The sequence below is a fragment of the Paenibacillus assamensis DSM 18201 genome, assembly GCF_000422445.1.
GTDB classification, from domain to species: domain Bacteria; phylum Bacillota; class Bacilli; order Paenibacillales; family Paenibacillaceae; genus Paenibacillus_B; species Paenibacillus_B assamensis.
Genome location: NZ_AULU01000003.1, coordinates 346,029 through 402,835 on the forward strand (window position 1 = coordinate 346,029; position 56,807 = coordinate 402,835).

The 56,807-nt window shown below is 44.6% G+C and carries 65 protein-coding genes (2 of these 65 cut by a window edge); 11 read left to right on the forward strand and 54 right to left on the reverse strand.

Annotated elements, in window-relative coordinates; genetic code table 11:
* From phnE (H580_RS0101355) to H580_RS0101370, 4 genes are all read right to left on the reverse strand, one after another.
* Positions 1-54, reverse strand: the beginning of a protein-coding gene (gene phnE, locus H580_RS0101355) for a phosphonate ABC transporter, permease protein PhnE (RefSeq protein ID WP_028593199.1). 744 nt of this gene lie to the left of the window's left edge; 54 of the gene's 798 nt are visible here — the first part of the coding sequence; its start codon is at positions 52-54; its stop codon lies off the left edge, out of view.
* Positions 51-815, reverse strand: a complete 765-nt coding sequence (gene phnE, locus H580_RS0101360) for a phosphonate ABC transporter, permease protein PhnE (protein ID WP_028593200.1) — start codon at positions 813-815, stop codon at positions 51-53. Before phnE (H580_RS0101360) ends, phnE (H580_RS0101355) begins: the two co-directional genes overlap by 4 nt.
* Before the next feature lie 65 nt (positions 816-880).
* Positions 881-1,657, reverse strand: a complete 777-nt coding sequence (gene phnC / locus H580_RS0101365) for a phosphonate ABC transporter ATP-binding protein (RefSeq protein WP_028593201.1) — start codon at positions 1,655-1,657, stop codon at positions 881-883.
* A 163-nt stretch (positions 1,658-1,820) separates the two neighbouring features.
* Positions 1,821-3,398, reverse strand: a complete 1,578-nt coding sequence (locus tag H580_RS0101370) for a DNA-binding protein (RefSeq protein ID WP_342663172.1) — start codon at positions 3,396-3,398, stop codon at positions 1,821-1,823.
* A 213-nt stretch (positions 3,399-3,611) separates the two neighbouring features.
* On the opposite strand from H580_RS0101370, the gene H580_RS0101375 reads away from it, so the two are divergent.
* Positions 3,612-4,247, forward strand: coding sequence for a DUF1361 domain-containing protein (locus tag H580_RS0101375; RefSeq protein ID WP_028593203.1), 636 nt, complete (start codon positions 3,612-3,614; stop codon positions 4,245-4,247).
* On the forward strand, positions 4,244-4,594 hold the full coding sequence (locus H580_RS0101380; protein ID WP_051217138.1) for a hypothetical protein: 351 nt from the start codon (positions 4,244-4,246) through the stop codon (positions 4,592-4,594). The genes H580_RS0101375 and H580_RS0101380 overlap by 4 nt, the downstream gene beginning before the upstream one ends.
* Before the next feature lie 161 nt (positions 4,595-4,755).
* Here H580_RS0101380 and H580_RS0101385 read toward each other — a convergent pair whose 3' ends face one another.
* From H580_RS0101385 to H580_RS0101565, 36 genes are all read right to left on the reverse strand, one after another.
* Positions 4,756-5,517 (reverse strand): N-acetylmuramoyl-L-alanine amidase, encoded by a 762-nt coding sequence (locus H580_RS0101385; RefSeq protein ID WP_028593205.1) that lies wholly within the window; start codon positions 5,515-5,517, stop codon positions 4,756-4,758.
* The gene (locus H580_RS0101390) at positions 5,510-5,758 is read right to left on the reverse strand and encodes a hypothetical protein (protein WP_036604279.1); all 249 of its coding nucleotides are present in this window, start codon (positions 5,756-5,758) and stop codon (positions 5,510-5,512) included. Before H580_RS0101390 ends, H580_RS0101385 begins: the two co-directional genes overlap by 8 nt.
* A 3-nt stretch (positions 5,759-5,761) precedes the next feature.
* Positions 5,762-6,016, reverse strand: coding sequence for a hemolysin XhlA family protein (locus H580_RS0101395; protein WP_028593207.1), 255 nt, complete (start codon positions 6,014-6,016; stop codon positions 5,762-5,764).
* A gap of 66 nt (positions 6,017-6,082) precedes the next feature.
* On the reverse strand, positions 6,083-6,493 hold the full coding sequence (locus tag H580_RS0101400; RefSeq protein ID WP_028593208.1) for a hypothetical protein: 411 nt from the start codon (positions 6,491-6,493) through the stop codon (positions 6,083-6,085).
* A gap of 15 nt (positions 6,494-6,508) precedes the next feature.
* A complete protein-coding gene (locus H580_RS0101405; RefSeq protein WP_028593209.1) occupies positions 6,509-7,072 on the reverse strand; it encodes a hypothetical protein in 564 nt (187 codons plus the stop codon).
* Positions 7,073-7,080: 8 nt separating this feature from the next.
* Complete coding sequence (locus H580_RS0101410; RefSeq protein ID WP_028593210.1) at positions 7,081-7,821, reverse strand: pyocin knob domain-containing protein; 741 nt, start codon at positions 7,819-7,821, stop codon at positions 7,081-7,083.
* A 3-nt stretch (positions 7,822-7,824) separates the two neighbouring features.
* Positions 7,825-8,442, reverse strand: coding sequence for a putative phage tail protein (locus H580_RS0101415; RefSeq protein WP_028593211.1), 618 nt, complete (start codon positions 8,440-8,442; stop codon positions 7,825-7,827).
* Between the two features lie 3 nt (positions 8,443-8,445).
* On the reverse strand, positions 8,446-9,402 hold the full coding sequence (locus tag H580_RS26330) for a hyaluronate lyase N-terminal domain-containing protein (protein ID WP_028593212.1): 957 nt from the start codon (positions 9,400-9,402) through the stop codon (positions 8,446-8,448).
* A gap of 14 nt (positions 9,403-9,416) precedes the next feature.
* Complete coding sequence (locus tag H580_RS0101425) at positions 9,417-10,439, reverse strand: DUF2793 domain-containing protein (protein WP_028593213.1); 1,023 nt, start codon at positions 10,437-10,439, stop codon at positions 9,417-9,419.
* 5 nt (positions 10,440-10,444) lie between these two features.
* Positions 10,445-10,858, reverse strand: coding sequence for a hypothetical protein (locus tag H580_RS0101430; protein WP_028593214.1), 414 nt, complete (start codon positions 10,856-10,858; stop codon positions 10,445-10,447).
* A gap of 10 nt (positions 10,859-10,868) precedes the next feature.
* Positions 10,869-12,371 (reverse strand): hypothetical protein, encoded by a 1,503-nt coding sequence (locus H580_RS26565; protein ID WP_245583453.1) that lies wholly within the window; start codon positions 12,369-12,371, stop codon positions 10,869-10,871.
* 1 nt (position 12,372) lies between these two features.
* Positions 12,373-13,440, reverse strand: a complete 1,068-nt coding sequence (locus tag H580_RS0101445; RefSeq protein WP_051217139.1) for a baseplate J/gp47 family protein — start codon at positions 13,438-13,440, stop codon at positions 12,373-12,375.
* A gap of 2 nt (positions 13,441-13,442) precedes the next feature.
* Complete coding sequence (locus H580_RS0101450; protein ID WP_245583454.1) at positions 13,443-13,868, reverse strand: DUF2634 domain-containing protein; 426 nt, start codon at positions 13,866-13,868, stop codon at positions 13,443-13,445.
* Positions 13,869-13,870: 2 nt separating this feature from the next.
* Positions 13,871-14,113: a DUF2577 family protein gene (locus tag H580_RS0101455; protein WP_028593217.1), complete on the reverse strand. Its 243-nt coding sequence runs from the start codon at positions 14,111-14,113 to the stop codon at positions 13,871-13,873.
* Entirely contained in the window at positions 14,113-15,063 is a 951-nt protein-coding gene (locus H580_RS0101460) for an XkdQ/YqbQ family protein (protein ID WP_028593218.1), read from the reverse strand. Before H580_RS0101460 ends, H580_RS0101455 begins: the two co-directional genes overlap by 1 nt.
* On the reverse strand, positions 15,060-15,779 hold the full coding sequence (locus H580_RS0101465; RefSeq protein WP_028593219.1) for a LysM peptidoglycan-binding domain-containing protein: 720 nt from the start codon (positions 15,777-15,779) through the stop codon (positions 15,060-15,062). The genes H580_RS0101460 and H580_RS0101465 overlap by 4 nt, the downstream gene beginning before the upstream one ends.
* A gap of 30 nt (positions 15,780-15,809) precedes the next feature.
* On the reverse strand, positions 15,810-18,110 hold the full coding sequence (locus tag H580_RS22935) for a tape measure protein (RefSeq protein ID WP_051217140.1): 2,301 nt from the start codon (positions 18,108-18,110) through the stop codon (positions 15,810-15,812).
* 187 nt (positions 18,111-18,297) lie between these two features.
* The gene (locus H580_RS0101480; RefSeq protein ID WP_028593220.1) at positions 18,298-18,705 is read right to left on the reverse strand and encodes a phage tail assembly chaperone; all 408 of its coding nucleotides are present in this window, start codon (positions 18,703-18,705) and stop codon (positions 18,298-18,300) included.
* A 14-nt stretch (positions 18,706-18,719) separates the two neighbouring features.
* A complete protein-coding gene (locus H580_RS0101485) occupies positions 18,720-19,178 on the reverse strand; it encodes a phage tail tube protein (RefSeq protein ID WP_028593221.1) in 459 nt (152 codons plus the stop codon).
* A gap of 17 nt (positions 19,179-19,195) precedes the next feature.
* Complete coding sequence (locus tag H580_RS0101490) at positions 19,196-20,515, reverse strand: phage tail sheath family protein (protein WP_036604281.1); 1,320 nt, start codon at positions 20,513-20,515, stop codon at positions 19,196-19,198.
* Position 20,516: 1 nt separating this feature from the next.
* Positions 20,517-20,720, reverse strand: coding sequence for a hypothetical protein (locus H580_RS0101495; RefSeq protein ID WP_028593223.1), 204 nt, complete (start codon positions 20,718-20,720; stop codon positions 20,517-20,519).
* The gene (locus H580_RS0101500; RefSeq protein ID WP_028593224.1) at positions 20,717-21,139 is read right to left on the reverse strand and encodes a phage tail terminator family protein; all 423 of its coding nucleotides are present in this window, start codon (positions 21,137-21,139) and stop codon (positions 20,717-20,719) included. Before H580_RS0101500 ends, H580_RS0101495 begins: the two co-directional genes overlap by 4 nt.
* An 8-nt stretch (positions 21,140-21,147) precedes the next feature.
* Positions 21,148-21,603 (reverse strand): HK97 gp10 family phage protein, encoded by a 456-nt coding sequence (locus tag H580_RS0101505; protein WP_028593225.1) that lies wholly within the window; start codon positions 21,601-21,603, stop codon positions 21,148-21,150.
* Positions 21,604-21,649: 46 nt separating this feature from the next.
* Positions 21,650-22,066: a hypothetical protein gene (locus tag H580_RS0101510; protein ID WP_028593226.1), complete on the reverse strand. Its 417-nt coding sequence runs from the start codon at positions 22,064-22,066 to the stop codon at positions 21,650-21,652.
* 2 nt (positions 22,067-22,068) lie between these two features.
* Positions 22,069-22,431, reverse strand: coding sequence for a phage head-tail connector protein (locus tag H580_RS0101515; protein ID WP_028593227.1), 363 nt, complete (start codon positions 22,429-22,431; stop codon positions 22,069-22,071).
* A gap of 18 nt (positions 22,432-22,449) precedes the next feature.
* A complete protein-coding gene (locus H580_RS0101520) occupies positions 22,450-23,373 on the reverse strand; it encodes a hypothetical protein (protein WP_028593228.1) in 924 nt (307 codons plus the stop codon).
* A 75-nt stretch (positions 23,374-23,448) separates the two neighbouring features.
* Positions 23,449-24,183 carry a phage scaffolding protein gene (locus H580_RS22940; protein WP_051217141.1) on the reverse strand — a complete coding sequence of 245 codons (735 nt, stop codon included), beginning with the start codon at positions 24,181-24,183 and terminating at the stop codon, positions 23,449-23,451.
* 308 nt (positions 24,184-24,491) lie between these two features.
* Entirely contained in the window at positions 24,492-24,830 is a 339-nt protein-coding gene (locus H580_RS0101530) for a hypothetical protein (protein WP_028593229.1), read from the reverse strand.
* 20 nt (positions 24,831-24,850) lie between these two features.
* Positions 24,851-26,377 carry a minor capsid protein gene (locus tag H580_RS0101535; protein WP_157282631.1) on the reverse strand — a complete coding sequence of 509 codons (1,527 nt, stop codon included), beginning with the start codon at positions 26,375-26,377 and terminating at the stop codon, positions 24,851-24,853.
* 192 nt (positions 26,378-26,569) lie between these two features.
* Positions 26,570-26,644 (reverse strand): hypothetical protein, encoded by a 75-nt coding sequence (locus H580_RS26570; RefSeq protein ID WP_245583473.1) that lies wholly within the window; start codon positions 26,642-26,644, stop codon positions 26,570-26,572.
* Between the two features lie 380 nt (positions 26,645-27,024).
* On the reverse strand, positions 27,025-27,525 hold the full coding sequence (locus tag H580_RS25290) for a hypothetical protein (RefSeq protein WP_051217142.1): 501 nt from the start codon (positions 27,523-27,525) through the stop codon (positions 27,025-27,027).
* Positions 27,512-29,227 carry a minor capsid protein gene (locus H580_RS0101545; RefSeq protein ID WP_028593231.1) on the reverse strand — a complete coding sequence of 572 codons (1,716 nt, stop codon included), beginning with the start codon at positions 29,225-29,227 and terminating at the stop codon, positions 27,512-27,514. Before H580_RS0101545 ends, H580_RS25290 begins: the two co-directional genes overlap by 14 nt.
* Positions 29,217-30,653, reverse strand: coding sequence for a phage portal protein (locus H580_RS0101550; RefSeq protein WP_157282633.1), 1,437 nt, complete (start codon positions 30,651-30,653; stop codon positions 29,217-29,219). The genes H580_RS0101545 and H580_RS0101550 overlap by 11 nt, the downstream gene beginning before the upstream one ends.
* A 13-nt stretch (positions 30,654-30,666) precedes the next feature.
* The gene (locus tag H580_RS0101555) at positions 30,667-31,917 is read right to left on the reverse strand and encodes a PBSX family phage terminase large subunit (RefSeq protein ID WP_245583456.1); all 1,251 of its coding nucleotides are present in this window, start codon (positions 31,915-31,917) and stop codon (positions 30,667-30,669) included.
* On the reverse strand, positions 31,914-32,516 hold the full coding sequence (locus tag H580_RS22950; RefSeq protein WP_245583457.1) for a terminase small subunit: 603 nt from the start codon (positions 32,514-32,516) through the stop codon (positions 31,914-31,916). Before H580_RS22950 ends, H580_RS0101555 begins: the two co-directional genes overlap by 4 nt.
* A 142-nt stretch (positions 32,517-32,658) precedes the next feature.
* Positions 32,659-33,102 carry an ArpU family phage packaging/lysis transcriptional regulator gene (locus tag H580_RS0101565; protein WP_028593234.1) on the reverse strand — a complete coding sequence of 148 codons (444 nt, stop codon included), beginning with the start codon at positions 33,100-33,102 and terminating at the stop codon, positions 32,659-32,661.
* Between the two features lie 195 nt (positions 33,103-33,297).
* Here H580_RS0101565 and H580_RS26575 point away from each other — a divergent pair, with 195 nt between their 5' ends.
* Positions 33,298-33,693: a helix-turn-helix domain-containing protein gene (locus H580_RS26575; protein ID WP_036604286.1), complete on the forward strand. Its 396-nt coding sequence runs from the start codon at positions 33,298-33,300 to the stop codon at positions 33,691-33,693.
* A gap of 10 nt (positions 33,694-33,703) precedes the next feature.
* Positions 33,704-34,165: an ImmA/IrrE family metallo-endopeptidase gene (locus H580_RS0101575; RefSeq protein WP_028593235.1), complete on the forward strand. Its 462-nt coding sequence runs from the start codon at positions 33,704-33,706 to the stop codon at positions 34,163-34,165.
* Between the two features lie 190 nt (positions 34,166-34,355).
* Here H580_RS0101575 and H580_RS0101580 read toward each other — a convergent pair whose 3' ends face one another.
* Both H580_RS0101580 and H580_RS0101585 read right to left on the reverse strand, forming a co-directional pair.
* Positions 34,356-35,189 (reverse strand): uroporphyrinogen-III synthase, encoded by an 834-nt coding sequence (locus H580_RS0101580; RefSeq protein WP_028593236.1) that lies wholly within the window; start codon positions 35,187-35,189, stop codon positions 34,356-34,358.
* Between the two features lie 12 nt (positions 35,190-35,201).
* Positions 35,202-35,750 carry a SprT family protein gene (locus H580_RS0101585; RefSeq protein ID WP_084508813.1) on the reverse strand — a complete coding sequence of 183 codons (549 nt, stop codon included), beginning with the start codon at positions 35,748-35,750 and terminating at the stop codon, positions 35,202-35,204.
* Between the two features lie 98 nt (positions 35,751-35,848).
* Here H580_RS0101585 and H580_RS0101590 point away from each other — a divergent pair, with 98 nt between their 5' ends.
* Both H580_RS0101590 and cmpA read left to right on the forward strand, forming a co-directional pair.
* Positions 35,849-36,199 carry a hypothetical protein gene (locus H580_RS0101590; protein WP_028593238.1) on the forward strand — a complete coding sequence of 117 codons (351 nt, stop codon included), beginning with the start codon at positions 35,849-35,851 and terminating at the stop codon, positions 36,197-36,199.
* A 180-nt stretch (positions 36,200-36,379) separates the two neighbouring features.
* Entirely contained in the window at positions 36,380-36,520 is a 141-nt protein-coding gene (gene cmpA, locus H580_RS26090) for a cortex morphogenetic protein CmpA (protein WP_157282635.1), read from the forward strand.
* A gap of 152 nt (positions 36,521-36,672) precedes the next feature.
* Here the strand turns inward: cmpA and H580_RS0101600 are convergent, their stop codons facing one another.
* The 8 genes from H580_RS0101600 to H580_RS0101635 all read right to left on the reverse strand — a co-directional run bounded on the left by H580_RS0101600 (position 36,673) and on the right by H580_RS0101635 (position 46,646).
* Positions 36,673-38,904, reverse strand: a complete 2,232-nt coding sequence (locus H580_RS0101600) for a Tex family protein (protein ID WP_028593239.1) — start codon at positions 38,902-38,904, stop codon at positions 36,673-36,675.
* Between the two features lie 208 nt (positions 38,905-39,112).
* Complete coding sequence (locus tag H580_RS0101605) at positions 39,113-39,463, reverse strand: type II toxin-antitoxin system PemK/MazF family toxin (protein ID WP_028593240.1); 351 nt, start codon at positions 39,461-39,463, stop codon at positions 39,113-39,115.
* 3 nt (positions 39,464-39,466) lie between these two features.
* Positions 39,467-39,748, reverse strand: coding sequence for a CopG family ribbon-helix-helix protein (locus tag H580_RS0101610; protein WP_028593241.1), 282 nt, complete (start codon positions 39,746-39,748; stop codon positions 39,467-39,469).
* A gap of 263 nt (positions 39,749-40,011) precedes the next feature.
* Positions 40,012-41,205 carry an alanine racemase gene (gene alr, locus H580_RS0101615; protein WP_028593242.1) on the reverse strand — a complete coding sequence of 398 codons (1,194 nt, stop codon included), beginning with the start codon at positions 41,203-41,205 and terminating at the stop codon, positions 40,012-40,014.
* Between the two features lie 144 nt (positions 41,206-41,349).
* A complete protein-coding gene (locus H580_RS0101620; RefSeq protein WP_028593243.1) occupies positions 41,350-42,762 on the reverse strand; it encodes an outer membrane lipoprotein-sorting protein in 1,413 nt (470 codons plus the stop codon).
* Positions 42,763-43,397: 635 nt separating this feature from the next.
* On the reverse strand, positions 43,398-44,486 hold the full coding sequence (locus H580_RS0101625) for an ABC transporter permease (RefSeq protein WP_084508815.1): 1,089 nt from the start codon (positions 44,484-44,486) through the stop codon (positions 43,398-43,400).
* Positions 44,455-45,426: an ABC transporter ATP-binding protein gene (locus H580_RS0101630; RefSeq protein ID WP_028593245.1), complete on the reverse strand. Its 972-nt coding sequence runs from the start codon at positions 45,424-45,426 to the stop codon at positions 44,455-44,457. Before H580_RS0101630 ends, H580_RS0101625 begins: the two co-directional genes overlap by 32 nt.
* A gap of 65 nt (positions 45,427-45,491) precedes the next feature.
* Positions 45,492-46,646: a COG1470 family protein gene (locus H580_RS0101635; RefSeq protein WP_157282637.1), complete on the reverse strand. Its 1,155-nt coding sequence runs from the start codon at positions 46,644-46,646 to the stop codon at positions 45,492-45,494.
* 234 nt (positions 46,647-46,880) lie between these two features.
* On the opposite strand from H580_RS0101635, the gene H580_RS22960 reads away from it, so the two are divergent.
* Together H580_RS22960 and H580_RS0101645 are read left to right on the forward strand one after the other, a co-directional pair.
* Positions 46,881-47,414 (forward strand): RNA polymerase sigma factor, encoded by a 534-nt coding sequence (locus tag H580_RS22960; RefSeq protein ID WP_051217143.1) that lies wholly within the window; start codon positions 46,881-46,883, stop codon positions 47,412-47,414.
* A complete protein-coding gene (locus H580_RS0101645) occupies positions 47,407-48,090 on the forward strand; it encodes an anti-sigma factor family protein (protein ID WP_028593247.1) in 684 nt (227 codons plus the stop codon). The genes H580_RS22960 and H580_RS0101645 overlap by 8 nt, the downstream gene beginning before the upstream one ends.
* Positions 48,091-48,907: 817 nt before the next feature.
* Here the strand turns inward: H580_RS0101645 and H580_RS0101650 are convergent.
* On the reverse strand, positions 48,908-50,605 hold the full coding sequence (locus H580_RS0101650) for an alpha/beta hydrolase family protein (protein WP_036604288.1): 1,698 nt from the start codon (positions 50,603-50,605) through the stop codon (positions 48,908-48,910).
* A 414-nt stretch (positions 50,606-51,019) separates the two neighbouring features.
* Here H580_RS0101650 and H580_RS26770 point away from each other — a divergent pair, with 414 nt between their 5' ends.
* Positions 51,020-51,154 carry a hypothetical protein gene (locus H580_RS26770; RefSeq protein WP_281167942.1) on the forward strand — a complete coding sequence of 45 codons (135 nt, stop codon included), beginning with the start codon at positions 51,020-51,022 and terminating at the stop codon, positions 51,152-51,154.
* A 20-nt stretch (positions 51,155-51,174) separates the two neighbouring features.
* Here the strand turns inward: H580_RS26770 and H580_RS0101660 are convergent, their stop codons facing one another.
* A complete protein-coding gene (locus tag H580_RS0101660; RefSeq protein WP_028593249.1) occupies positions 51,175-52,551 on the reverse strand; it encodes an alkaline phosphatase in 1,377 nt (458 codons plus the stop codon).
* A 316-nt stretch (positions 52,552-52,867) separates the two neighbouring features.
* On the opposite strand from H580_RS0101660, the gene H580_RS0101665 reads away from it, so the two are divergent.
* Both H580_RS0101665 and H580_RS0101670 read left to right on the forward strand, forming a co-directional pair.
* Complete coding sequence (locus H580_RS0101665) at positions 52,868-53,839, forward strand: helix-turn-helix transcriptional regulator (protein ID WP_028593250.1); 972 nt, start codon at positions 52,868-52,870, stop codon at positions 53,837-53,839.
* A gap of 134 nt (positions 53,840-53,973) precedes the next feature.
* Positions 53,974-54,870: a zinc ribbon domain-containing protein gene (locus H580_RS0101670; RefSeq protein WP_028593251.1), complete on the forward strand. Its 897-nt coding sequence runs from the start codon at positions 53,974-53,976 to the stop codon at positions 54,868-54,870.
* A 188-nt stretch (positions 54,871-55,058) separates the two neighbouring features.
* On the opposite strand, the gene H580_RS26095 is transcribed toward H580_RS0101670, so the two are convergent.
* Entirely contained in the window at positions 55,059-55,832 is a 774-nt protein-coding gene (locus H580_RS26095) for a hypothetical protein (RefSeq protein WP_157282639.1), read from the reverse strand.
* A gap of 490 nt (positions 55,833-56,322) precedes the next feature.
* On the reverse strand, positions 56,323-56,807 hold the 3' portion of the coding sequence (locus H580_RS0101685; RefSeq protein ID WP_028593254.1) for a hypothetical protein. 43 nt of this gene lie beyond the right edge of the window; the window shows 485 of its 528 coding nt (coding positions 44-528); its start codon lies off the right edge, out of view; the stop codon is at positions 56,323-56,325.

Here is a 56,807-nt window from a genome sequence, read left to right on the forward strand (position 1 = left end):
TAACCACCAACGAATACGCAGCCATGGACGCCGAATCAATGGATTGTTTTTCATAGCAGTTTCTCCTGTATGCGATAGCTAATATAGTCGATCACCAACACAATCACGAGTGTCAATAAAATGATCATACACGCCCGGTCATACCGCAGTTGATCCAGCACTCGCGTCAGCAGCAAGCCTATGCCGCCCGCTCCTACTAGTCCAAGCACGCCAGCCGCACGTACATTAACCTCGAATGTATAGAGCAAATAACTGATGAACTGCGCGGTCACTTGCGGTATAACGCCGAATCTAATCCATTGGAGCTTGTTGGCACCAACGGCCGTCATCGCCTCAAGCGGACCTGGATCAATCGCTTCAATGGATTCATACAGTAATTTGGAGATCAATCCAAAAGAAAAGAGAATCAAAGCGGCCACCCCCGCTACAGCTCCCAAACCAAAAATAGCGACAAATATAGCAGCAAACAACAAATCAGGAATAGTGCGTATAAGATTAAGCAGCAATCTTGCCGGAATATAGAGCCATTTGCTCCTCGTTACATTTCCCGATGCCAGCAGTGCTATCGGTACAGCCAGCATGGCACCAATTGTAGTACCAAGCACAGCCATCTGAACTGTCTCCATCATAGGAGCCCAAATTGTCGTTACATAACTCCAATCAGGCGGAAACATTTCGACGAGCAACTTGCCCATCTCCGGCGCACCCGTCACGAGCTGTGTCACTGTCGCATCTGTACGCTCTGCACTTAGCCAGAGCAGAACAATAATGAAAGCAGCCGTCATAATAGACTTCGTGTGAGATGGCTTTACCATGGACGACGTCCGTTCATTTCCACCTCGTCCCTTATTCGTTGACGGCGGTGTTACGCTTATCGGACTCATAAAGCTTCACCCCCGATGCTTGCCGCCTCCTCACGCAGCGAACGACCATAGATGTGCGTAAACCGCTCCTCAGTCGCTTCACCGACAGGGCCATCAAACACAATTTCACCTGCGCGCAAGCCAATAATTCTCGTAGCATATTGCCGAGCCAGATCGATATCGTGCAAATTAACGACCATCGTAATGCCTAGCTCTAGATTAATTCGGCGCAAGTCATCCATCACTTGCCGCGTTGTCAATGGGTCAAGCGAGGCGACTGGCTCATCGGCTAGAATAATCTTTGCTTCCTGCGCTAACGCTCTCGCGATAGACACTCGCTGCTGCTGGCCTCCTGACAGCTGATCAGCCCGTATGTAAGCCTTCTCCTGAATGTTGACTCGCGCTAACGCATTCAATGCCAGCTGGACATCTTCCTTCGGAAATAATCCAAGTAACGTACGGATCGTAGAATGATAGCCTACCCTTCCCGACAGCACGTTTCGTATAACCGAAGAACGCTTAACAAGATTGAAGCTTTGAAAAATCATACCGATACCGCGCCGCATATGACGCAGTTCTTCTCCACGCGCAAGTGTCATCGACTTGCCGTCAACGATAATTTCGCCAGCAGTAATTTCATGCAGTCGATTAATCGAACGCAGCAGCGTCGACTTCCCCGCACCAGACAAGCCAACAATTACGACAAATTCACCACTATGTATGGTAAAATCCACTTCCTGCAAGCCAACTGTTCCATTTGAGTAAAGCTTAGAGACGCGACGAAATTCAATCATCTTGCACGCTCCCTCTGAACATTTTCAAAAATAAAAAGAAGCAAGCCCTATCACGCAGACTGGATGCAAACACTGTGCAAACTGTATACTTGGAGGGACTCGCTTCTTTAAATTAATGGTTGATGCAGCTATTTAATGCCATTTGATGCATGCTATTATCAAATTAAGGCGTAACCGTAATCGAATGAGTCACTACATTTGATTTACCTGAGCGCAAACGAATGGATGCTGCGCCTGTTTTAGTAGGCTCTGTTCGAACCGTAATTGTTTTGCAGCCATTGCCAAGGCCATCTGTCTGAAGTGAAACGGCCTGATAGCCATAAGTCGTTGGCCATGTACCATCTGCATTTTGAATTTGTCCAATCTGCTGACCTCCAGCTACATAAATACCTAGCTGTAAATCCAGCGTTGTATTCGGAGCAGCTTTACTTACTTTTACACAAACACTGAACGGTTGCCCTGCCTTTATTGTTGCTGGATATTCTAATGTGTAAGCTGGGTTAACAGGACCTGGTCCTGGGCCAGGATTGGTCGAACCTGTGTAGCCAAATGACCCTGGCTTGAAGGAGGACTGATCCCACCACTTGTATCCAGTGGCTGGTACTGCCCACGGTTCAGGCTTCGGTTCTGTACTTTGTTGAGGAATTTCATAGTTATGCAGAGCTGTCGGCTGGTCTAATTGCAAGCCAGGTACTTGCGTGAAGTTCGTATACGCTTCGTCGTGGGACAGCCAATTGACAACGTTAACGAGTAATTTCGCGTCATCGACTTCTTTAAAGCCGTCATAGGTCTTTTTCGTTTGACCGTTCTCTTCACGTAAGTATTTAGGTGTAATATCTTCTACAGGTGAAGAATCACCAATAAATGCCGCCTTACCTTTTGTTACTTTAGAAATCGCAACATATGGACCTTCTGCAACACCGCCGCCGTTATAAATACCAGCATCTACAGCATGCGGCCATTTGTCAGTCGTTTGCGGAAGATACACAATTCCTTTGGCAATTGTAGGATTCGTAACAGCCAATGTGGAGCCTGCATGCATCGCTACGCCTTGCACGCCTTCTGTGATGCCAAATGATTGCTCTTTCGGCACAATGATATTAGCTGTTACGTTGCCAATGGAATTATAGCGAAAGCGGACACCGAAGTTGTCAGCAAGCCAGTCAGAACTGCTCACGTTCTGCATCGCAACAGACCCTGCCTCATCTGCACTCATTCCTTTAGCTGGGTTTTCCCACGCGCCACGACGGTAGCCGTTGAACACTTCGGAAGAGTCCCATCTATTTTTGTTGCGATCTGCATTGTAGTGGTCGCTAATAAAAAATATGCTGCCACCTTCTTGAACATACTTCAGTAATGCTGCTTGTTCGGAAGTTTTGTAAGGGTTGTTTGCTTCAGGAATAACGAATACATCATAAGGTTGAAGATTTTCGAAGGTAATCGGTGTGGATTGGCGAAGCTCTTTCACGTAGTAACCTGAGCTTGCTAAGGCTTGGGCAAAATCAGAAAATGCACCATCGATGACCCAATCAGCTGCCCCTGCTGTTTGGCCGTGTGTGTTGTCAAACAGTACTTTCTTGCCGTTTGCCGTTCCGACGGGATTAATAATCGGTGCTGGATCGAGCGGCCCCTCCGCCGAGGCTGTCCTTGCATCACTTGCCCATACAGTAGTAAATAGGGAGAAGGTTAGTGATAAAGCGAGGAATGACTTGAACCATTTTGAAGTTATTTTTTTGACCAAAAACAACACCTCCAAGTGGATAAATAAGGTTCTTCCTTCTTAAATGTAATGGATATTTAAATGTTGTCAATATCAACGGCTACCAGCTCTTACAATAATGTAAAGGACACACTGAAATGTTATCGATATATTAACCATAGTTTGATTAATAGAGTAGAACAGCTTACTATTTGTCAGTATTATTATAATATTACAAGTAAAGGAGATAACCTTATGCACATTCGTTCGAAAGCACGACTTGGCTTTTTCTTATACATAGGAATGCTGCTCTATTTTGACACGGCTTATTCGTTTATGATATTCAATCTGTTTCTTGCTTTTGCAGCACTAGAGCTTTCCTATTTACTACCTTTATTCAAAATAAAATCGAAGAGAGAAATACCTATCAGTTTTCTTTTCTATCTCATTTTCATTCTTATGTCGCCAAACGTTTTCTATGTCGTCACCGATCTTATTCATTTAAAAAGATTTGATTTTAACTACCGTCAAGGGATCGTTGTGATGGAGTGGTGGAACTTTTTTGTATTAGTGAGCGGTGTGTTGCTTGCCATCTGCTTCTATGTTCTAATGACAGACCAGGTCCGTCGTTTACTGCAATCCTTTCAATTGAGAGCAAGCACGGTCACGTTCGGGATGTGCGTATTTCTACTGCTCACTAGCTTTGGTATTTTCATTGGCCGGTTTTTGCGCTTTCACTCGATCCACTTGTTTACAGAGCCATGGTCCTTAATTGAGCGTGTTTGGAACTCCCTAGATCGAAATGCACTATTATTTATTTTCTGGATGACCGTGTTGCAAGCTATTATCGTGTGGATGTTCGGGCGCAATGAGAAAAGAGGTGGGGAATGATGACCGTAGAATATAAGGCGGGACTCATCCTTAATGATGCCTATAGCGGAGAAGACTTCCTAATACTATTTTTCTGCCTCTGTGCTGCCATACTCCTCTCCCAACTTTATATTGCACGATATATGTATCAACAAGAACAGTCTTGGTGGTGGGCTCTCGTAGGCGGGCTGCTGCCATTCGGACTAAATATTTATCTCTATCAAATTTTCAAATTTGAAAAACAGATTGGATATAACTTCGACCACGTACCGCCACAGCAGCGTAGAAGTTGGCGAGTGATGTATACGTTGGCATTGTCGCAATTTATGCTGATGTTCGTCTTAATTGGCTGGCTTACATCCCCATGACCGAAGCGAAGTGACAATTGTTGCTACTTCAGAGTGAGGCTCAAGTATGCTAAAGCAGCTTACTTGAGCCTTTTCTGTATTTACATAGCTAGCAAGAGGTAAACAGTATTTGCACGTATGCTAATATGCTAAAGCTAGCTTTCTGGCTATTGGAAAGTTAACTATTTTGTTAATACGGACACTTTGTCGCCATCCCATACGACCTGCGCACCAAGCTGTTCGGCAAGGCTTCTGACAGGTGCATACGTGACGCCATCAATTTCAATTCCGCTCTTCACAGGCTTGCCATTGACGTTAATTTTAATCGGTTTATGTGAGCTTGCGGGCTTGTCCTGTTGTTTCTGAGGCTGCTTATTGCTTGTCGTAGTCAGTTTTAAATAGGCAGCTACACCTTCTACATGTCCTTCAATCAATGCCTCCAGCACAGCATCTTGCTTCAGCTTACCTGCATCCGATACGACATCAACAAATAGATTCTCGGTCAATACAGCTGGCATATTCGATTCACGGCACATATGCAGATCGCCGCGTTTTTGCCCACGATCATTGATACCTAGCGGCTTTAAGCGCTTCATAATCTCCGTATGCACGGCATGTTGAAAATTAGATGTAGCCGACTGTCCTTTACCAATTCCGTTAAAAATAAAGGATTCAAAGCCACCCGCTCCACCACCTGCATTACAATGAATGGAAATAAGCAAATCAGCCTTAGCCGCATTCGCTTTATTGGTGCGGTCAGATAATGCCACATACACATCATTGGACCGGATAAGCATACAGCGCACTCCCTCGTATCGAGCTTCCAATCTACGAGCCGCCTCGTTCGCAATATGCAGGGCAATATCCTTTTCCTTTATACCATTTGCTACCGCCCCAGGGTCTTTCCCCCCATGACCAGCATCCCATGCAATTAACTTAGCCATTACTATCACTGCCTCCCTTCTTCTTGGAAAATTGATAAGCTCCTGTAGCTGACAATCCTACTACCGAAATCAAAATCAACTTCTGCTGAATGGACTCTGGCACTAAAATAAAAACAGCTGCCACGAAGACAGCTGCTACATGTGTCCATTTATCTTTCAAACCGAAGCCACGGGCTACACCAACGTATGCCGCAACGAGCGCGGCAAGCGCCATAATATCATTTGACATCGTGATGTCCATTCGTTACACCTTCCCGTCCAGTACGAGTCGTACAAGCGCCAAAATAACGGCACCAATTACGGTTGTGCTCAGCCAAAAGATCGTTCGATCAATGCGATCAATTCGGTAATGCGCGGACCTCACCGATTGCGACGCTTCCAAGCCAATATTTTTCGCCTCTAGCGCCGTATCATAAACGTCATGCATCGAGTCCAATTTCGTCTCAACACGCACGATCCGTTCACGAATTTCTGCTAGCATTTGTGTTTGTGGGTCCATATATGATTTCCTCCTGACTACTCACGCCAAATAAAAAAAGACCAATCGTGTTCGACTGATCTTCACCTACATCGGTTGTAATTTTTGAAGCTGCTTCTCTGAATACGTGAGCTGCGCTAATCCGATTACGTAAATATCTTTATATGCAGCTGGTGCCTCAGGAGTTTCAGGAGATACTAGCTCAATATCGATAGAACGCTTAGTCTGTACCGTGTAGTCTGCATACTCAAATCGTTCTACCGTTGGTTGTGCATTTGTTTGCTGTTTCCCATCCTCAGTTCGAGGCAATTTCGTTTGTTCAACCGTTATACGAGATGTATCGCCCATTATTGTAATTAAATCTTCAAGCTTTTTCACCACGTTGGCATCAAAATGGAACGTAAGCACATCACGTTCTGCGCCTTTCACAAGTTCCTTTCCACCAATTATTCGAATCACCGGCAGTTCCAATCCATTTTTCATTTTAATAATTGTCATAAGATCAATCCTTTCTTAGCCTATAGGATAAATTTTCTTTCCATTCACAGTAACACCGTAAATTTTAAACCAAGATGTAATTTGCCAAGTTGAAAAAAAGTTCATTATTACGAGCATTGAGTTGCTTTGCCCAGTAAACACAGACTTTTTTCTTGAAAATGTCTGTGTTTCAGCGTGTATGTGTGTACCAGTATGATTAATTACAAGAGCATCATTTCTAGGATACTGACCTTTTAACAATTCCCAATCAAGCTCCACCGTGCAATTATGCGGAAGATTGATTATCTTCCAACCTGCCTGAGTCGGATAGTAATCACCATTTGTATAACCGGATATTTCGGTGTACAAAAAGCTACCGTGATTCTCGATTCTTCTTGTACCATAGAGATTAGTAGGATTAACGATATACTCTGAAAAATAATTACTAAAAGCATTGCGCTTATATGCGGACCGCCAAACTCCACCAACATTGTCAGATACCACTTTCGTTGGTCTCCAAATTCCTCCTACATTGTCATATATGTCTTTCGTAGATCGCCATGTACCGCCGACATTATCATAGATAGGAATATCGTTCACCTTCCTTCTTACTCATATTGATGCCAGACATCTCCATCAGCCCCACCTGAAGGACCTCCGGTAGATCTATGAATATTTCGAATATTAGGTCGATTATAACTTGTTAATATTTCAGACCAAGGCGACCAGCCATTATAATAGTTGCGTGTAAATATCCTGAGCATATGCGCTTCAGTTGCATAAGTCGTAAACACCTGGTTGATACCCGCATGTCTACTCACCTTTAAATGGAAGGAAAGATGTAAAGGGACGTTCGGCATAGTAGCTGCGTCATCATTAAGCGGATTGTAATATTCCCCTTCATGCACAATATTGTTTAAATCAGTACTTCGAGGTAAAAAAATAGCTTTTTTCACCTCAGCAAAAGACTGCCAATTCCCCGAACTATCTTTGTATTGAACCGATTGACCGGCTAGCCGCATTGCGGCAATATTGTTAGAATAGAACTCTAATCCGCCGTCTCCTGTCCAATGCAGCCCTGTATCACTGTCACCAATCGGGAGTGTTAATGCTGATGTTCCACCATAGGTGGCTGTTTTCCCTACCCAAACTTGACCAGTAACAGCTAATGCTCCACTAATCTCTCCCCCTGTACGTGGAAGACTTGCATTTTTCGCATTCGTTTCTGCCAGATTTGCTCTTTTAATGACTTCTGAATCTAAGATATCCATATTCCCATTAATATCAGCAATATCAACAATATCAGTGTTATCTGGCTTTTTTAGCTTTAGATTACCTGTTAACTGCATAGTTTACCCTCCTTCATATACTCGTAGATCTCCCCATGTTTTCGCTTTGGCTTGTCCCCAAGTCAGCGTCTTAAGCGATTCCCACCATGTATAGGTGTACTTAAATTCATAACCAAGATGAGCCGGCTTAATATCCTCCAGCACTTGTATGAGCCCCGCCATGTTTGTTGGTATGCCTTTTACACCTACAAAGTGCACTTCAAACTTATATTCTCCAGGCAGTTCTTTGACATCAACATCACCCCCAGAAAAAGCTGACGCTGTGCGCTGAATCATTTGCGGCGTTGTCGTACCAGATCCGAGCATTTTCGCTTTAATCATTTCCCGGCGTCGGATATAAGATTTGGTCGAATCTGTGGTCAAACCTAACTCGAACTCCCAGTTGTGCAATCCCCATGTAGCTGTTTCAAGAAAGGATTGTTCCATGTTTTCTACCATCGAGGTTTTTAAACTTTTCAGTTCAGTCCCCAATGTCGATTGTAGCTCTTCCATTTCACGAACGCCTCTATAATACTCAGGTAAGTAATGCATTAAATGTACTGATTCAACCTGCTCAGGCCGATCAATGATTGGATTCCCCGAATATAGAAACGTTCCATATAACGATTCACCATAGCCCATCGATTATTCCCCCTTTAACTGCCCCCAAGTAACTATATTCCGGGCAGTTAGCTCGAACTGGGTAGCGCTAGCCAGATACCATTCTAAATTAGCGTTTGTGCTAGGCGCGGGTGATCCTACTACATAGATGTGACCTCCGTCATGAAATGTGCCTGAGTCTCCACACATAGTGACTCTAATATAGGTCTCCCATTTTCCAGTACCTTGATTGTTAGATAATAAGAAATCTTTTGAATTGTTACCTAAATTGTTAGATAGTACTTGTAAGGAATATCCGACGGGAAGCTTTGCTCTAAACAAATTAACAAAGACTGCATTCGCCTTAGATTGTATGGTTTGAACAAAACCGCCCAAACCTGGTGTCGTTGTGCTGCCATTGTGTACGATTTTAAGCACAAATTTTGAATTATTCGGTGCATCATTCATAGCAACTCTAGTAATAACAACACCGTCTCCACCCGAATTGTTGTACGCGCCTACACTGTTCGTTCCCAATTTAAAGTCTTCATCTAAATAAAGCTGCTTACCGTGACGCAAAGCGTACCACATCGGATCGATCGATCCGTTTGCAACCGTTTCAGCACTTACATTAATAGATATAGCATCCAGCTTCGATTTATCCCCAGTGGACATCAAACCTGCGGAAGACGAAGTCGCGGGAGAGTATGTTGTGTCAGTAAATTTAGCATTTGCAGGGACAGCGCTCAAAACCGTCAAATTGTTCACTTTACTTGCATTATCAGCCTGCGAAGCATAATCAACTTTACCGTCGTTGTTCGTATCGTAAATACTTTTGAGCATATCACCAGAACTTTGGGAAGCAATGAGTAGTTCGTTCCCCGTATCTGTTCCGATATACAACTTACTAGTGTCAGTGCAATAACCCAGTTCCCCGACTGACAACGTCCCCATCTCGCGTTCTAACCCTCGTCGAATTTGGATAAGTGATTTTCTAGGCATCCGATCACCCCCCTCTAGAACGTTCCACCATCAACGACAGAAATCGTTAAGCGATTGCCATTTGCCGCGTCATACACGATGCTGCTTCCATCAATGTTAGCCTCGATGCCTGTACCATTGACCACAATCCCTTTACCTGCTTTGGCAGAAACACCAGTTGCCGCTACTGTAATTCCATTGCCAGCCCCTACAGCCAGCGAAATTACATCCGCTTGCCCACCACCAGTAAGACCATTTCCGGCAGTTACCGTTTGCAGGGCTCCACCCGTGCGAACCCATGCCGAACCGTTCCAAGAATATATTTTTTGCTCATCGTCTACGTAAGCTGTCCACCCTACAACAGGATTGTAAAATGTCCACACCCCTGCTTGAAATTCCGCAATATGATTGGTCTTATTGAGCCATGTCCCCGTGGCACCTGCAGGAACAATATAACGATCCCCTGCAGCAGGACTTGCTGGTGGAGCTGTCAAATTGAGATCTTTCACAGACGCCTGTGGTTCAATATTCCGTTTCGCGAGTTCAATTTCGTTACGAATCTTTTGAGCGGACCACAAATCTGTATTCGCTGCACCCGCGTCATTAATAACCCGGTGCTTCACTGCATCATCAATATGAGTTTTAATTTCGGCAGCTGTCTTCGTATTTGTCCCGTCAGACACTTTATTGACATGTCCATTCGTTACATTTGTTTTTAATACTTTAGCGTAAGTTATCCCATCAGATATATCGTCGATGGACCCAGTAAGATCTGTAAGCTTTTGAGCATTCACTCTTTTCCATGCTGTTCCATCATCAAAGTAAAGATAACCGAGATTAGTTCCAGTGGTTATGTAATATAACCGTCCAACAGATGCAGCAACTGGACGTGATGCCTCAGAGCCTGATAAAGCGCGACCAACCATAGAGTTAGTCGTTCCATCACCAATATATACTTCTTTCGTATCTGTACAGAAGCCCATTTCACCAGCTTTTAACGCCCCGTAGGTCAGGAGCTCGGCTCTTGTACCCCTCTTAACTTGAATCGTTTGTGCCATATGCTTTACACCCCTTTCTTAAATGTACCTCCATCAATTAAACCATCTGCCTTATAACGTTCTATTTCCGTTTGCGTCGCTGTTATCGCTTGCTGCAGAAAATTCACATCATCTGCTTCTACCGTATCTCCTGGCGTCTCATAAGTCACATACACCTCTGGCACACTAGCAAACACCTTTATATGCCGCTGCCATGGCGCATCATCAGGAATCGAAACAACAAAGTTACTCACTTCGTCACCTGTAAAACGCGAGCCTGTAAACACACGAATTGTCGGAACCGCGATGTTGTCGTGAGCAAGTAAGCCATCATAGACACCTTTAGTAAGAAGTATTTTCTCTTCTACTACGTACACGGTGCCATCTGTTTTTTTATTTAATTTTTCCGGGAAATGATCAATTGTCGTTGGATACGCCATACCACACCCCCTAAATTTTCGCTAATAGCACGACTACCTTCGTAAACCCTGCTGGTACGCCTAAATACAGCCCATAATCGTTATAAATCGCATCATAATTCAAAATCGGCCTCATCTTACCGTCCGTTGCGACACCCTTAATACTGAGAATATAACTGTTGTCTTTTGTCCAGCTCGCATCAGGAAAGAACACATCTGCTGCGTTTTTCTCGTTTAGTGTGACATTTATCGCAATGGAGCGGGGTACATCAAGACCTTTAAGCTTCATCCTACCCTGCATGTCAAGCTCTAAAATATCTTCTATATTTTCAATATGATGTGCCTTATTTGGTGGAATGTGCTTCCATACAATTTTTGTGTTCTTCAGGTCAGCTCGATTCGACCAAGGATTAAATGTTGGACCTTGATCATAGTAGTTTATAGGTGCTTGCATACCAAAGAAGAAACCACTATCACTGTCTACATCCTTATTCCATATCCCATGCTGTGTGTTCCAGCACGTTCCGTTATAACTAAACACATATTCCTGCACAGGCCTGTTCGGAACAGAACTTCCCCCAACGAATTTACCTAGTGATACCCGACAAAATGGATACGTCCCGGAACCATCAATCTCGAAACCAGAACCTCCAATCGTCATTCCTCCGTAGGCGTCACACATAAAATGGTTGACCCAGCCTAGCATAATTCCGTATTCTTTCCAGGTTCCATCAGGTTGCAGCGCTCCAATATCTTCACCCGTTTGTTCCCGCATTGGATCTCCGACAGCATAAGCCTTTCTGCCGTTTGCCTTCCATAAGTTCATACCCTGATTAATAAAGTCCCCGATATTTTCCTCACCTGGATAGGTACCGCCCGCTTGCATCTGCCAACCAAAGCTGAAATTGTCTACATCAATTCGTTTAAATCGTTTCGTTTCGTGATCGTATCTTGCATTAATTAATAGCCAATACTCAATCACGTCAACACCATTACGATTCATATGAATAGTCGCTTCATTAAAATATCGATCATTTAAAATGACACCACTATCTAATCGACTCACAATTTCTTTCGCTTTCGTTAACGCAGCTTGCTTCGCAGACTCCACTTCCACATCTACATAGACTTTGTCAGCTTTTTTTAGAAGTGACGTGTCATTTACTTTCTTGTATCGCTCTACTTCCGATTGCGTTGCCATAATCGAGTTCTGAATCTCATTGACATCATCGGCTTCAATCGTGTCACCTGACGTCTCATAAGTCACATATACATGGGGTGAGTTAGAGAACACTTGGATGTTGCTCCGCCATGGCATATCAGCAGGACTTGATAGATTATAATTACGAACTTCCTGACCTGAGAAATGAGGACCCGTGTAGATCTTTATCGTCCAATTGATAATGTTGTCATGTCTTAGCTGCCCCTCGTATTTGCCGTTTGTAATGGGGAGAGTTTCTTCCACCATATGTGTTCGACCGTTAGGTTTTTTATTTAACTTTTCCGAAAATTTATCGATGAAATTAGGATACATCCTACTGCACCCCCAAATCGATCGCACCTGCTATAGGCACTTCATCGTCCGCTAATGCTATATTTCCTGTACCCCCATTTAGAAGCAAGCTAGAGTAATCAACAATCCCTTCGGTACCTAATAACAAAGCACCGATAACCGCCTGACTAATGTAGCTGGATTCGAACACTGCTTCCTTGCGCCATTTTTCAAAACGCGCGCTAAATGCTTGAATCGCACTTTGAAGACTATGACCCGCTGCTAGTTTAATCACAGCTTTGATGTTTATCGTCTTCGCACGACCCGAAGCGACCGTAACTTCAGCCCCAATGGGAGCCTGACCTTCGCCTCGCCCCTTTACAGGATCGATATGATCCTGCACTTGCTGTACCAGTGAACTTGTAGCTGGAAGCTTGTCCGAATCGACAATGACTACCTTCACCGTCTTAGGTCCGTTCCACAAGGGGAATACTTTTGCATGACCTACCCCGGGAATTTGTAGCGCCCACTCCATATAGTGATGCTTGTTGCCGCTCGTCGCTGGCCGTCTAGCTGAAGCAAAATAGCGTGCACGCAGCTCCTCATCTGACTCTTCCTCAACACCAGGCACGAGCAATTCTGTCAGCTCAGCACGAGCTAAGTTAGCGACATAATCGATAGGCAGCAGCATTCCAAAATGTTGATTTCCTCGCTCACCTGCTATCTCAGCTTCCATACGAAAGTTGCCAAGTAATAGCCGTTCCGCAACACGGTAGGTCACGTCATCGATCGCATACCTTCCACCAATCGGTACATCCATCATTTTGTTCGCAGCATCATAAAAAACACTCTTCAGCTGCGCCTTCGTTGCACCCTTTCTAATCAATCCGGACCAAGCAATTGCCCGATCCAAATAAACACCTGTCGCCGTATCTGCAAATTTCAAATCTAATTGCTGTTCAAGCTCAATATACATTTGCGCCAATTCAGCTACCGCTGGTGCTAGGGCATCGTAAATGATCGAGCCTTCACGTTTGTCAATTCCATCCGGTACGCGACTTAAGCTGCGCTCCAAAATACGTTCATACGTCATATCTGCATAATATGTCATCGTTAAATGGTCACCTCCTCTGCGATACGCACTTGTCCAAAAATAGAAACGACAGTAAATTCTACTGCCGCCGTCCGCCTATCTACCATATGAATCGAAAAATCCGTCACATCCGTTATGCGTTCGTCCGCCAAGAGCGCTTCCGTTACGATTCGCTTGAGTTCACTACGCACAACCGCTTCGTTTTCCCCCATCACTACATTCAACTCAATGCCATAGTTCCAGCTGTAAATGAGATAAACAAATCGCTCCGTTTGCAGCACTTTAAATACCGCTTGCTTTACCGCTTCTATTTCATCAACAAAGCCAGTAATTCGTCCCTTTTGCACATCGAGACGATAGGTACGTGACGTCTGTTCTTCGGGCAATTCCAACTCTACATCCATGATCGGGATGGCTGTCTCAACTTGTTCTGGCAGCAATGACAATGCTACAACCTCCCCAAGACGACGAACTGCTGTCCACCATTGTTGCGCAGCAGCACCACAGTATCGCCTACAAGAAGTTCAGGCAGGTCGCGAGACATAATGATCATATCCCCTTCAATGACAAATCGACTATCTACTAAAATGTGAATAGGCGTTACCTTCTGCACCTGACCAAACATTACAGCAGCTGGCACACTGGCTGTATTTGCCTGCATAGAGATGCGTTTTATTTTTTCGCTCAGCATTACATCACCACCAGCTTCATATTCATTGTTTCCTTCACTACATCATGCTTACATTCATCGACAATGTACCAGCCGGACAGCCCGATTCCACTTAACTTTACAAAAATGGAACAACCTGCACGCACCGTCAAATCAGCGAGTGCCTCCACACTGAGCGATTGCTCGGGACGATTTTTCAATGCTAGCAAGTTGTCTGCTAGTTTATCAATTTGTGCTTTATTCAGATCCTGATCCACTTTTTCATAATGCTGCAGCACGCCCCATCTTGCCATTGAATGACTATTATGAACAACGTACACATCACGTTTTCCTGTCTCTTTATTGTCGCGAACGAGCTTAATTTGGTTCGCAGTTTCACCGTCTATATTGCTGCTGTAGTCATAGCTTGTTGCTAGACTTTGATCACCAACGATTAAGTTAATAGTACTTTTTTTCACATCAGAAATACGAAGCTGGCCATAATCATCCCACAAATAAAACATTTGCTTGCCGTGAACAAGTGTCAAATCCAGCGCTTTTAGAATGATGTCAAATAACGCTTTGCTGTCCTCTATCATAGAAGGGATAATGTAGCCCGTGTTGCTAAGCTGGCCTGTCTTAAGCTTAAAATCACCAGCAATTTGGGCGACGATCTGGTCGGCACGCTTGCCTTTAAATACGTACGTATCTTTATTTTTCAAATAGCGAAGTTGATCATAGGCAACTACTTTCGTCTCCCCATTATCAGACCTTGAATATTTAAAAACATAGCCGTGAAACAGTCCCTTACGGTCTGTTTTAAACGATACAATGCCTCCGTGCTCAATTACGATTTGCTTATCGTCCATCATCGTAAATTCAAAAGAAGCAGGAGACCCCGTGCGTTTCGTATTCCAATTCGCGTCAGTAACTAACGTCGTAATGTCGTAAGAAGTACCCGTCTTATTGTTTTGATAGTAAATTTGGATCATAGCACCAGCACCTGCCCTGAATAGATCGTATATTTCGGCAAGCCTGTGCCCTTGTTCCGCTTATCCATTAGCGCTTTATTTTTCGCATACAGTTGCGGATACTTGCTGCCATCGCCGTAACGCTTCTTACAAATGGCCCATAAGCTTTCTCCCTTAACTACGGTATGCGTTTTCGATGCTGGTGGACTGCCAGGACGCTTAGCCGCACTAGTTCTTACTTTATTGTCCTTTGTCAGCGTTAGTCGTTTGGGCGAATACGACTTCCATTCTTTTAATTTCAAGCTAAAATAGATGTCGCCAACCTCACCGGCACGCTCATCATAGCTCAAATCTTCGATGCCCATGCTGATGTTAATATCTAAATCAGTACCCGTTAAGAGAAACTGAATCGGCTGCTGGTTATCTCGAAAATCCTGGACCATACGAATACAATGAATAGGAGATCGCAATATATTTACTTGATTTACTGACTTCTCAGTCTCTTCTGAATCATCTAATTCAAACAAAAAACCAGCTACATACGGTTCATAATGCGCAGGAAAAAAGGACTCAAATGAAACTTCGCGGAGTCCTTTGCGCTTTAATTTATTGATCTCCCCGATTCCCATTACGGTTACGGTTTCATTATGTCCGGGAGAGCTAATTTCCAGCTTTTCAGGCAAGACAGGAATCTCAACTTGTTCGCCACCAAACTTCAAAAACATTTGATAACCCACCCTTGCCTCACCTCCCTCTAAACCTATTTTTTATGAATATGTTCCTTCGGCGCTCATCGCAATTTCATTAGCAAGGCGACGCTCCATCTCATTCATAACATCGTTAACATCTACTTTTTCGCTGATGCTAGCGTTCATTGCAATCGTTGGCGTCATCGTAACAAAGTTTTGTACATAGCGCATTTCCGCTACATCTTTCATCATCTGCAAATCTTCTTCTCCGATGTCCACTTCACTGTTCACTTGGCCCACTTCGCCTACTTTACCGATGTTCGGCATCTTGCCAGCTCCAGCAGCTCCAGTTATCCCAGCTGCTCCGCCTCCACCAAGTCCTTTGCCTTTGCTTTTGTCCAATCCGTTCTCTTTCATTGCATCTCCACTAAAACCAGAAGTGATGCCTTTAATCTTATCTTGCATACCTTTCGCCATGTCAGAACCTGCCTGATATCCTTTAGTACTAAATTCAGTAATGGACTTCGTTTCCAATCTTTGCGTCACCTTGTAGCCTTCCGGCATTTCACCCAGCCAGTCGTCCATCTGCTTCTGCAGACCTGTTACACTACCAGATAAATTAGAACCAAATACAGCATCAATCGCTTCAGCAATCCGTTTCACGGTATCAAGGACACTATTCGCCAAATTCACAAAAAGTCGCTTAACACTATACACGGGATGATTAAATACATTCGCAAAAAACTCTACAAACGACGCCCAATAGTTCCATATCCCGACGACAATGTTATAGATAAAGGCATATAACCCAAACAACGCACCTCCGATAAACCCAAGGACTTGATCAAAGGTAACACCCATATTGTTCAAAATAACGATTAGCACGCCAATGGCAGCACCGATGAGCAGAATAGGCCAGTTTGCTAACATAAAAGCCGCAAACGCTCTAAGTCCATTCACAACAGCCGCGCTTCCCCATGCCCATAACATCGAGATAGCCGTTACTCCCCACGCCCATATTAACGAAATTAGATACATGATGGCAGTGGTTGCGAGTACGGTTAAAATCGGACCAATAATCGACCAATTGGATTGAACAAACGAAGCTACTGTCGAGATTATGCTTATCAATCCTTCCACACCACTGGCAATAATCGCGATAGCCACCATGATGCCAGTAACCAGCCCAGCCCCAATATCACTATTCAAAAAAGCATTAATGCTTTCCATTACTCCAGCAAACGCCATCGTGGCAAAGTTTTGGATTTGGGTCCATGTCGATGCAAACGTACGCGGCATCGCCTTAAACTTCGCTTCAATATTATCCGAAGCTGCGAATAACGAACCCTTAATAATATCAGCAGTTAGCGCCCCTTCGGCAGACATTTTTTTCAGCTCACCGATTGATTTACCCGTAAAGTCTGCGATCGCTTGCGCCAACACAGGCGCATTTTCCATAATGGAGCCGAACCCATCCTCTTGCAGCTTGCCAGATGCCATAGCTTGAGTCAGCTGATTCACCCCTGATTGTTGTTCCGCAGCCGAGGCTCCACTCGAAGCAAATGATTTCTGCATCAGTTCTGAAAAGGCGACCATTTCTTTATTACTGTTAAACGAATCTCCAGCCGTCAATCCGAGCTTCGAGACCGTTCCAACCATATCGGTATAACCGGCTCCTGACCGTTGGGCTGATCCATGAACCATCTTTTGCAAGTCCACGTCAGACTGCTTACCGTCGTTGATTGATTTTAATCGAGCATTATTTTTCGTATGCGTATCTACCGCCTGCATTGCTGCACCTGTTCCCGCTGCTAAGCTTGCTATCGCCTGAGCCATGACAGTTTTAATACCGCCCCACGCAGTTTTTACTTGTTCAGCGTTTTTGGCCGCTACTACTTGCTTTCGATTCAGCATATCCAAGCGTTGACTAGTACCGCTAATCGCACTGCTTGTAGCTGTGAACGTCTGGCTGTAATTACCTCGTGATCGCTCGGCAGCATCAAAAGCATTTGGCAGCTCTGGACGCTGATTACCTTCGTTGACCGTACTTAAACGGGTATTGTTGTTGGCATACGCATCCACCGCTTGCATCTTTGAGCCTACTCCTGCAATTACTCCGCCAACGCCGCTCCACTCGTTCTTTACTTTCTTCGCATGATTAGCTAATTCTTGTTGCTTCCGATTCAGCACTTCCATCCGTTGACTTGCCCGACTGATCGAACTACTTGTACCTGTGAACATTCGTCCAGGAGATGTCCTTGCACTTTGTGCCTGTAACGTCTGCATCGATCTAATCACGCGCTGCGTCCCTTGTGCCGCACGATTCAACGTATTAGAAAAATTATCGCGCATCGCAAGCGTCGTCGCTATTGTCGACATTCACTCACCTCCTAACGCTTTCGTTTTGCTTTTTCAGCTTGCTTCTTTTCATTTTCGAGCTGTAAGTCAATGCTTGCATAAATAAAAGCCCGGACGTGCACAGGCTTATCCATGAGCTCATCCGGGCTAATTTTTAATCGATGCAGGGCATAGTGCGCATAGTTCGCTTCACCGTTACCCTGCCGAATTAGTTTTTTGCTTCTTCTACCAACTCATTAATATCTGTCTCGAATCCGTTCAGCTGCTGTACACGCTGTACAAGCTCTGCATATTGACCCGGATTAAACAGTTTATCAATTAGCGCTTCTGCTCCAAGCACACCGAACTTCTTCTGTAGTGCCGCATCTTTAAAGTTCGGCTCCACGCAGCAAGAGATCAAAAGGCGGTTTGCATACAAATCCGCATCCGTTTCAACATCTTTCTGATGCGTTCTCTTGTTGAAAGTGACTTTTTGACAACTTTTACGAATCTCTTTATTTTCAGCCTCAGTGATACTTTTAATCACAAACGGGAACGGAAACGGCTTGATGCTCACTTCCGTCTGTACCTCCGCCAACACATCATTGTTCATTAAGAAATCTTGCAGTTTACCCATTTAGAAAGTCCTCCTTAAATTTTGTTAAACGGCGTCGCAATGTCAAAGTCTTCAAATGTGAAATCTGCTTCTTCATCGAGTGGATCGTCAGAGTCGCCATCCAGCTTCGTCAAAATAGTAGAGTCGAGGTTAACCCCAAACAAATTCACCACTTGTTTGCCTGCTGCACTAGCTGGATCTTCATTTTCGATCATCATGTTAAAGTAAACGTCTCGGCCTGTATCTTTATACTGCTTCAACAAAGAACGGAACAGCGGCGTCATATAGTAAATGGTCATACTGCCAGTACCGCTCATACCCGTCGTCTTATGACCTGTCATACGTTTGCCAATCGACTTAATTTCCGATTTGCTTTTCTCAATCGTAGCTTCGATTGTCTTTGCAAAAAACAACTCCTCGTTGTTTCCATTAATTTTGGCGTATGCTTTGCCCTCTTTGCCATTAATCGTATCTTGTGAATGTAGTTTCGCCATTTATATATCCCCCTCTCCTACACAACTTGAACCGTCATGTAGAGCTTCTCCATACTATCGTTAGGCTGCAGCACGCTATGCACGGCTACATCACGCTTGCCAATGCCTTGCTCAATCGTAATGTCCTCACTATCAAAATTGCTAATCGCACCGACTGCCTGATACTGCAGCGCTAAGGAAACAAGATCAGCCTTAAACAATTGGCGTCCCGTATCATTATTCGTAACAAGTCCGATATAAGACGCACCGAAAATACGGGCAACATCGTTCGCCCAGCCATCCATCACACGCATCACACGATTGCTCGTCCAATCCGGGGACTTGCCACCGCCAAATGTTACCAAGCTATTAATATCGGAAAGTACGCGAGCTCTGCTGCCTTCGCCGTAAAACACAAACTCTCCCGCCTTAATCGCTGCTTCATACTGACTCTTCGTATATTTGACATCTACGTCTACAGCACCGTCATATACGGTGTTTGTTAAGCTTTGATTAATTTCCGCTGCCGCTGTAGCACCCGCTACCCACGCAACCGCTTGTTCACCCGAAATGACTGTCGTATCTTCGAGCACAACACCGTTCTTGACGTTAATGATACCCTCGTGATCAGCAGGCTGGTTGTGCAGTACGCATACCACTTTTTTGCCTTCATCTTCACGAAGACGCTTCGTGAACGCTACAAACAACGACTTCACACTCGTCTCTGTACCTGGATAACCTAGTACGTTAAAGCTCTCAACTTCGAGTGCAGTCAAATAACTGCTGTACGTTGTTCCGTTCGCTGTCCCATTTGTCCCGCCTGCTAATGGAGCCGCAGCAGCCGCTACAAGTGCTCCTGTCGTACCGAATGTAACAAAGTCATTCGCTGACAAGGCAGCAACGGAAGTTACGGTTTGTTTGTCTACCTCTTGCATACCTAAGTAAGTAATAACATCAAAGCCACCTGCAGGATTCGTCAGTACTGCCACTCGAATGTCATTGCCGCGCGTACCGCTATATTTAGCTGTTGCCGTAAGACCACCTGTCGTCTTCGTTGCCTTAGCGCCGCCACTGTTTACACGATAAACGAGCAATGTTTTCGCACGTTTAAAGCATTCACGAATAAGCAGCATCTCTGGCGCAGTAGCATCAAAACCAAATACAGTTAACGACTGTTTATTAAAATCAGCCGCATCCATCTTAATAAGCTTGTCCTCTGCACCCCAATTTAGTTGTAAAGGCAATGAAGCCACACCGCGAGCCCCCGCGGTTACACCGCCGCCTGCAGACACAAAGTTAATATAAGCGCCTGGCAGTACTTTATTTTGAAACGTAAATGTTCCGCCTCCGATTGGCATACTAACACACCTCTCCCATCATAAATGTTTGAATCATCTTGTTTACCTCTGCTAATGTGTACAACTTCTCGTCTTCTAGCAGCGCTTCCAGTACATCTGGATTGAAGTCACTAGAGTTGTGTTCCTTAAGCTGCCACTTATAGAAAGAAGGTTCTGATAATGTATCAGAACCTTCTCGCTTGCTCTTCTTTATCGCTTCTGTCAAGGTGAAATCCCCCCTATCATTTGCAACTTGCCCATCGCATCTGCCGCTACGGGATCTTTCAACCCGCTTACGATGACGTCGAATGTAAAATGAAATACCATGTCATCCCCAGGTTCTGCTTGCGCTTTACTCACGTGAACAACTTGTCCATTTACATTTAGTTGCTCGAACTCAAAGTATAACTTCTCTGCCCAGTCGTGAAAGGCCATATTGTCTTTTGCAGACTTAAAATGCAGCACCTCAAAGCTGTACGTCCGCATACGCCTTCGTCCCAGCTTCGTTTCATGCTGCTGCTCCACGCAGCGAATGAAATGATGGCCATCCGCTTGTTTCGGAATTTCATCTACATAGATGAGTCGGTTGGGGTAAACGGACTTTAGGCGTTTCGCGATTGCTTTGATCAGATCGTTAACGGTCACTCGTCACATCATCCCCTTTCAAGAACCTGTTTCAATCGGCTGCTGAATTTGCGCTGCAATCTCGACTGCCTAGAAGCCTCCGCCTGCTTCATTGCACGACGAAGGATATAGCGTCCTTTCACAAAGGAACCTGACTTCGTACGTCGACCATATTCAATGACGCGTGCATACGGTACATTGTTGTATACGTCAATTTGATAGGTCATACCGCTTGTCCTCGGCTTGCTGCCATCATATTCTTTATTGTTAGCATGAGCACGAGTATGATTACCCGTATGAAAATGATTGCGATAGCGTCCCGTATCCACAGCGTCAGGGTTGCCACTGCTTGCGATTACTTTCGCTTGGCGCGCTGCATGTTCCCCTTCTTCGATAAGCAGCTTCTGCGTAACCTTTGGCGCTTCGCGCTGCAAGTTGAGCAGCTTTTGACGATATTTAATAAGCTGCTTAACGTTTGAGCCCATCGTCCATACACCACCTTTACTTCAAGCCATTGTATCCATTTCCCTATCATGCCAACTCTTCCACCTTTAAGCGCACCTCGTTGTGCGTTGCATATCGCTTAGGTACACCTACCACTTCGTGGATGCTGGACAACTGAGCTTGTCCAAATCGTTGGACCGTCACACGATCTCCCGCTTGAATAGAAGCAGTTGGCGCTACATACATCTTCGCTTCGTATTCAATTCTGTGCTCTGCTGCTGTTTGATTGCTTCTGTCACTGCCAGCGGAAAATGCGCATGCGAGGTTTGAATAGACGTCCGTCCATGTTGTGCGGACGATACCGTCTACATCTTCTACAGCAGCCATCCGACTGACACTGCAAATATCCTCGTACGTCAATTCAAGCGCAGTTCGTTCAGCTGCTGCATTACCGAACTTACGGAAATGCAGCCCCGTTGCAGCCATAGCAATACGTTCCAACATAGCTACCACCTCAGCTTTCGAAACGCCTGCAATTGCACTTTGTAATTGTCAACGATGTCCTTTACACCACGAATATCTCCAACCGACTTCGTATCGAAGCTAGTAGATACATCCCCGCGGCTTACAGACTTCGCTGCTGGCGGAAGTTGTTCGCTGCCGTACTTTTCGGAGCGCCACATATCCGCCGCCATGCGAACTGCAACATTTTCGAGCATGATGGGCATCTGGTCCAGGTTGCAATAATTAAGCACCTCATCGCATACCGTCTCCAGCACCAATTGCAAGAGGGAATCTTGTTCAGCGCCCGTAATCCCAAGCACCTGCTTTAACTTCGTTAGCATCGTTATTGAGATTGTTGAAGTCATAAGGATCACACTCCTACCTTACGATCCGATATTTACCCACACACCGTCGATCTTGTTATCTGGAATCCACAAGTCATGGTATTTGCGATAATCCAATTTCCAAGCGTCTGCCTTCTGATTCGTATTCGGCTCAAAAATACGTACTTTCTCTGTCTTGGACACCGCGATCGGGCTGCGGCGCACTGTAATGATCCAGTTAATCGGTTTAGCGCCTGTTGCTGGCACAAAGCCACCATTCGTTTGCCCTGTTGTCGAACCGTCGTGGAACACATAAGCCGTCTTCATACGAGCGGAAGGAACACGAATAATTGGGTTGTTGTCGAGTACTTTTACTTTTCGGGAAATATTGCCCTGCGTAAACTCAGCAACCTCCAAGTTTTTCTCCACTTTATCAGCAAGATCAAGCTGCTTCGCCGCATGTGTCGACATCGTGATGACCATTTGCTCATTTTCACCAATGATATCTTCAATTGCAGTAATATCATCAAGCAGCTTGTCATAAATCGTTGCCGCCGCTGGTGTATATGCCGTTGTATTTACTTTGCCTTTGGCGTTAGCCATCGCGTAAATTTTGCTGTAGCGATACGCATCAATCTCAGGCACCACTAATGTGCGCTGGAACTCGCCCATCACATTAGCAGCAGTCGCAGCAAAGTTGGACTCATCTACATCCATCGCATCCAACTGGAACGTGCGACCACGGTCCTGCGTCAACGCATATGTACCATAAGTTAGGGATACGGAGCCTTGTACGTAACCACGATCACGGTCATAATCACCAAGACCGTCCATCGCGATCTTCGGAATTTTCACCTCGTTGCCGCCTGCGTATTTCACTTGTGCTGCATTTTCTTCCATCCATCCAGACGTCGCCAAAGCGACCATCTGCTCATCCAGCGAAGCTTGAAACAGCGTCGCGTATTGGAGTGTATTAATTGACATGTACATTCATCCCTTCAAAAGTGGTTGTTAAAAATAGAATCGTTGAAGCAATTACCATAGAACGCTGTTGGTTACCTACAGCGTAGGCAAGCCCATTGCCGCACGCACTGCCGTTAGATTAGCAGCTTGTGAGTTAGGCGCTATGCCTGGATCGGCTGGTCTTGCCCCATGAATGGCTGGCAAGGTGAGGTTTAGAAGCTGATCCTGATTGAGCATTGCGGGATTGGACTGTAGTTGTCCCGCTTGTTCCGCGTGGATAACTGGAGCAGTACCATCTTGCATCTGCACAGAGACTTGTTGACCATTCAGTGGATTCTGATTGATAAACAAATAAGGCTTCGCCACTCGGATTGGAGCAATAAGTTCTTCCAAATCCTGTTTCACATTGCCCGCTTCATCCAGCTCAATCTTCTCCATGTCAATGAGATTGATTAGGTCTTCCGTGTCATGCACCTTGCCTGCAAGCGCCATGCGAATAGCAGCAGCACGCTGGATCGAAGCAAGCTCTGCTTGGTAATTACGAGCAAGCTCATCCAACTTGCCCTGCGCCACAATAACATCGGTAGCAATCTTGGAAGGATCACCGCTGCCGCCTATCGCTTTTAGTGCATCTGCGGCTGCCTTTAAGGCTGCTTCTGCACTCGCCTTGCCTTTCGTTACGGCATCAAATTTTTCTGCTGGCACGTAACTGCCATCGTTGCCCACGACCAGGTCAACGTCTTTCCCCTCCTTCCCTTTGCCTTGCAGTGCAGTTTCCACTTGCAAAGCTAGCTCTTCACCCAATAGCATTTTGATTGACTCAACAATCATCTTCTTGCTCCTTCCCGGCTGTTTATATAGCGACTTCCACGCTCATTGCCGCCACCAGTATGTCTAGGACTGGCTGCCTGAAATGGGTATAAAAAAACCACCGTCTCTTGTTAAGAGAACGATGGTTTAATCATCAGGTGTTAAGTTGTGATATGCAGCTCATTGAACGTATTTCTTAATTTTCTATATTACTATATTAATGCCTAATGAACCCAATGACCTGCACCGATTCTGCATGTAATCTGCAAAATGTCTGCAAGGGTGGAAGTTAATATATTAATAATCAAGATCTCTTATTTCAGTTCTATTTATGAATACCACTCCCTGTCTGAAAATCTATCATCATTTTCACTAGATTTTAATTGATTTAAGTTAATGAAGCTTTTGATCTCTGATCGGATCACTGACTTTTCCTTGCTCCCAACAATAAATCCTCTATGGCTATTCCAACTCATATCAACCTCTACATCTATATCCATATCCTTACACCAATCAACAAAATCATACATAAGCATGGTAAGACAGATGTTGAATGTATCAAGAGAAACCCATATAATTGTTCTCTCATCTTCTAGATCCTTTTGTCGTAACTTTAAGTCCCCACTTACAAACCATTTCATGTTTTCTTGCTGTTTCTCTACTAACATTAACTCCACTCCCCTATATCCTATTGTTTGTATAACCCTGTTAGTACATCCATCGCCGGGCTTGTCCTTATACTGCTATAAATAAGTTCCTCCCATGAACCATACTTTTCGAACAGTTTATCTGGGGTAGGCCCCTCTGCTCTTCCATATTGTTGAATATTCCGTTCTTTCATGGCTTCGAGGGCTTCAAAGTCATTATTATCAATATAAGATTGCATTCTGTCGGTGTTACGCTTTTCAACCATCATTCTTGCAATATCCTCAATTAACATTCCTTTGCCCTTAAGTTCAGCAACCTCATTCTCAAGCTTTATTTTCTTTTTCTCCATATTTTGAAGATATTCTTGTCTTTTAGCTCTTGCAGCAGCAACTTGTTCATGATTAGTCCAGTCTACTCCAAACTTATCTAATGGGGACCCCTTTTTAGGAGAATATCCATAAACTGCACTTGGATTGGACTCAATTTCCTTTTCTATTTTAGGATTGCTTAAAGGATTGAATTCAGGTAGTTTATTACTCATCCCCTCAACCCGCTCCATATACCACTGCTCATATGTCATGTCCTTGGGTAGAGGTTCATCGCCCAAACGCGACTCATCCATGCCATCAGCAACTTCTATTGTAGTCGAACGGCAACGCGGGTGCATCGGTGGATAGTTTATACGTCTTTGCGCATCCGCTACGTTAAACTTCTGCCCATCCAAACTTAGACAAGTATCACTTGTACGTCTATCTAATTTTGCCACATATTCATATTGCTTTACACCAGCCGCTTCGTATGCCGACCGAATCGCTTCATTATGAAAATACGCACTTTCTCCACGTACAAGAATCTCTATATTTTTAAACGATGCTCCCAACTGATCGGACAGTTCTTTTGATAGCTCCTTACTGCCTTTACCATGACGCAATCCTTGTGTGACCTTTTTTTGCATTTGAAAATACAACATCTTAATATTTTCTGCCATCCGATCCACAAAGTTAACACCATTCCACGGATAAGATAATACATCGTTCATCTCCGAATCGAGCTTCTTAAACTCTCGTAACGAGCCATATCGCTGCTCAATATCGAATATTTTCTTATAGTACGCTTCCGAATACAACGCTTCAAATACATTCCACATCTGACGAACATTTTTAGCGCTCAAATCATCCAGCACGATCCCCATTTGTCCAGATAAAAGTTCAAGCCGAGTACTCGGAGAGGCAATACACTTCACCATCTTCAGTCTAGATTGCAGCAATTGTTTAGCAGCAGCATCCTTCTCCTCATTGATGCGCTTCGCCCAATCATCTACACTATCCTTCCATTCTTTCATCTCTGCCATATTCAGTGATTTGGCCGCTTTATCGTTCGCTGACCCTTGTTCATGCTCATAACGTACCAAAAAATCATTTACACTAATCCGAATCTCTTGTCCCGCTTGGTCATATTGCTTGAACAGTTCCCGAATTACCTCAGAGCCAACTTCTAAACTTTCTTTCTCCCGAGTTAACGCACGTTCCAGCCATTGCCCATCATTGTCCTCCAATACTATCACCACCTGTCTGATTCCCCAGCTTATAAATGGACAGCAAAAAGACACCTTCAATAGTAAGAAGGTGCCTTAACGTTCAGCCACAGTGACTGCCATTTATGTAATTCGTTCCACACTACGATAATTCTTCAGAGCCAAATCATTTGATGTTTGTTATATAGAAGTATAATCCTTATTCCTCTATGATTAGAAAGATCCTCACGGTTTAATACCGGACCCATTAAATAATCTTTCCCATGCTTCTGTTGCATTGTCGCCTAATTTGCCTGTAATACAGTAAACCTTTCCACTTTCCGAAACAAATAGGACTAAAAATTACTATCAATTAACCCTACTGGAACTAGTTTTTCTTGATCATATTTTTCCTCGGCTTTAAAGTATCATACCTATCAAATCTGCAAGTTGTATCTTTGGTTTCATCGTTTATAGTATCCTCTATCTCAAGGTTTTCAAATGCCATTCTGTAATTGATTATATGATGGGTTAATCAGAAATTTAATGGTATATTTTATAATATTTTCTACTTGTATAATTGTATTTTAAGCAAAAGGCGACGGCTAAACAGAAACCACAGCACTGGAGGCTAGCTCACATTGGTATATTTGATATTTAAAAGAATATAAAAAATAATGGATTACATAATCATTACTAGATCACTTTTTAAGTGTTAATTTAAAGTCCTTATCATTAATAACTAGTTCACTACCAATATTAACAAGTAAATCAGAATATCTCCCCTCTAATCTATATTTAAGTTCATTTATAAGAGGTGATATGCGCATATACAAATAAATCTCAATAATTTTGTGACTATTAGGATCGAGAAACATTGTTACTTTAGCAATGTCGTTTGCCTTTCTATTAACCTGATTAACATTGTAGATAATCTTATTTTTTTCATCGACTCTCTTTTTTTCCATTCCAAATAGACTACCTAAATTGATATAGTTGGGATTTCCTTTTCTAAATATTGAAACTAGATCAATTAACAATCCATCAAGAGGCTTTTCAAAGAAATTTTTTTGTAATTCGTCCCACTCATGATCGATAAAAGTAAACCAATTAGGGCTTACCGATGAAGTATCAATCATCCCAGGCTTTGATTCCTCGTATAAATCTCTTTTTAAGCCAACTTCATCATTATTTATAGACATTGTAAATCCCTCCAATTTGAACGGATATAACTTCCATTAACATATCATTTACCCTAGCATACCCTTCTTCTCTGTAAATTCGCATTATTTCAGGATTATTCCTAAATGAGCTTTGAACGTTTTCAAAAATATCCCTTACATCATAATACGGGACATTCCAGCCGTTTGGTCCTCTCTTCATACTGAAGGTAACACCACTTGGAAGTGCCGCACGGATTTCCGATGCATCAAATGCAATCGCAGTTTCAAAGTCTTGCCAACTAAACATCCCATTTGTTGGATGGTTATGTGTTACAATAGCATCTTTAATTTGATCCTTATAAGACGAAAAATTAATTTTCGTAGGGTGGTTATCTGTAATTAAATTACTTAACACATTACCATTTCTATCAAATACAACACCATGCTCGAACTCCTCAGTTTTAATCATGTCTTCTAAATATTTTATTGTAGATGGAGTAGCATCTATACCACCACTCCCGCCTACATATGGGTCTCCTTCGGAAACATTTCCCGTCCCCTCAATCCGGTCCTTCGGCTCATACGTCACTTCCCTCGACAGAGAAAGCCCACTCATACGCGATTCATACATGTCATTCTCAATTTCAACCGTAATCGACCGGCATCCTTCGTGAAGCGGAGGGAAGTTAACCCCTATTTTCGCATCAGACACTTCAAATAGTTGTCCATCCAGCTCACGACATTCAGCACTTGTACGCTTGTCCATCTTCGACACATACTTATAATGCTTCACACCACTCGCTCGATACGCAAGGAGAGTCGCTTCACTATGAAAATAAGCAGACTCCGTATCAATGATACGTTCCACCTGCTTAAATGAAGCGCCCATGCGAGCGGCCAAATCTTTCACAACAGCCGAGCTACTCTTCCCCTGGATAAGCCCTTGCACCATCGTCTCTCGCAAATGATAATGCAGCTTGTTCATGTTAAATGTCAAGCGCTCTGGGAAGGTAGTCCCGTTCCACGGATTCGATAGCACTTTCGCTATCTCCTCCGCATCGAGACGGTCATCACGCATCTCTTTATCACCGAACTGCTCTTCATTACGCTGCTTCGTATCGAATATTTTCTTAGCGTACACGTCCAACAGCAATGATTCAAATGCCCTTCCCATCTGCTGAGCGCCCGCTACATCCAGCTTGTCAAGTGCCATACGCATGTGCCCAGACAATACGTCAAACCGCGAGTTCGGAGGACTCGTACCGCATGTGATCCCTTTCAGCTTTGCCTGAAGGCGCTCACGCACACTAGGATCTGATTCTTTGTCAATGCGGTCCGCCTGCAAAGCAATACTGTCCTTCCATTCTTTTATCTCAGCAGTCTTCAGTTGCTTTACAGCTTGATCATACGGCAGAACCTGCCTTGCCCCTGCCATTTCATTAAATCCGTTAATTCTCTCAGCGCCTTTACTGCTCCCGCGAACCGCATAGCGACCATAAAAATCGTTCACCATGCGACGAAGATGACGTGCGGTACGATCATACAGCTGCTTCAACTCGGCCTTTAATTTCGCTCCTGTTGCAGCACTCTCTGCTTCAAGCTGTATCGCCCGCTCCAGCCGTTCCGCCTCACTCCTGCCTACCTGTTTGCCTTTCTGCTCTACTTGATCACTACTCCCACCTATACCTGCATCTACATCTACATGCTCATCATCCTGCGCCAAGTGTTTCTCATCGTTCATCTTCTATGGCACCACCGCTCTGCGTGGCTCCCATTGCATCATCAAACAAGCCTGAACCAAACTGCTCAACCGCTTCCTGCTGCTCCTGTTTGAGCTGTTCCATTTCTTCACCCACATCGCGTACCCAAGGATGGTTGGCAAGCCGTGTCCGCTTCGAGATGATGCCTTCCGAATTGCGAATGTTCGTAATGATATCCGTCTCATTGACGGGCAAATCCGCATTAAATAGGACGTTAAACTTCTCTTTCGTAAAGTCCCCCTTGCCAGCGACTTGAAAATAAACATCAAAAAACACCTTCATCTGCACGAAGGTGTCTTGTAGTTCAGCTGCTAACGCTGCACAATCGATATCCAAATCCATATATCTAAAATTAATCGCCGTACCACTCGCACTACCGAGATTAGGGTCTTTCGTATCCACTGCGCTTGCGAAATCAAACATGTCACGACGATTTTTGTCCAAGAACGCCATCACCGCATCGACATTAATATCCGCTTGCAGCTTATCTACACCTCCATCTCCATCCACTTTAATCGCAAGATGCTGATTCAGATCTTTTACGAACTCACTCAGGTCTGTACCGCCATAATTTTTAATAACATAAATAAATTTCGCGACATCTCGCAGCACATCCGCCGTTACAGACGACTGCCAGTTGTAATCATTAATCAAGTCTTTAATAAAATATTGCAGCGGCAGTTCCTCTTCGTTATATTTCACCCAAGCAATTGGCACCGCATCGAAATTGTAAGGCTGCCCATCGATATGAAAATGAGCCTCTTCACACACTCCTGAGTCATAATCAGCTACAAGATTCGTACCACCGTTGCCGTTATTTTTAAACCGCTTTACACCGTTAACATCCCAATACTCCGCTCGCAGTACCGTCTTTTTCCTCGATCCATCATATACCATCTGCTCATAGAAGCGAATATAAGCCCCCATTTTCGTTCGTTCTGCATCTGACCAAAGCGGGATCACTTCCGTAGATGGCAACCTCATAAACTTGAGCTTTCCTCCATCAAAATAAGGAGCTATAAAAGCGATTCCGCTCTTCACAGCTCCTTTACCTAATGACTTCATTTTGCGGCGCAGCTCATTGTCGAATAACTCATTTAACGCCCCGCTATATTGTCTATTTTTACTGTCTACCGTAAACGGTTTGGATAATAAATAATTCGCCTTCTGATCAACGAGCTTCCTTAGAATAGGGTGCTCCATGCGCACATTCGATCGATTGCGAACGTCGTTATATTTTCGCTGGACATCTGACCGATTCCGATAATATTGCTCCGCCTCGGCCATCATTTTGTATTGTTCGGAAGCTCGGAAGCTTTTAATCTCTTCTTCTACAATTTGCTCAAGCGTCATCGGGGCATTGCCCGCAATAATCTGCTCCATTTCATATAACTGATTATCTAACAACACTAGGTTCACCTCACCTTAAAATGGTAATACTCGATCGATTCATCTCATCCTCTAGCGCGTATCTCACCGCATCAATGCTATGGTTGTCCTTATCAGGATAACCTGCCTTATATCCACCACTGCCATCAGGCTTTAGCTCATATTGATAAAATTCCCGCTTCGTATTCGGACATCGAATAGGATCGATTACGATTTCCTCTAAATCTTGTAAAAATTTAATCCCATATGCCACGCTGTCTGGACCTTTTACCGCCCTCGTAATCCGAAGTCCATACCCTTTCAATTCATTGATCGTACGCGGCTCAGCTGAGTCCGCCGTCACCGATTGATTGAGCTTGTTCTCTTCTCGGATATGGTCCACCAGCTGTTTGTTAGACATTTGGGTTTGATGAACTTCATAGAAAATATAAAGCCGTCTACGCGTCTTATCATAGTGACAAACCGTATAATGCGAAGGATCATTTGCATATCCAAAGTCAAGTCCACGCTTCACGCGATCAAACCTACCAATTTCATCAGCTGTAATCGTTCGAAACGTAATGTTTCTAAACACTTCTCCACCACTTCCAGTGACCGCTCCCATATATTCATGTTCGTATCGGTCCGGTTTCGTTGTCTTTAAGTGTTCCGCTTCAACTACAAATTGCTTCCCCAGCCAATGATCGGGTACAGACATATAGGTGCTGTGATGAATAAGTCGATCTTGACGTGTTTCAGTTAACTCTGCATTAAGCCAATGTCTCGTAGTTTGTGGTGGATTAAAGCTGTAAAAAACTACAAACTTCGCCCCCCCGCGCAGCAGCGACTGGTTAATCGAGCGAATTTCTTCCATCCCTGCAAATTCATCAACCTCTTCATACCAAACATATTTAAAATATCCTTTTGCGAGCTTCGTAGACTTCAACTTCGTAACGTAATCCGCTCCGCGAAACCATATTTTCTGCCCTGTTGGTAAATACGTCAGCTCAAGCTTGGATTTGGGTATATCCCATAAATGGGACACTTGAAGTCGCTCTATCGCCCACACAAACTGTTCAAACACCGATTCGCGCAGCGTTTGCTTCACTTTACGAATAGCCATCGCATTAGCTAGCGGGTCTTCCATCATCCCTTTAATCGTCTCAATGCTCACGAAGGAGGACTTCGTTGATCCACGCCCACCTTTTAACCAATAATGCGTATGAATTTCTTGTTTGATATCGTGGTGTACACTGTAAAAATGAGGAGCAATCAGGCTGGACATCGTGACATGAGCCATCATGGATTCCTCGGCATTTCAAGGTCATGCATAGCGTGATGGCAAGTTTCATCTGTTTCATCAGCCTCATGAGTTGCATCATGCAAAGTGTAAGGAGACTCATCTGAAAACGGGATATCGTCTACAATATGCACTGCACCTTGGACATCCACTTGGTGCTTGTCCACCCACATGCCGAATCGTTTCCCCAGCAGCTCCAACGCCTTAATTTTGTCAGCAAATCGAATCACCCGCTCTACCGCATTGCCTTCTGGTGTCGGAATCGTCTTCACCTTCACACTCGCAATGGCTGCCGTGTCATCTGCTGATACATCAGGTTGCAGTGTCGCATCCTCTAGATTAATAACGTTCGGTGCATTTACAAATGCAATACGAGCCAGCTCGCGAATAATTCGCTCCTGATTCACACCAATTCGTCTTGAATGCTCGGCCATTTTGTCGTCTATGTACGCACGCACTTTTGCATGCTTCATCAATCTGCACGCTTGTTGCTCAGCCGTATTCGCACTATAACCCGCCCTGATTGCAGCCTGCGTGGCATTGAGGTCAATCAGGTACTCATCTGCAAATCGTTGTTGTTTGGCCGTCAATGCCATACTCATGCCCCCCTCCTGCACTAGGATCATTAACCTCTCGATAAACCGTCCACACTACTATCCTATAGCGTGTGCTGCCAATTCACCTGCAACAATTCTGCAAGCTATCTGCAAAGTTTCTGCAATCGATACCATCAAAAAGACTCCATCAACAAGCTGCTTCTTCTGTAAAAACTTCCAGTCTCAACGCATAAGCGAGCTGCTTCATTGCCTTCGACTTCGCATAATAATAGGAACGCTCCGACATATGCATGTCTACATATACATGGATATCGGTCACACCATCATCGCCAAGATATCTCATTTCGATGATTCTACGATGCATATCTGTTAACTGACTAACTGCCTTGATCACTTGATCGTATTCGTGCTGCAACCGCTCTTCTCTGTCCACGTTATACGTAGCGAGCATCGCCGTTTGGTCACTTTTCACATTCGTATTGCTGCGCGGCGTATCACTGTATACCGCTGTCACTCTAGCTTCACGGCGAATACATCCAAACTTTTTATATAATCTGGCCGACTCTAATCTTTCCTCTACTTTTCTCGATGTTCTGCGTGCATGAAGCTTTAGATCCTCACCTGTCCCCATAGTAGCTGCCCCCTATTCGCTCTTACATAAAATTCGCATACGCATAATAAAATTATTCGTTGGCGCATATTTAGAATATACAACCAATTATGCGCGAGCGCAATACTATCTCTCAAAAATAATTGCGTACACGCAATTACTCGTATATAATTGAATTATGTGTTCGAACAGCGAAATGAGGTGAATGAAGTGTCGATGAAACACGATCATTTTGGCGATATTTTAAAGCATCTACGGAAAGATTCTGGATTTAAGACACAAAAACAGTTGTCAGATTCCTCTGGTATTTCACAGACAACACTTTCAAGAATCGAAGCCGGTATCCAAAAACCGATGCCTGGCACGTTAAAAATGCTAGCGAAATATTTGCAAACTTGCACATACGAACAGTTAATGGAAAAAGCAGGGTATTTTGAGGGAGATCTATCTTCTGAGCATACAAATAGTCATCACATGCCTACCACAATCGCAGAGCACATGCATGAGCCCTATACGATAGCAGCTCATCATGAAGGTGAAGATTGGACGGAAGAAGAGCTTGAGGAGATTGAGAGATTTAAGCAATTTGTAAAATCAAAGCGCAAACAATAGGAGTGACGCCATGAGCTATGAGCAATTGCTTAAAGAGGCAGCACAACAAAAGGTAGATACTTATGAAATGCCGATGACATCAAGAAATAAAGGATTTTATTCGGACAAAGTAATCTGGATCAATAAGCATATTTCTACGAATATTGAGAAAGCTTGCATTCTCGCGGAGGAGCTTGGTCATTACTATACCTCCTCTGGGGATATAACCAATCAAAGTGTACTGTGCAATCGCAAGCAGGAGAAGCGCGCACGCAATTGGGGCTATAACAGACTGATTTCGTTAGATATAATTGTTGATGCCCATAAGCACGGTATCCGCAATCGATATGAGCTTGCTAACTATATCGGGGTCACTGAGGATTTCCTTGACTCTACTCTCCTTCATTTTCAAGAAAAGTACGGCTCATCCGTAACAGTAGGAAAATATACGATCTGTTTCGAGCCATTAGGTGTACTCGAATGGTTTGAATAGCAATATGTGAGCAGGATTTTCTGCAAATATGTTACTGCTTGCTAGAAGTTAGTTGATTCAATGTCCACGCCGCTATTAAGCCCAGAAAAAACAAACGACCGCTTCCCATTAGCATATCGGGAAGCAGTCGCAACTTATCAACCTATTGGCCGTTCTTTTATAATCATTATGAATGATAATATGGCACCATTTAATCTATAGTTTCTTCCTGCTTCTCATCATACCATTGCGCCAACCGCACAATTAACGCTCCCATTCGCTCCTCTTGCGGCACAAGAATGCGCTCAACGCCTTCATCCCGCAGCACACCCGCTGTCACCTTGCCAACGGCCGTTGCCAGTGTACCCGATGCAAATTGCTCCAGCAGCTCTTGCTCCAACCCTTGCTCACGAGCATATTCAAATAAAAATCTCGGCTGAGGCGCACTTGTCATGACGACTGCATCGACTTGGCCTTGCACGATCTCTGCCAGCAGCTGCTTCATCACTTCAGGCTCAGGTGGAACGTGACGATATGGCATCAGCTCCGCATAACGAGCTCCAGCTTCCTCAAAGAAAGCCACCAACGCAGGCGCAGGGTCACCATGAAGCTGCAAAGAAACGGTTTCACCCTTAAAGTGCTCCGCTCCATGAACTTCCAAGGCTCTAATAAGCCCCGCTGTTGAACCATCGTCATCACGAACTTCTGGTACAATACCAAGTCGCTTCAACGCATTCATCGTTTTATAACCTCGCGCTGCATGCCTCAGCTCCTTAAGTCGCGCCTTCAAAGCATCCGCCTTGCCTGATGCTTCAGCTGCTTCCAGTAGCGTATTAATGCCAATACCCGTCGTCCATATGGCCCATGTGAACGGTGTATGAAGGAGCTTGTCCACTTCTTGATCCAGATGTTCAAATTGTGCATAAACCGTCCCCTGCGTCGGACGAATGAGCGGTGTTCCACCCTGCTTCATCACGATCGTTGCCATTTCTTCCGCCTTACGCGGTCCAGTAAGAACTATCGTTTTGCCTGCTAACTTAGCCATATCTATCCCCTCCTACTTCAAATTCTTAGATGTTCCTGTCTCAACAGCAAGACGCTCCATAAGGAGCGACCCTCTACAACGACCGCAAACGTACTTACGAACATCTACACGGCGCTTGCGCAAATAAGTAAGGCCGCATGCTTTACATACCAGCCGATATCGATAGGGCTCTCTACGGTTCTTCTGCAAGCTGGGAATCGCCTTACAAAATCTCGATCCGCCAACCTTTTGCAGCAATTGTTTAAAATCCTTATCCCGATGCTGATATCCCTTTCCTTCTATATGAAGATGATAATGACACAGTTCATGCTTAATAATACGGATCACTTCTTCTTCCCCGTGGGCTTCCCACTGCTTCGGGTTAATCTCGATATTATGGGATCGCAGCAAATATCGACCGCCAGTCGTCTTCAATCGGGCGTTGAACGTTGCTCGATGACGAAACGGTTTGCCAAACGATTCGATGGAAATACGCTCTACCATCTGCTGTAAAATAGGTTCTGTTATCCGATTCAAGGTAAGCGCACCGCCCTCCACGTATTTAGCTGCTTGTCCTCTCATTTAAAAAGCATGCGAGTTTTCCATACTTGAATTTGTACTTGAAGTCCATTACACTGTCAAGAGAATAATGGCAATTGAACGTGAAGGAGCGACAGATTATGCCGAATATGCGCTATCTTATTTTACAACGCGATACGAAGCTGGAGTTTGTAGAAATGCCGACTGACTATGCTTATCAACTAAGTGCGTTGAACCTACGTTTGAATAAAGAAATTGGCAAGCTAACCGCTCATGAGGTTCCCGTACTGCCTGTTGCAGTAGCAGAATGCGATCATCTTGAATTGCTGCGCGAACAAGATCAGATCGTGAGCGGACTTCATTATTTGAATGAACTTGAGCAAGCTTTTGCGTCCATTCGCGAAACGGAGTACCCACTGATCTCCCTGCTTACGGAGATTCGTGCCCTACAAGCGCAAATGGAACAATGGTATGAGGAAGAAGCTGTTTAGTAACATAGGAATACATTTTACGAACTCCCGCTGCTTAACCGCGCTGGAGTTTTTTATTTGTGCAGCACTTTTAAATTTATCATAGCTTATGTACTTTACAGGACCTGCACCTTCCATGACAAATGCCCATATGATAACGGTACAACATCGTATCGTCATCACTTGAAGGAGGGAATACCTGTGCCGCAATGGTTATGCAATCAGCTGATGAAAGCCTATCAGAAAAAAGATCGTCGGCAGATCAAGCTGCTCAATGATTGTTGGTTTTTTTATCGTTCGAAGCCGTCAGTTCGTTCATTCCATTCGAAGACAACTCCGTAATCAGATCAACAAATCATTCAGCAAGCGATAGGCTTCGTCGCCCCTCTCGGAATAAAGCCGGACCATATCTCTCAGGGAGGCATGTCCGGCTTCTACATGTTTATTGAAACATGACGGGAATGCACAATATGTGTGCTTACTCCATCATCCTCCTATTGCTTAGGCTGCTTCATGGTCAACCCAACGCGGCCTTTTTTCACGTCCACCTGCATGACCCATACGGTCACATTGTCTCCAACAGAAACGACATCAAGCGGATGCTTCACGAAGCGATCGCTAATTTGCGAAATATGGACGAGCCCATCATTTTTGATTCCGATGTCAACGAAGGCCCCGAAGTCGATCACATTCCGAACGGTTCCTTGCAGTTCCATACCAGGAGCTAAGTCTTCAATTTGAAGCACATCTGTACGGAAGATCGGTGGCGGCAGTTCCTCACGCGGATCGCGTCCAGGGCGCAGCAAGCTGTCTACGATATCTTTCAACGTCGGTATACCAACTTCCAGCTCGTCTGCCAATTGCTCAATGGAGGCATCGCGCAGTTTCTTCACAAGCTCCTCTGAGCCGATTGCATCGGCTTTGAAGCCGAGCGAAGCAAGCAGGCGCTCAGTTACCTTATAGGATTCAGGGTGAATCGGCGTTCGATCAAGCGCATAATCTCCATCTGTAATGCGCAAGAAGCCAATACATTGCTCGTAGGCTTTCGGGCCAAGACGAGCCACCTTCTGCAACTGCTGACGCTTGGTGAACTTGCCGTTCTCTTCCCGGTGCTTCACGATATTTTTGGCCAACGTTGCATTTATTCCAGCCACGTAAGAAAGAAGCGAAGGGGAAGCTGTATTTACATCAACACCAACATGGTTAACCGCAGATTCAACAACGGCGCCAAGGTTCTCTTCTAAACGTTTAGCAGCGACATCATGCTGATATTGTCCGACCCCAATTGCCTTCGGATCGATTTTAACTAGCTCGGCAAGCGGGTCTTGTACCCGTCGACCGATAGATACTGCACTACGCTCGGCAACATCAAGACTAGGGAACTCTTCCTGTGCTAATTTAGATGCAGAATAAACACTCGCTCCCGCTTCATTTACGATAAGGTACTGTAATCTCTTACCGGATTCAGCAGCATAGTGTCCAAGCCACTCCGCAACGAACTGCTCCGTTTCCCTTGATGCTGTACCATTTCCGATAACGACAATATCTGCATCGTATTTACGAGCCAATTCACTGAAAATACGCTCTGCTTCTTTAACCTTGTTATGCGGCGCAGTCGGATACGTCACTGCTACTTCAAGCATTTTACCAATATCATTGACAACAGCTAGCTTACAGCCAGTACGAAATGCTGGGTCAACGGCTAATACCGTCTTGCCTTTAACAGGCGGCTGCAACAGCAAGCTGCGCAGATTTTTGGCGAATACATCAATTGCCTGCTCCTCCGCCTTCTCTGTCAACTCATTGCGTACATCGCGTTCAATTGATGAAGCAATTAGACGCTTGTAAGCATCTTCAACTGTCGCTTCCAGCAAACTACGAACAACCGATGCACCGCGAATCCACTTTTTCTGTATGTATGCCAAAATCGTGTCGAGCTGTACATCCAATGATACCTTCAACACATCTTCCCGCTCACCACGGTTAATCGCCAATATTCGATGGGAAGGCAGACGCTTAACAGGCTCACTGTACGCATAGTACATCTCATACACCGATTCCTGTTCTGTATCTTTAGCCTCAGTCCGCAGCAATCCTTGTTCGTATGTATATTGTCTAACCCATTTACGAACGACAGGATCATCCCCGATTAACTCGGCGATAATGTCGAGCGCACCTTGTATCGCTTGCTCGCTCGTCTCCACACCTAAATCAGGCTGGATGTAGGCAGCAGCTTCCTGCAAAGGGTCTCCTGACTTTGGCTCCGTAAGCACCCAATCCGCCAACGGCTGTAAGCCTCGTTCTTTCGCAACGCTTGCACGAGTTTTCCGTTTCTGTCTATACGGACGATACAAGTCCTCTACTTCTTGCAGCTTAACCGCTTTCACAATGGCTTGTTGCAGATCCGTTGTCAGCTTGTTCTGCTCTGCAATGAGACGCATCACTTCGCGTTTGCGTTCTTCCAACCCGCGAATGTAGCCTAACCTTTCTTCCAAGCTACGAAGCTGATTCTCGTCAAGTTCTCCTGTCATTTCTTTACGATAACGAGCAATAAACGGAATGGTGTTCCCTTCGTCCAATAGCTCGATCGTACGTTGAACTTGTCCTGTCCCAAGAGACAGCTCAGAAGAAAGCTGCTTTAAAAGACGCTCACGCTCATTTGCTTTTAGCTGCTCTACAATCGCTTCCAGTTCTGCTAACTCCATCGTTTGTTCAGATACCGTCATCTTAGCCTTCCTTTCTATCTCAATGGCTAGTAACCTCACCATCATTATTGTCTCAGAAATCCGACAGCTTTTCCAGCAGTGCCTAGAGGAAACAAAAAAGACCACCGATTATGCAATCAGCAGCCTTATCTTTGTCCACATATCGACAAGAAGGAAAAGCGAACGAGCCTCCACCTGTCTGAATAAACAGGCAGAGGCTATTTCTCAATTAAAAATCAATCAAACCAATGCTAATCTGGAGGGCATCGTCAACTTTGCGCATCGTCTCATCATCCAAATGTGTAATCTTATCCGTCAGACGCTGCTTGTCGATTGTACGAATCTGCTCCAATAAAATAACAGAATCACGATCAAAGCCATGCGTCTCCGCATCGATTTCCACATGAGTTGGAAGCTTCGCCTTCTGGATCTGCGCTGTTATAGCCGCTACTATGACGGTTGGGCTGAAGCGGTTGCCAATATCATTCTGAATAACGAGAACCGGACGAACACCGCCCTGCTCCGAACCAACCACGGGTGATAAATCAGCAAAAAATACATCCCCGCGCTTCACAATCACTGGCTACACCCCGCTAACTAAACGGCCCAGCGTGCCATCCGCATCTGCTTCTGCATAGAACGCTTCGGATGCCATCGTCAAGTTTATCTTCGCCATCTCCATATAGCCACGCTGCATAGACTCACGGATATGACGTTTCTTCCGTTCGTTCAAGTACAATTTCATAGCTTGGCGAATGAATTCACTGCGATTGGAGTTCTCCATTGCCACGATGCCGTCCACTTCCTGTAACAGTTGGTCGGGCAAGCTGATCATTATTCGTTTGGTGTTGTGTATGTTTCGCACCTGTTCTCGCACCCCCAAAACCTTTCCTGCCTTATCACCATTATGTCGTACCTATAGAAAAATTATACAAGAGCATATATATGCCGCATATAGATCGGATATGTGAAAAGTCATACACGGTATATATAGCTTCATTTTATTCATTACAATACGTTATCGAATACTGCTATACTTTATCGATTATACCATTATTCGAGCATGTTTCCTCATTTTCCTTCATCCAAATGGAGAGAATGTAGGAAAATTATTGTTTTTGTCACATGTTACAATAAAGGATTGTACACACTGCGCACATCGTTCTGTTTTTCATAAATACGTGGAATTCGATGTGCAAGCTTGCATATAATCTCATAATTGATCGTGCCAAGCTTATCGGCCATCTCTTCGGTAGAAATACGGGCATCGTGTTGGGTCCCTATGAGAACAACTTCTTCACCAACACGCACATCAGCCGCCTCTTCACCAAGCGATGCTAGGGATACCATGCATTGGTCCATACAGATCCGCCCAATTACGGGTACTCGTTTGCCGCGAATAAGCATTTCAGCTTTACCACTGAGCATACGTGAGTAACCATCTGCGTATCCGACAGGGATCGTAGCTATCCACTCGTCCCCTGATGTGAAATACTTAGTGCCATAGCTAACCCCTTCGCCAGTTGGAAGCTGCTTGACATGAACCACTTGCGTCTTCCAGGACATAACAGGCTGTAAAGAAACAGCTGTCTTGTTGACCTCATCAGATGGATACAGCCCGTACATGCTAATCCCAACACGTACCATATTCACTGCGCAGCCTGGTAACTCAATCGTTCCCGCACTATTGCTCAGATGAATCACTGCCGGACATTGCTGATGCTGCTTCAAAGCCTGTACTACAGACTGGAATCGCTCTATCTGCATATTTGTGTACGTTTTATCTTCTTCATCCGCAGAAGCAAAGTGTGTAAATAATCCTTCTACATCCACACCCTCAATTCGGGATAAACGACTTATAAATGCAACCGCTTCATCAGGCGAGCGCAAGCCAAGCCTTCCCATTCCGGAATCTATTTTCACATGGACACGCAAACGATGTCCATTATTGTCCGCTGACAAGGTAGGAGCTTGCTGCTCTAGGGCTTTCAATACGTCTTCAGAAAATACATTAATACTAATATGATGGCAGAACGCCGTCGGAATTGCTTCCGGCGGCGTATAGCCCAACACGAGAATTGGCGTCACAATACCCGCCTGTCTCAATTGAATTGCTTCATCTATGAATGCAACGTTGAAGTAATCTGTACCGATCTGCTCTGCTGCTTTAGCCATTTCTACGGCACCATGACCATAGGCATTTGCTTTGACACATAGGCCAAGCTTCGTCCCTTCCGGGATCATGCTGCGAAAAGCTTGTATATTATGCTCGAGCGCATCTAAAGAAAGCTCGATTCGTGTAGGACGATAGTATGATTCCATTCGTGTCACCTTCTCCGTTCCATATTGCCGCTCAATCGTCAACAAACCTATGTTAAATGGTGTCTGGTAGCCTGTCAACGCAGTGTAGCGGCAGTATAGTGCGGAAAAATGATCCTATTTTTCACAAAATGTCGAGATTCCAGCCTATTTCCCTGATTGATCAACCATGGATTGGGCGATCTTAATCATCTCAGTGAGCGGCAAATCTCCTGAAGTAATACGATATTTAATACCATCATACAGCCAAGTCATCGACTTTTGCTCTTCACCGATAAGATGAGCAACTGTAAATCCTAGATTCACACCCTCTGAATAGCCAATACCGACCTCAACATCTTCTGGACGCTCTTCCATGATGGAATACGTATACGTTCCTGTATAACGCATCATCACGGCATGAGATTTGCTGTCTGGCAGCTCAACTCGTTCACCTAGCTCTACACCAGTTGGCGTGTATGACGGCTCAATGAAACCGAACGGTCCTAACGGACTTCCTTCATCTTGACCGCCGCTATCATCTGTATTCGGTTGGTCATCTACGGCAGGTACTTGCTCATTGCCTGCGGTCTTACCAGTCGGAGCTGTTTCAGGTGCTTTGGCATCATGATTGTTATGGTCAACAGCTTCTGTGCTTGTTGGGGCAGGCGTTGTTGCTGCACCATCTGGGGCTGTATGGGCTGGTGTATCATTAGATCCTTTTGTAGCAGTGTTCGTCGGTGCCTCAGTAGTACCTTTTGTTGCATCGTTAGTTGCTGGCTCTGTCGATCCATCTGTAGAGTTTGTGGTTGTCTTCGCCTCTCCATCTACAGCAGGTGTTTCGGTTGCAACTCCTGTAGATGCAGGTGCAGATGATGAATCTGTTGCTGACACAGCGGAATCGGCTGGCTGCTTGGTCTGAGCTTGCGGCTGCGGATCAATATTTGCACTCGCTGTCATATTGCGCTGCATATCGAACGCGTCTTTTTCAAACTTTTTGCTGAAATCAAACTGCTTGAACTTCATCTCCACTACAACGCGAGACTCTGCATCCGTTACTTGAACTTGCTTCGGCGCGTAGCTCTGCTGATCTAACCAAATCTTCTGCCTTACAAGTGAGTCCGTCTGATAATTAGCCGCAACTTCAAAGACGAAGCTGTCTCCTTCTTCCGTAAACTGCGGTGCTTTATCTGCCAAAATGCTATGAATAAGCGTCTGATACAAGTAAACTTGACCTTGATTATCCGGCCAATCGCTTTGGAAGCGGAAGCTCTTCTTCAAACTTGGAGTCAACACAAAAACTCCCTCATCATTGCGCAACACGATCTGTGAGACGTCCTTCTTGGCATTTTTCAGCTCAATACGATAGTACGACGGGTTCTGGTACCAAACTTCCACTTGATACTCTAAGGGCTGCTGGCCCGAGTACAACGTCATCGTTCCAATACCAGCATAGCTTTCCAACTTGCTCATCTTTTGATCCAAGTCCTTGACCACTGATGTTGCATCCTTCTGACCGCATCCAGCCAAAAATAGCGCACAGCTCAACACTATGGCCAATACCCATAAGATCCGACGCATGAGATCATCCCCTCTGACATTGAATATGACTTTGCCTCGTAACGGCTTCCATCTGCTAACATGTCTATGAGGGAACTTGGCCAAATATGCAGACATGCATGACAAGCTAATTTGTGATCTGATCATGTGGACAAAAGTGCAGTTATTTTATGAAGAAAACATCATTTTGGGGTAGATATGGACAAATGTGCAGTTATTTTTCTCGATTATCGCTTGAAATGAAAAAAGAGCCGAAATAAATGCATTTTTGCGGATAATACCCCAAATATACAGATTTACCGAATAAATAACTGCACTTTTGTCCAAATGCAAATCTCAAATGCATGTCCAAATGCAAATCTCAAATGCATGTCCAAATGCAAATCTCAGATTCATTTTCATAATCAAATTCATATTCGAAAATCAAAAGCTTGCATCTCATGCTACTTCTCAGCAACGGACAGTCGGCAGTTACTATGTATAACGTGTATAAGGCACTATCAAAAGCCAACTATGAAAAGTTGTGCTCTATAATAGTGCCTCAACGTTCACCTAAAACTGAGATTACCTAAGCTGGCTTTCGCATAACTAATTGTTCACCAACGATCATTCATGCACGACAGTCAATATGCCGCATTCCCGATACGCATAAATCCTTAACGCGAACGAATTTCCTGACGCATAAACATCATGTACGCTGCCATAAAGCAAACCAACACAGCAGCGATCAAGCCCGTTAGCTGCGGCCAAACGAGCAGCAAGCTTTGTCCGACGGATAGCGGGCTAGGCAGCGCGCCATATGTCTGCTCGGGTGGAACAAATAAGCTCAACGTGCGAATTTCCGGCATAAGCAAGGTCATCGTTGCTTCGTTGAACAAATGGCCGGGTGATAGACGAAGCAAAAATTGAACCGTCTGCTGATAGCTGACCAATTGATCCATATGCGTCGGATTGACAGGCGCAATCCCTTTTGCGATCATCTCGATAATCATCGTATAGAACACGCTGAAGAAGATCCAGAGCGCAATACATGACAATGCCGACGTAGCGGGCTGACGAAAGCGTACCGAAAACGCAATCGATAAATTCAGCCAGAAGGCAATATAAACGACGCTCAACATCAAGAAAAAGATCATGCGCAAAAACTCATCAAACGTCGGCGGAATACCAAGCGTCAGCAACCCTAGTCCCATAATAAGCAGACCAAGTGCAAAGAATAAAAGTCCAATGACACTGATTCCCGCTACAAACTTGGCATTAATGACATAATCACGATGAATCGGCTGTGCCATCATACGCGACAACGTCCCTTTATTCCGCTCTGAGTTAACCGCATCGAAGCCAAGCGCAATCCCGATCAAAGGCCCCAAAAAGCTGACAAAGGTGATGAAGGATGGAATCGTTCCATCCGATACCGTAAATAAACGCAGAAACAGAAACGAATCTACCGCCTCACCTGTTGGAACCGCCGTTTTGATGCTCGTAATCGCCGTATAGAGCGATGCTCCGCACGTCAGCAGCATTAAAGCAAGCAAGATGACATAACGCCAACTCAGCATAATATCCGACATTTCTTTACGAACGATAATCCAAAATGGATGGGGCGCTTTTCTCGATGCAGCAGACGCAGCATATGTGACATGTGCGGTAGATGTAGCGGATACCGTGACCCCCGCGTCGTCTTGTCCACCGCCAGAGAATACTTGTGCTGTTTTACGGAGTATCCTGCTTACTTTCTCCTGCATTCGGCTCTCCCCCCTCAAAATAACGATGATAAATTTCATCCAAGCCATATTGTTTGATTTGCAAATGGAACAAAGAACAACCAGACTCGATTAGGATGCGTGACAACGCCGAAGAGATATCTTCCTTGCATCCAATTTGCAGCAGTCCGTCCTGCTCTTCTACCCTGACAACCCCTGGCAGCTTCCGCAATTCGGCGATAAGTTCGCTATTGATCGGCTTTACGCCAACTTCTAACGTAAGAGCTTCCTCTAGGAATAATCCTTTTGCCAACGACGGTACATCCCCTTCAACAAGCAGCTCTCCTTTTACAAAAATGCCAACACGGTCGCAAATCTGCTGCACTTGATGCAAATGATGCGAAGACAGCAGTACCGTAATGCCTTCATCTCGACTTAACGCCTTAATTAACTGCAACAGCTCACGCACACCTTCTGGATCAAGACCAAGCGTAGGCTCATCCAAAATAATGACTTCTGGCTTCTTCAACAGCACTTCTGCTAAGCCAAGGCGCTGTCTCATCCCACGGGAATAGGTGCTCGCTTTCTTCCTAGCTGCATCAGACAAGCCTACGCGCTGTAACATAGCGTCTACACGCTGTCTCGCTTCTAATTCTGGAATCCGATTCAACCTTGCGGTATACATCAAGTTATCATAGCCTGTCATATCCTCGTAGAAGCCGATATCATCTGGTAAATACCCCACTCTTCGCTTTACCGCAATAGGCTGCCGTACCGAATCAAGGCCGCACACGCGAACCGTTCCTGAAGTGGGTTCCGTGAGTCCAAGCATCATTAAAATGGTCGTTGATTTACCCGCTCCATTCGGACCAAGCAAACCGTATATTTCGCCTTCTTGAATCGATAACGTCAATTGATTCACGGCTGTATGTTCATCGTACATTTTCGTCAAATCTTTGATCGAAATAATCGGTTGTCTCATATCCGGTACATCAAACTCCGCCTCCGACACATCCATAATTTGCAAGTTATCTGGCTGTTTCACGATTACCTCCTCCCGTATTTACGGAAAATATAAAACATGCCACCGATGACACCAGCAATAATAAGCACACCGATCCAGCCCCACAGCATCGACGTTTTCACCGTCATTCGAAACTGTACATCAGAAGAAGATTCTGGCGTTTTCGCATGTAGATCAAGCTGGTAGTCACCGGAGATCGACTTATTATTTGCTTTAACCGTAGCCGTTACATGTGCCGATTGTCCCGGTTCCAAACTAGCAATTTTGTCCTCATCAAAGGTAACCTCCCAATCTACAGGTGTCGTAGAGGAAAGTTCAATATCTTTCAATGCTGCCGTTCCTGTATTCGTGACTTGCATCTCCAACTTCTTTTCCTTGCCTGCTGTAATATCCGTGCTAAGCAAACCACTTGGTGTCGTCAATTTCAGCCCATACGTGCCTGTAATCACTGCTTCCAGTTCCGCATCTGCTGATGTTGAGTTCGTCGCCGCCTTTACAGGGATTTTGTAGCTGCCTTCCTTCACTTCTGCCGGAGGCTTAACCGATACGCTAATATCAGCAGTAGAGTTCGCGGCTACTTCTACAGAAGTTACACTTTGTCCACCGCTCAAAAAGGAGACTGTCCAACCGCGTGGCGCAGCACCAGACAAAGCGTATTGCTGATCATTCGCTGTTCTATTTTTCAACGTAAGTGTGTAGTCAAACGCAGAGTTCGCATCACCTTGCAAATTGGGCTGCTCCGTTGTCAGCTCTGTTTTGTACGTACCTTGCTCTGTAACGTTAATGCTCAAAGGTAAAGTAGAATGGCCCGCTGCCTTCAACGTTACGTTATAGGTACCTTTTTCTACGGCCAATGGTACATCAATTTGGAGATTCAAATTTTGCTCACTATCAGGTTTCACACCAATTTGCTTAATCGCCCAACCTCCAGAAGTTAGCTCTGCTTTCCATTCTTTCGGTACACCTTCTAGCGAGAGCGCTACATTTTGTACACTAGCCGTGTTGTTCATCACGTCTACAGAATACGAAATCGATTCACCTGGTGTAACCGAAATGTTCGTATACGGCGTATAGAGCGCAACCCCGCTGGCAGCATAGACACTGTAACCTCCTCCAACCAACGTTCCCATCATCAATGTCAGCATCACACTAAATGCGACCATCCACTTTTTTTGCATGCTAGAACCCTCTCCCATCATTGTTATCACTTCACCTACGCACGAGAAGGGCAATTGGATTTATTAAATATAGATAAAAATTCACTTAAAACAAGGTGAAATTCATGAAAAACCATACTTTTTATTAAAAATTAGATCTATATTGATATTCGAGACTTATAGAAGCCAGAGGTGAGAACAATAAAAAATAATGCCAATGCTCCTAGATTGCTGCATGAATTACATGAGGGGTCTATGATTGCATTCGAACAATTTTATGAGCAATACTCGTCTCTTGTTTTTCATATAGCACTTAAGATGATGAACGATAGAATGGAAGCAGAAGATATTTGCCACGATGTATTTCTTGAAGCATTTCGAAAGGCTGATCAATTCGATTCAAAGAGAGGCTCGTTGGAAGCATGGCTCGCTGTGAAGACGCGCAGCCGCTGCTTAGATCGGATGAGACGCCAAAAGAGAACGATATGCGAAGATGCATTAACAGATATGCCAACAGCAATCGAGGCAACGACTCCAGAGGAGCGCGTCATTCGACGTCTTGATGAGGAACAATTATACGAGGCTATCCAACAGATACCGAAAACACAAAGAGAGACACTGATCGGATTTTATTACGAATCACAAACCCAGCAGCAAATTGCCCAGAAGATGAATTACCCGCTAGGTACCGTTAAGTCGTTAATTCGCTACGGCATTCAAAATATACGCAAACACTGGAACGGCTATCCACTAGGCAACGCTTCTAAGGAGGGACGCAAACATGAATGAACATACTTGTACATGCACAGAACAAGAAATGATCGATTACATTCTCGGTCAATTGCCCGAAGATCGTTCGGCGCATTGTCACGCTCATATACAGATGTGCCCGTCATGCCAAGACCTGCATCAAGAATGGAAAGGCATATTACATGGGGCTCAAAAAGAACATACATCGCTTCCTCCAGTCCCTGAACGTTTGCATACTAGATTGAAGTGGAAATATTGGCTGTACAAAAAAATGCCTGTGTTGTTGCGTCAGCATCGATTCAAGATGATGTCCGCAATGGGAGCTGCTGCGCTGCTATTGTTTATATCGATTGGCTGGACACAATCGCAGTCTCCTCCTGAACATAGGCCATTGTCCGTTATGACTGGCAACCAGTTAGCAAAGGAAGACGTAAAGGTGTGTGAGGTGCCCTCTGGTAGGTCCATCCCGGTTAAACATCAATCTGGCAGATGGTTGAACCGCGAATGGCCGGATGTCTCTATATTGCTGCAGCAATATGACGGCGCATCTGTAGTCAAGCTGCGCACCATTCGAGCAGACAGCCAGACTGTTCAATATTTAGAGAACTGTTCGTCATATCCATCCAACTTCGGCCCACGTATTATAGGTGGCGATAACGCAGGGATCATTAAGTACGCTCCAAATTCATTAAATCGTGTAATAAGAGGCGAATAGAAGGTGCTTGAAACTAGGTTGGTGTACTAGACTTTGCGCTGAGACAGTGCGCTTAGAGAATGTGCTTAGAGAGTGTGCTAGACCGTGTATTAGATAGCACATCGAGAGCACTACTGGGTCACTGAACACAGCAGTCGAATGCAGCGGTTATATTCAACCCGGCTGCGCGAACTGCAATCGCCCGCGGCATTTTCAAGCGGAGTTTCGTTCTCATTTAAAATGCCTGCAAAAATGCATCTTTTGTGCTCCAAATCTACGAAACAATCAGGAATTGTTGCAATTATGCAGGCATTCTCACCGAATGTCCCCTTACTGGGACATAATGCACGAATAAAGATGTACTTTTGCAGCTTTTTGGTATTTGCTATCTTGGTACATGCTTTCTTGATATTTAGCCATCTGGGTACCTTACTATTCTGCTATTTACTATTCTGCTATTTACTATTCTGCTATTCTGCTATTCTGCTATTCTGCTATTCTGCTATTCTGCTATTCTGCTATCAAAATTTACCATTCAAGGCTTTTCACATCAATTGGAAGCCACAATATTTCTGATTACTAGCCAATCTGATTGCCAATCCTGATTACGATAAATATATTGAATAGGGAGAATACAATGGGCAAAAAGGTCGAGTTAGGGACAAGCCTGTCCCTAACTCGACCTTCATATTCACCTTTACAAAGAGACTGCCTCAAACTCATATTTCCTAGTAATTTCCCAACAAAATAACTAACAATTTAAGTAGTAATCAGCTAGCAATCAAGTAGCAGCCAACATAACATTCCTTTGTAATCACTCCAAGCCTACTTAGCTGGCTTATTTCTGCGCCTTAATCCACTTCGCTACATCTTCTGCTACTTCAAGCGGCACATTACCTGGAATCGCATACTCTGCTCCCGTAGATGGCTGCTCGCTTGGAATAAAGAAATGGTTTAGCTTCGGATACAATTTGTACTCGACATTGCTGCGGTGCGTCAGTTCCTTCTTCCACACATCTAAATGTGACTTATCCACTTGAACATCGTTGTCCCCTTGAATGACAAAGAGCGGGATCGTTTGTTTCTTCGCTGCTTCTGCCGCATAATTGTTGCGGAAATCCATCCACCATTTCCCCATCGGGAAATTCGGCGGCAAATTGTCCACACTGTACTTCTCATCTTTAATAACTTTCAAGTACTCCTTAAATCCTGCAACTCCCCCTTCCAATTGTGAAATAACTTCTTGCGGAAGCTTGCCATCCTTAGCACGTTTCACTTGAGCTTCTAGTTGCACCAAGATTAAGTCTTCAAGTGGACCAGCAGGTCCTGCCGCAACAATAGCACCACGAATCGTTTTGTCTTTATCGTTGTCCAAAATACGCGGTACAAGCATACCACCTTGGCTATGTCCGAGCACATATACATTCGCTTTATCAATGCGCTTATCTTGCGCAGCCCAATTCGCTGCATAGACTGCATCAGCTACCGTTTCATGCATGACCGTAAAGTCTGCTGCACCTGCAGTTTGATTCGGGTATTCACGAGTCCGCTTCTCATAGCGCACCGTAGCTACACCTTGCTGCGCAAGTCCAACTGACAGATCACGTAATATTTTACTAGCCCCATGCGACTCGTCTCTATCATGCTGACCAGAACCGTGCACGAGCACGACAACCGGCACTGTTCCTTTTACATCTGTCGGCAAAGTCAACGTTCCAGGAAGTTTAAATCCATCCTCACCGAATACGATAGACTCTTCTTTATAGCTGTCTGCCTTATCATAGGCAGGCTTCTGATAACCTGCTGCTGGCATGTAAATGGGGAATACCTCATTGATAAGCCCTTCTGCTGTATAACGAAGCTCCACTTGGAGTGGAATCCCCTTATCTGTCTTAAATGTAGCCGTCACTGTATGATGAACACCATTATGCTGCTGTGTTGCAGAAACAAATTGAACTGGCTGACCCATTGTAGGAACAAGCTGCATCACAGTCATTGAAAATGGGTAGTGTTTCGTCGCTTTCTTCAACGCCTCCGTCAAATATGGCTGCAAAGCAGCCTCAGCTTGAGGATTCGCTACCGTTTGTCCCCATGTCACGACGAATTGAGAAGCTCTCGTCTTCCAATCCGCAGCATCGACGACCACTTTATTATCTTTCCACTCTGCATTAACGTTAAGGGCTTGCTTGAAGCTTTCCCACGGAACGGTCATGTTCTTTTGCTCCGTCAGGCCAGGCTTAGCACTGAGCTTCAGCTCGGTACCATTTACATCCGAAACAGCATTGTTCAAACGTACGGTCCATACGACATCACCGTAGCTGACTTTTGCAGCGTGAGCAGCCTTGTCCCATTTCACAACAGCCCCAATCGATAAAGCCGCTTGACGTAGCGGGACTTGACCTGTATTAACGTGGTCTTCTTGAACCGTTTGAGACTCTTTTGCAGGCACGGTTTCTTGTGCTGCTAGAGCAACTGGCGCCATCGTACCGAACAACATACACGCTGCCAGCATCCATTTCCAAGCTGATTTCTTCATAGCCATCTTCCCCTCTTGTTTTCTATGATGTTTGTCTAGTAGCCATCTCCATGTTTTTTCTAGTATATGACATGGATAATTTTGATAGTAGCACATTTTCCAAATACTATTAAGCAAAAAATTGTAAACGAAGCGCAATGTATGTACACACATACTCACATGTGCATCTCTTACTACTCCGCACTCCTTCATACTAGTATGGAAACTATCAATATTTAACAAGGCAACGATCACGAAACGAGGTAGCTGTGAAAGGAACAAACTCTCGTCTAACTGAAACCAATGGTTCCGTGAGGACCTTGTTGAAGAATGCGCATCATCAACGTGGCCACTTCTTTTGGACACAGCTTGCAGCTTTAACACGTATATACAAGTAAAAAAAATACGCGTCACTCCTCCCCGGGAGAGGGGGAGATGACGCGTCCAAACTATATTGAGGTTCAGGATGAATCCAAAGGGGATCAAGGGATGATTTGGGGTTACAAATCATCTATTCATGCTGTTCATTACATTTCAAACGAGGTAAGAGGAAACATTTATAATCAATGATGAGTCTCAATGACTAGCTATTACTTGTGATTCTCATCAATAATTTTGAAAATCTTCGTTGCATTATCAATGTTGTCAATCAAGCCTGCAAACTGCTCTTTGCCTGGTCCATAAGCGATCAGAGGCACATCTTCACCTGTATGTCCGCCCGTCGTCCAGCCGGAGAACGTACGCTTATCGAAAATTTTCTCAATCGCATTATCGATCTCAGCTACATTCTTCGTTTCAGCAGCCTTTTTCACACTATCCATTTCTTCAGGCTTCAATTCCAAGTCAATATACGCCTTCAAGGTTTGCTCAACATCCGCACCACCAGCAATTTTCGCTGCCATATAGTCAGGTGTGCGCTTCGCTGCCTTAATTGGCGCTACATCAAAGGAATATTCGCCGTCCGTTCCGAGCGAGAATCCACCTGTTGAATGATCCGCAGTTAATACAACCAGCGTCTCGCCATCTTTCTCAGCAAACTCTAGTACTGCTTGCAGCGATTGCTCGAAGTCTTCCATTTCACTCATTGCTGCTACTACATCGTTATCGTGACCAGCCCAGTCAATTTGGCTGCCCTCTACCATGAGGAAGAAGCCTTCTTCATTTTTATCGAGACGCTTAATCGCGGACTCCGTCATATCTTTCAAGGAAGGTGTCTCACTGCTGCGGTCAATCATTTTATCCAATCCGCCATCTGCAAACAATCCGAGCACCTGCTCGCTATCGTCCTTCAACAACTGCTCACGATTCGTCACATAGCTGTAGCCATCTTCTTGGAATTCCTTCGTCAAATCACGGTCTTTACGAGCAAAGTTCGATTTGCCGCCGCCAAGCATGACATCAATTTTGTGTTTGCCGTATACCCACTCATCAAAGTAGTCGTCAGCAATTTGGTCCATGTTTTTACGAGAATCCTCGTGCGCACCAAAAGCAGCTGGCGTTGCATGTGTTACCTCAGATGTAGCGACCAATCCAGTGGACATGCCTTTTCCTTTTGCATGCTCAAGAACCGTTTTGACACGCGAATGGTCATTATCAACCGCAATCGCATTATTATATGTTTTGACACCTGCTGACATCGCTGTTGCAGCGGAAGCAGAGTCTGTAATATTTTCTTTTGGATCTTCAGGGTACGTCATTTGGCTTCCAATTAAATGCTGATCAAATAACGTTTTCTCCATAAGAGGAGTATCCGGGTTGTCTTTCATATAGCGATGAGCAGCTGTATAGCTGTAACCCATACCATCCCCAATCATGAAAATTACATTTTTAATTTTTTTGGATTCTGGCTTGCTCTCTGCTGCTATAGCATGTCGCTCTGCAAGTCCCCATGCTCCCCCAATAATACCGAAAGCCATCACGGATGCGAGTGCACATAGAAGTAGTTTCTTCGGTTTAAGCTTTATCATTACGCCGAATCCTCCTCAAGGATACTAGACTCGGGAGATGTCCCCCGTCACAACCTTATCTTAATAGAGCTATGTTAGCGGACAATATCATTAGCGTAAAATCGATGTAAATTATTTTGTAAATTGTAAATTAACAATCAAGTTCAGTACCAACTGTTCGAATACTGTAAAAACCATCAGCACGCGTTTGCTTTCCCAAAACGATGTAACATGATAGTGTGAGTAGGCAGCTAGTGTACAAAGTTTACGAAATGGAAATTCGGAACAGAAACAGTCATCCTTTTCATGTTCACCATCCTATTCATGAGGAGAAGCTATGAAACTTGAACGCTTATTATCAATCCTTATCGTCTTATTAAACCGCCGTCAAGTAATGGCGAAAGAACTCGCAGACCAATTCGAAGTATCGATTCGAACGATATACCGTGACATTGAAACATTAAATATGGCAGGCATTCCAATTATGACCCAGCAAGGGGCCAATGGCGGCATTCGCATTATGGACGGGTACAAGCTGGAACGCAATGTACTTACGTATGATGAGCTTGCTTCCATTCTTACCGCACTGCAAAGCTTATCCACTGCCCATACGTTGAATCAGCAGCCGATGCTGGCAGAGAAGCTGCAAATGCTCGTCCCTGAAGCTCAAGGTGAATCACTGGCTATGCACTTGCAGCGATTTCGAATTGATCTATCAACTTGGGGCAAATATCCGTTTCTCGAACATCATCTCTCGCTATTGAAGCAGGCTGTCGAAGAAGACCTCGTCATTCAATTTCAATATGTAGATGCCAATGGGTCAGTTACGCAGCGCAATGTACATGCCTATACGTTGTTGTTAAAAAGCCAACAATGGTATTTGTACGCCTACTGCACGACACGCAGTGACTTCCGCTTGTTCAAGCTGTTTCGCATGAAAAATATCCAGCTGCTTGAGCGGCAGTTTGACCGCAATGCGTTTACTGACGAGGCTGACACGGATGCTGCTTTGAATTGGCTATCCTTATCTCAACCGTGGAACAATTGGACGGCACCAGAGAACACGACGGAAATCGTTCTGTCCTTCGAGGAGTCCGCCAAGTCGATGGCCGAAGAACGATTTGGTGTAGAAGCGCTAGTTCCGCAGTCGAATGGCACGTATCAGGTCACTGCTGCTTTCCCACAGGATCGCTGGCTTGAAAGCTTTATACTTGGCTATGGACCTTATGTTGAAGTCGTCTCTCCACCTCATTTGCGAGATCGGATTAAAGCATTAATCGAAAAAATGGCTGCTAAATATCGAGTTTAGCTGCTCCATCAATCTTTCTTTTACGAACCTGACAGACTGTTGTCAGGTTCGTTTTTTTATACTAAAGCTGTACCCGGGATAAGCGAATGAGGCAAGACAACTAACTAACCTTCAATAATAAGGAGAGATATAGAATGACGACTCTATTTTGCCAAAGCTGCAGTATGCCGCTTGTAGAGGATAGCCAACTAGGAACTGATGTGAATGGAAGCCTAAGTCAAGACTACTGTAAATACTGTTATGAAAATGGTGCCTTCACGAACCCTACTTGCACGTTGGAGGAAATGATCGAGATTTGCGTGCCGCATGTGATGGAAAACGGCATGTCAGAGGAAGAAGCAAGACAGCTTATGAAAAATACACTGCCATTTTTAAAACGTTGGCGTACAGATAAAGACCAATTGCCATCATTCGAACCTGTTCGATATGAACGCTTAGATGTAATCCTACTCCAAAGTCTCATTACAACACGAACGAGCAATAAGCAAGAAATGTCTGGCAATGGTGAGATTCCACAAGCGTGGCAGCAAGTGATGTCGCTATCTCAATCGAGTAATGAACCTAGCGATGCATCCAGCAATGAGCAGCATGAATGCAAAGATACAACTGCTGGGACAAATTCAGGTACAGTTGCTGACGCAGAACCTGTGGCTTCGCAAACACAACAACCTTTATATGCCGTCTATCATCAGTACGAAAATGAAATTTGGGGCGATTACAATTTTACTATCGCTGTTCCTGCACAAGATGCGAGGGCAAAAGCTTCTGATGATGCGGTCACTTCCAATCATGCAAATGCTGACCAGACGCAAGCAGCCCTTACACTTCCCGAAGCGGAATATGCCGTGTTCCTAACTCGCTCTGGCCCTGTCATGGAAGTAGTAGCCGAAGCTTGGCATGGTATCTGGAAATGGCAATCCGAGACAGGGCGCAAGCGCAGCTACAGTGGCGACTTCGAATTGTACTGCGCAGATAAAGTCGTTAACGGTGTCGGAGAAGTTGAAATTTATATTGCCGTGGAACGAGCATAATCAGCTTTATATATAATCTTCGTATTACAAAGAAGACAGCTTCCCTTGTGTTAGAGCACCAGGAAGCTGTCTTTGCGCATTTATACTTTTATAGTAGCTTAAAAAGCGATTTCCACTATACCTTACACCATGCATGCTGTGCATAGCCATTATGATAATCCCTTCAACTAGGGTCAACAGCTAATGCCCTATGTACCAAGCGGCGCTCTTTTATTGCCACAACGAAGACAGGTTTGTACGACTTTATTATTACCGATAAATCCAACTCCAATGCTGACAGGCAGCGATAACAAAATAGAAATATACATAAGGACTTCGATAAGTTCTCTAAGCGACACTAAAAGTTCCATTATATAATAAGCAGCATTAATACCACTATCCATATATAAATTAGCAAAGAAAAGGATGCCGTGAGGAAGTTGTCTCACAATAATAAACGGAGCAAAAAGGAGTAACACAAGCGCCAGCCCCATCCATTTGAACTGATATCCTTTCTTCACTTGTTTAAACTGCTTCGATTTACATGTAAAACAGGGCATAACAAACTCATCATGATTTCCATCCCGTCTTGCATCAACTCCCTCAGCTGATCCTCTATTACCTTGTGAATAGCGATCTTCATTCGAATAGCCTCTGCCAGAACGTGATTGAGCAGCTCGTGATGACTGACCACTGCTACCCGAGCGATACGAATTATGGTTAGCTGATCTAGCACTCGATGGCGTTTGAGTATGACGGGTTGACCCTGAAGGATAACTTCCTTTTGTCTGTCTGCTGCTTGAACTTGTTGCATAGCCAGACGGCTGGTTCCGTCCCATAACTGATCGCCCAGATGAACTTGTACTACTTCTTGCCGAGCTCGCTGTTCTTGCAGTCGAACTCGAACTTGTCGCCCCTGTTGAGCGAGATGATGACTGTGATCGTGATCTTGTCGTTGTTGAAGATCCCGGTGTACGCTGCATCTGTTGGAACCCCTTCCACTATCTATATATGTACATACATATCTATATATATTTAGTATTCGACAAGAATCACCAATCACCCTCCTAATATATCCCTTTTGTTTCATTTCCTCATCACTCAATAATTTTTCAAGTGAATAGATCCCTTTATTGATACTCAAATATAGCAAAGAGCGCATCCTCGAAAGGATGCGCTCAACAGGAAACGGGGCTATTAATTGGGATCGGAAAGTCCGTAATTCGTAAGCGCGTATAATCGTGTAGTCGTTCAGCTGTAATCTGTTATCGACTTACGCTCAGGTTTATGGTTGGGTGCATCTGAGGCCGCCAGATGCTGCGGTTGCCCACACTTTCCTGCATGCTGGTTCTCACCAGCTTCCAGCAGGCGACTAACGTTTTCACCTCGGTGTCTCACCTGTTGGAAGCTAGGGAGAACGGGAAGTTCACCGTCAATCCCTTTTACGCATATGCAGCATGCTGTGGCAATCAATTAAGCCATATACTTGGAAGCATCGAATGCAATCATATTCGTATGATTCGCGCGCTCAATCAAGGCAGACAGCTTTGTCACTTCACGTGTCCGTTTCTGTGTAAGCTGATGATACGTTTCCGGCTCATACAACGCATATTGATACAATGCTGCTGCTTCACCAGTTCCGCCACCACGAAGACGTTCCCGCTTCTTCTGCTGCCCCAAATAGTGATAAGCATTCATCTCTTGGCGAGTCTGCTTCGCCCATTCAATCGCTTCGAGAATCGTAATCTCGCCACCATCCCATGCAATGGTGTTCGCTAAATTAGCTTGAGCAATCATGACATCAAGCTTGCGATAGTCCCTTTGTACGCCATCTAGCTCAGCCGTAATAACATCAACACTGCGAGCCGGATACTCTGGCGTCTCATTTTTATCAACGTAAACCGTAGTATTATTACCGCGTTCAGAGCGCAGCTCGTCAATCTTGCGTGAAATGGCTG

Excerpts from the sequence above, each read along its gene's own strand:
- phnE (WP_028593200.1), bottom strand. The coding sequence starts at position 815 with ATGGTAAAGCCATCTCACACGAAGTCTATTATGACGGCTGCTTTCATT.
- phnC (WP_028593201.1), bottom strand. The coding sequence starts at position 1,657 with ATGATTGAATTTCGTCGCGTCTCTAAGCTTTACTCAAATGGAACAGTT.
- H580_RS0101375 (WP_028593203.1), top strand. The coding sequence starts at position 3,612 with ATGCACATTCGTTCGAAAGCACGACTTGGCTTTTTCTTATACATAGGA.
- H580_RS0101380 (WP_051217138.1), top strand. The coding sequence starts at position 4,244 with ATGATGACCGTAGAATATAAGGCGGGACTCATCCTTAATGATGCCTAT.
- H580_RS0101385 (WP_028593205.1), bottom strand. The coding sequence starts at position 5,517 with ATGGCTAAGTTAATTGCATGGGATGCTGGTCATGGGGGGAAAGACCCT.
- H580_RS0101390 (WP_036604279.1), bottom strand. The coding sequence starts at position 5,758 with ATGGACATCACGATGTCAAATGATATTATGGCGCTTGCCGCGCTCGTT.
- H580_RS0101395 (WP_028593207.1), bottom strand. The coding sequence starts at position 6,016 with ATGGACCCACAAACACAAATGCTAGCAGAAATTCGTGAACGGATCGTG.
- H580_RS0101400 (WP_028593208.1), bottom strand. The coding sequence starts at position 6,493 with ATGACAATTATTAAAATGAAAAATGGATTGGAACTGCCGGTGATTCGA.
- H580_RS0101410 (WP_028593210.1), bottom strand. The coding sequence starts at position 7,821 with ATGCAGTTAACAGGTAATCTAAAGCTAAAAAAGCCAGATAACACTGAT.
- H580_RS0101415 (WP_028593211.1), bottom strand. The coding sequence starts at position 8,442 with ATGGGCTATGGTGAATCGTTATATGGAACGTTTCTATATTCGGGGAAT.
- H580_RS26330 (WP_028593212.1), bottom strand. The coding sequence starts at position 9,402 with ATGCCTAGAAAATCACTTATCCAAATTCGACGAGGGTTAGAACGCGAG.
- H580_RS0101425 (WP_028593213.1), bottom strand. The coding sequence starts at position 10,439 with ATGGCACAAACGATTCAAGTTAAGAGGGGTACAAGAGCCGAGCTCCTG.
- H580_RS0101430 (WP_028593214.1), bottom strand. The coding sequence starts at position 10,858 with ATGGCGTATCCAACGACAATTGATCATTTCCCGGAAAAATTAAATAAA.
- H580_RS26565 (WP_245583453.1), bottom strand. The coding sequence starts at position 12,371 with ATGTATCCTAATTTCATCGATAAATTTTCGGAAAAGTTAAATAAAAAA.
- H580_RS0101445 (WP_051217139.1), bottom strand. The coding sequence starts at position 13,440 with ATGACATATTATGCAGATATGACGTATGAACGTATTTTGGAGCGCAGC.
- H580_RS0101455 (WP_028593217.1), bottom strand. The coding sequence starts at position 14,113 with ATGCTGAGCGAAAAAATAAAACGCATCTCTATGCAGGCAAATACAGCC.
- H580_RS0101460 (WP_028593218.1), bottom strand. The coding sequence starts at position 15,063 with ATGATCCAAATTTACTATCAAAACAATAAGACGGGTACTTCTTACGAC.
- H580_RS22935 (WP_051217140.1), bottom strand. The coding sequence starts at position 18,110 with ATGTCGACAATAGCGACGACGCTTGCGATGCGCGATAATTTTTCTAAT.
- H580_RS0101480 (WP_028593220.1), bottom strand. The coding sequence starts at position 18,705 with ATGGGTAAACTGCAAGATTTCTTAATGAACAATGATGTGTTGGCGGAG.
- H580_RS0101485 (WP_028593221.1), bottom strand. The coding sequence starts at position 19,178 with ATGGCGAAACTACATTCACAAGATACGATTAATGGCAAAGAGGGCAAA.
- H580_RS0101490 (WP_036604281.1), bottom strand. The coding sequence starts at position 20,515 with ATGCCAATCGGAGGCGGAACATTTACGTTTCAAAATAAAGTACTGCCA.
- H580_RS0101505 (WP_028593225.1), bottom strand. The coding sequence starts at position 21,603 with ATGGGCTCAAACGTTAAGCAGCTTATTAAATATCGTCAAAAGCTGCTC.
- H580_RS0101510 (WP_028593226.1), bottom strand. The coding sequence starts at position 22,066 with ATGTTGGAACGTATTGCTATGGCTGCAACGGGGCTGCATTTCCGTAAG.
- H580_RS0101515 (WP_028593227.1), bottom strand. The coding sequence starts at position 22,431 with ATGACTTCAACAATCTCAATAACGATGCTAACGAAGTTAAAGCAGGTG.
- H580_RS0101520 (WP_028593228.1), bottom strand. The coding sequence starts at position 23,373 with ATGTCAATTAATACACTCCAATACGCGACGCTGTTTCAAGCTTCGCTG.
- H580_RS22940 (WP_051217141.1), bottom strand. The coding sequence starts at position 24,183 with ATGATTGTTGAGTCAATCAAAATGCTATTGGGTGAAGAGCTAGCTTTG.
- H580_RS0101530 (WP_028593229.1), bottom strand. The coding sequence starts at position 24,830 with ATGTTAGTAGAGAAACAGCAAGAAAACATGAAATGGTTTGTAAGTGGG.
- H580_RS25290 (WP_051217142.1), bottom strand. The coding sequence starts at position 27,525 with ATGTCTATAAATAATGATGAAGTTGGCTTAAAAAGAGATTTATACGAG.
- H580_RS0101545 (WP_028593231.1), bottom strand. The coding sequence starts at position 29,227 with ATGAACGATGAGAAACACTTGGCGCAGGATGATGAGCATGTAGATGTA.
- H580_RS0101555 (WP_245583456.1), bottom strand. The coding sequence starts at position 31,917 with ATGATGGCTCATGTCACGATGTCCAGCCTGATTGCTCCTCATTTTTAC.
- H580_RS22950 (WP_245583457.1), bottom strand. The coding sequence starts at position 32,516 with ATGAGTATGGCATTGACGGCCAAACAACAACGATTTGCAGATGAGTAC.
- H580_RS0101565 (WP_028593234.1), bottom strand. The coding sequence starts at position 33,102 with ATGGGGACAGGTGAGGATCTAAAGCTTCATGCACGCAGAACATCGAGA.
- H580_RS26575 (WP_036604286.1), top strand. The coding sequence starts at position 33,298 with ATGAAACACGATCATTTTGGCGATATTTTAAAGCATCTACGGAAAGAT.
- H580_RS0101575 (WP_028593235.1), top strand. The coding sequence starts at position 33,704 with ATGAGCTATGAGCAATTGCTTAAAGAGGCAGCACAACAAAAGGTAGAT.
- H580_RS0101580 (WP_028593236.1), bottom strand. The coding sequence starts at position 35,189 with ATGGCTAAGTTAGCAGGCAAAACGATAGTTCTTACTGGACCGCGTAAG.
- H580_RS0101585 (WP_084508813.1), bottom strand. The coding sequence starts at position 35,750 with ATGAGAGGACAAGCAGCTAAATACGTGGAGGGCGGTGCGCTTACCTTG.
- H580_RS0101590 (WP_028593238.1), top strand. The coding sequence starts at position 35,849 with ATGCCGAATATGCGCTATCTTATTTTACAACGCGATACGAAGCTGGAG.
- H580_RS0101600 (WP_028593239.1), bottom strand. The coding sequence starts at position 38,904 with ATGACGGTATCTGAACAAACGATGGAGTTAGCAGAACTGGAAGCGATT.
- alr (WP_028593242.1), bottom strand. The coding sequence starts at position 41,205 with ATGGAATCATACTATCGTCCTACACGAATCGAGCTTTCTTTAGATGCG.
- H580_RS0101620 (WP_028593243.1), bottom strand. The coding sequence starts at position 42,762 with ATGCGTCGGATCTTATGGGTATTGGCCATAGTGTTGAGCTGTGCGCTA.
- H580_RS0101625 (WP_084508815.1), bottom strand. The coding sequence starts at position 44,486 with ATGCAGGAGAAAGTAAGCAGGATACTCCGTAAAACAGCACAAGTATTC.
- H580_RS0101630 (WP_028593245.1), bottom strand. The coding sequence starts at position 45,426 with ATGAGACAACCGATTATTTCGATCAAAGATTTGACGAAAATGTACGAT.
- H580_RS0101635 (WP_157282637.1), bottom strand. The coding sequence starts at position 46,646 with ATGCAAAAAAAGTGGATGGTCGCATTTAGTGTGATGCTGACATTGATG.
- H580_RS22960 (WP_051217143.1), top strand. The coding sequence starts at position 46,881 with ATGATTGCATTCGAACAATTTTATGAGCAATACTCGTCTCTTGTTTTT.
- H580_RS0101645 (WP_028593247.1), top strand. The coding sequence starts at position 47,407 with ATGAATGAACATACTTGTACATGCACAGAACAAGAAATGATCGATTAC.
- H580_RS0101650 (WP_036604288.1), bottom strand. The coding sequence starts at position 50,605 with ATGAAGAAATCAGCTTGGAAATGGATGCTGGCAGCGTGTATGTTGTTC.
- H580_RS26770 (WP_281167942.1), top strand. The coding sequence starts at position 51,020 with ATGACGCGTCCAAACTATATTGAGGTTCAGGATGAATCCAAAGGGGAT.
- H580_RS0101660 (WP_028593249.1), bottom strand. The coding sequence starts at position 52,551 with ATGATAAAGCTTAAACCGAAGAAACTACTTCTATGTGCACTCGCATCC.
- H580_RS0101665 (WP_028593250.1), top strand. The coding sequence starts at position 52,868 with ATGAAACTTGAACGCTTATTATCAATCCTTATCGTCTTATTAAACCGC.
- H580_RS0101670 (WP_028593251.1), top strand. The coding sequence starts at position 53,974 with ATGACGACTCTATTTTGCCAAAGCTGCAGTATGCCGCTTGTAGAGGAT.
- H580_RS26095 (WP_157282639.1), bottom strand. The coding sequence starts at position 55,832 with ATGCAGCGTACACCGGGATCTTCAACAACGACAAGATCACGATCACAG.